Annotated in this window: 56 protein-coding genes (1 of these 56 running past the window's edge); 15 read left to right on the forward strand and 41 right to left on the reverse strand. The window is 71.6% G+C overall.

Annotation, left to right across the window (positions count from 1 at the left end; genetic code table 11):
• Positions 1-326: 326 nt before the first annotated feature.
• Entirely contained in the window at positions 327-1,196 is an 870-nt protein-coding gene (locus tag OG689_RS43995; protein WP_266329172.1) for a hypothetical protein, read from the reverse strand.
• Positions 1,197-1,466: 270 nt separating this feature from the next.
• Between OG689_RS43995 and OG689_RS44000 the strand changes: the two genes are divergently transcribed.
• A complete protein-coding gene (locus OG689_RS44000; RefSeq protein WP_266329174.1) occupies positions 1,467-1,709 on the forward strand; it encodes a hypothetical protein in 243 nt (80 codons plus the stop codon).
• Between the two features lie 151 nt (positions 1,710-1,860).
• Here OG689_RS44000 and OG689_RS44005 read toward each other — a convergent pair whose 3' ends face one another.
• Both OG689_RS44005 and OG689_RS44010 read right to left on the reverse strand, forming a co-directional pair.
• On the reverse strand, positions 1,861-2,784 hold the full coding sequence (locus OG689_RS44005) for a nucleotidyl transferase AbiEii/AbiGii toxin family protein (RefSeq protein WP_266329176.1): 924 nt from the start codon (positions 2,782-2,784) through the stop codon (positions 1,861-1,863).
• Between the two features lie 90 nt (positions 2,785-2,874).
• A complete protein-coding gene (locus OG689_RS44010) occupies positions 2,875-4,128 on the reverse strand; it encodes a type IV toxin-antitoxin system AbiEi family antitoxin domain-containing protein (RefSeq protein WP_266329178.1) in 1,254 nt (417 codons plus the stop codon).
• A gap of 203 nt (positions 4,129-4,331) precedes the next feature.
• Here OG689_RS44010 and OG689_RS44015 point away from each other — a divergent pair, with 203 nt between their 5' ends.
• Entirely contained in the window at positions 4,332-4,706 is a 375-nt protein-coding gene (locus OG689_RS44015; protein WP_266329180.1) for a hypothetical protein, read from the forward strand.
• Between the two features lie 710 nt (positions 4,707-5,416).
• On the opposite strand, the gene OG689_RS44020 is transcribed toward OG689_RS44015, so the two are convergent.
• The 7 genes from OG689_RS44020 to OG689_RS44050 all read right to left on the reverse strand — a co-directional run bounded on the left by OG689_RS44020 (position 5,417) and on the right by OG689_RS44050 (position 12,371).
• The gene (locus OG689_RS44020; RefSeq protein WP_266329182.1) at positions 5,417-5,857 is read right to left on the reverse strand and encodes a hypothetical protein; all 441 of its coding nucleotides are present in this window, start codon (positions 5,855-5,857) and stop codon (positions 5,417-5,419) included.
• 532 nt (positions 5,858-6,389) lie between these two features.
• A complete protein-coding gene (locus tag OG689_RS44025; protein WP_266329184.1) occupies positions 6,390-7,658 on the reverse strand; it encodes a hypothetical protein in 1,269 nt (422 codons plus the stop codon).
• Between the two features lie 233 nt (positions 7,659-7,891).
• Positions 7,892-8,122, reverse strand: a complete 231-nt coding sequence (locus OG689_RS44030; protein ID WP_266329186.1) for a hypothetical protein — start codon at positions 8,120-8,122, stop codon at positions 7,892-7,894.
• Between the two features lie 43 nt (positions 8,123-8,165).
• Positions 8,166-9,353: a hypothetical protein gene (locus OG689_RS44035; protein ID WP_266329188.1), complete on the reverse strand. Its 1,188-nt coding sequence runs from the start codon at positions 9,351-9,353 to the stop codon at positions 8,166-8,168.
• An 867-nt stretch (positions 9,354-10,220) separates the two neighbouring features.
• The gene (locus tag OG689_RS44040; protein ID WP_266329190.1) at positions 10,221-11,129 is read right to left on the reverse strand and encodes a hypothetical protein; all 909 of its coding nucleotides are present in this window, start codon (positions 11,127-11,129) and stop codon (positions 10,221-10,223) included.
• A gap of 498 nt (positions 11,130-11,627) precedes the next feature.
• Entirely contained in the window at positions 11,628-11,960 is a 333-nt protein-coding gene (locus OG689_RS44045; protein WP_266329192.1) for a hypothetical protein, read from the reverse strand.
• 12 nt (positions 11,961-11,972) lie between these two features.
• Positions 11,973-12,371: a hypothetical protein gene (locus OG689_RS44050; RefSeq protein ID WP_266329194.1), complete on the reverse strand. Its 399-nt coding sequence runs from the start codon at positions 12,369-12,371 to the stop codon at positions 11,973-11,975.
• Between the two features lie 276 nt (positions 12,372-12,647).
• On the opposite strand from OG689_RS44050, the gene OG689_RS44055 reads away from it, so the two are divergent.
• The 3 genes from OG689_RS44055 (at position 12,648) to OG689_RS44065 (ending at position 15,823) form a co-directional block, all read left to right on the forward strand.
• Positions 12,648-12,887 carry a hypothetical protein gene (locus OG689_RS44055; protein WP_266329196.1) on the forward strand — a complete coding sequence of 80 codons (240 nt, stop codon included), beginning with the start codon at positions 12,648-12,650 and terminating at the stop codon, positions 12,885-12,887.
• Between the two features lie 241 nt (positions 12,888-13,128).
• Positions 13,129-13,854 (forward strand): hypothetical protein, encoded by a 726-nt coding sequence (locus tag OG689_RS44060; protein WP_266329198.1) that lies wholly within the window; start codon positions 13,129-13,131, stop codon positions 13,852-13,854.
• A 145-nt stretch (positions 13,855-13,999) separates the two neighbouring features.
• Positions 14,000-15,823 (forward strand): zeta toxin family protein, encoded by a 1,824-nt coding sequence (locus OG689_RS44065; RefSeq protein ID WP_266329200.1) that lies wholly within the window; start codon positions 14,000-14,002, stop codon positions 15,821-15,823.
• Here the strand turns inward: OG689_RS44065 and OG689_RS44070 are convergent.
• Positions 15,803-16,093, reverse strand: a complete 291-nt coding sequence (locus OG689_RS44070) for a hypothetical protein (protein ID WP_266329202.1) — start codon at positions 16,091-16,093, stop codon at positions 15,803-15,805. The two genes, OG689_RS44065 and OG689_RS44070, sit on opposite strands and share 21 nt — an antisense overlap.
• Before the next feature lie 222 nt (positions 16,094-16,315).
• Here OG689_RS44070 and OG689_RS44075 point away from each other — a divergent pair, with 222 nt between their 5' ends.
• Positions 16,316-19,003 (forward strand): ATP/GTP-binding protein, encoded by a 2,688-nt coding sequence (locus OG689_RS44075; protein ID WP_266329204.1) that lies wholly within the window; start codon positions 16,316-16,318, stop codon positions 19,001-19,003.
• Between the two features lie 250 nt (positions 19,004-19,253).
• On the forward strand, positions 19,254-20,948 hold the full coding sequence (locus tag OG689_RS44080) for an IS1634 family transposase (protein WP_266329206.1): 1,695 nt from the start codon (positions 19,254-19,256) through the stop codon (positions 20,946-20,948).
• 282 nt (positions 20,949-21,230) lie between these two features.
• Here OG689_RS44080 and OG689_RS44085 read toward each other — a convergent pair whose 3' ends face one another.
• On the reverse strand, positions 21,231-21,998 hold the full coding sequence (locus tag OG689_RS44085; protein ID WP_266329208.1) for a DUF3800 domain-containing protein: 768 nt from the start codon (positions 21,996-21,998) through the stop codon (positions 21,231-21,233).
• 464 nt (positions 21,999-22,462) lie between these two features.
• On the opposite strand from OG689_RS44085, the gene OG689_RS44090 reads away from it, so the two are divergent.
• The gene (locus OG689_RS44090; protein ID WP_266329210.1) at positions 22,463-24,631 is read left to right on the forward strand and encodes a hypothetical protein; all 2,169 of its coding nucleotides are present in this window, start codon (positions 22,463-22,465) and stop codon (positions 24,629-24,631) included.
• A gap of 42 nt (positions 24,632-24,673) precedes the next feature.
• Here the strand turns inward: OG689_RS44090 and OG689_RS44095 are convergent, their stop codons facing one another.
• Both OG689_RS44095 and OG689_RS44100 read right to left on the reverse strand, forming a co-directional pair.
• Positions 24,674-24,868, reverse strand: coding sequence for a hypothetical protein (locus OG689_RS44095; RefSeq protein ID WP_266329211.1), 195 nt, complete (start codon positions 24,866-24,868; stop codon positions 24,674-24,676).
• 215 nt (positions 24,869-25,083) lie between these two features.
• Entirely contained in the window at positions 25,084-25,881 is a 798-nt protein-coding gene (locus OG689_RS44100; RefSeq protein WP_266329213.1) for a hypothetical protein, read from the reverse strand.
• A gap of 250 nt (positions 25,882-26,131) precedes the next feature.
• Between OG689_RS44100 and OG689_RS44105 the strand changes: the two genes are divergently transcribed.
• Positions 26,132-26,335 carry a hypothetical protein gene (locus OG689_RS44105; RefSeq protein ID WP_266329215.1) on the forward strand — a complete coding sequence of 68 codons (204 nt, stop codon included), beginning with the start codon at positions 26,132-26,134 and terminating at the stop codon, positions 26,333-26,335.
• A gap of 50 nt (positions 26,336-26,385) precedes the next feature.
• Here OG689_RS44105 and OG689_RS44110 read toward each other — a convergent pair whose 3' ends face one another.
• Together OG689_RS44110 and OG689_RS44115 are read right to left on the reverse strand one after the other, a co-directional pair.
• The gene (locus tag OG689_RS44110; protein WP_266329217.1) at positions 26,386-27,411 is read right to left on the reverse strand and encodes a hypothetical protein; all 1,026 of its coding nucleotides are present in this window, start codon (positions 27,409-27,411) and stop codon (positions 26,386-26,388) included.
• Positions 27,408-27,872, reverse strand: a complete 465-nt coding sequence (locus OG689_RS44115; RefSeq protein WP_266329219.1) for a hypothetical protein — start codon at positions 27,870-27,872, stop codon at positions 27,408-27,410. The genes OG689_RS44110 and OG689_RS44115 overlap by 4 nt, the downstream gene beginning before the upstream one ends.
• A gap of 175 nt (positions 27,873-28,047) precedes the next feature.
• Here OG689_RS44115 and OG689_RS44120 point away from each other — a divergent pair, with 175 nt between their 5' ends.
• From OG689_RS44120 to OG689_RS44130, 3 genes are all read left to right on the forward strand, one after another.
• A complete protein-coding gene (locus tag OG689_RS44120) occupies positions 28,048-29,235 on the forward strand; it encodes a Ku protein (RefSeq protein ID WP_266329221.1) in 1,188 nt (395 codons plus the stop codon).
• A gap of 108 nt (positions 29,236-29,343) precedes the next feature.
• Positions 29,344-29,862 carry a hypothetical protein gene (locus OG689_RS44125; RefSeq protein WP_266329223.1) on the forward strand — a complete coding sequence of 173 codons (519 nt, stop codon included), beginning with the start codon at positions 29,344-29,346 and terminating at the stop codon, positions 29,860-29,862.
• 40 nt (positions 29,863-29,902) lie between these two features.
• Entirely contained in the window at positions 29,903-30,184 is a 282-nt protein-coding gene (locus tag OG689_RS44130; protein ID WP_266329225.1) for a hypothetical protein, read from the forward strand.
• A gap of 82 nt (positions 30,185-30,266) precedes the next feature.
• Here OG689_RS44130 and OG689_RS44135 read toward each other — a convergent pair whose 3' ends face one another.
• From OG689_RS44135 to OG689_RS44155, 5 genes are all read right to left on the reverse strand, one after another.
• Positions 30,267-30,764: a hypothetical protein gene (locus tag OG689_RS44135; RefSeq protein WP_266329227.1), complete on the reverse strand. Its 498-nt coding sequence runs from the start codon at positions 30,762-30,764 to the stop codon at positions 30,267-30,269.
• A gap of 63 nt (positions 30,765-30,827) precedes the next feature.
• Positions 30,828-32,072: a helix-turn-helix domain-containing protein gene (locus tag OG689_RS44140; protein ID WP_266329229.1), complete on the reverse strand. Its 1,245-nt coding sequence runs from the start codon at positions 32,070-32,072 to the stop codon at positions 30,828-30,830.
• A gap of 174 nt (positions 32,073-32,246) precedes the next feature.
• On the reverse strand, positions 32,247-32,453 hold the full coding sequence (locus OG689_RS44145) for a hypothetical protein (protein WP_266329231.1): 207 nt from the start codon (positions 32,451-32,453) through the stop codon (positions 32,247-32,249).
• Between the two features lie 629 nt (positions 32,454-33,082).
• Positions 33,083-33,769 carry a restriction endonuclease gene (locus OG689_RS44150; protein WP_266329233.1) on the reverse strand — a complete coding sequence of 229 codons (687 nt, stop codon included), beginning with the start codon at positions 33,767-33,769 and terminating at the stop codon, positions 33,083-33,085.
• Positions 33,766-33,984 carry a hypothetical protein gene (locus tag OG689_RS44155; RefSeq protein WP_266329235.1) on the reverse strand — a complete coding sequence of 73 codons (219 nt, stop codon included), beginning with the start codon at positions 33,982-33,984 and terminating at the stop codon, positions 33,766-33,768. Before OG689_RS44155 ends, OG689_RS44150 begins: the two co-directional genes overlap by 4 nt.
• Positions 33,985-34,964: 980 nt before the next feature.
• Here OG689_RS44155 and OG689_RS44160 point away from each other — a divergent pair.
• Both OG689_RS44160 and OG689_RS44165 read left to right on the forward strand, forming a co-directional pair.
• The gene (locus OG689_RS44160) at positions 34,965-36,122 is read left to right on the forward strand and encodes a ParA family protein (protein ID WP_266329237.1); all 1,158 of its coding nucleotides are present in this window, start codon (positions 34,965-34,967) and stop codon (positions 36,120-36,122) included.
• Positions 36,119-37,315, forward strand: coding sequence for a ParB/RepB/Spo0J family partition protein (locus tag OG689_RS44165; RefSeq protein ID WP_266329239.1), 1,197 nt, complete (start codon positions 36,119-36,121; stop codon positions 37,313-37,315). Before OG689_RS44160 ends, OG689_RS44165 begins: the two co-directional genes overlap by 4 nt.
• A gap of 179 nt (positions 37,316-37,494) precedes the next feature.
• On the opposite strand, the gene OG689_RS44170 is transcribed toward OG689_RS44165, so the two are convergent.
• Positions 37,495-37,929 carry a hypothetical protein gene (locus OG689_RS44170; protein WP_266329241.1) on the reverse strand — a complete coding sequence of 145 codons (435 nt, stop codon included), beginning with the start codon at positions 37,927-37,929 and terminating at the stop codon, positions 37,495-37,497.
• A gap of 97 nt (positions 37,930-38,026) precedes the next feature.
• Between OG689_RS44170 and OG689_RS44175 the strand changes: the two genes are divergently transcribed.
• Positions 38,027-39,871, forward strand: coding sequence for a helix-turn-helix domain-containing protein (locus OG689_RS44175; protein ID WP_266329243.1), 1,845 nt, complete (start codon positions 38,027-38,029; stop codon positions 39,869-39,871).
• Between the two features lie 526 nt (positions 39,872-40,397).
• On the opposite strand, the gene OG689_RS44180 is transcribed toward OG689_RS44175, so the two are convergent.
• The 19 genes from OG689_RS44180 to OG689_RS44270 form a co-directional block, all read right to left on the reverse strand.
• Positions 40,398-41,150 carry a hypothetical protein gene (locus OG689_RS44180; RefSeq protein ID WP_266329245.1) on the reverse strand — a complete coding sequence of 251 codons (753 nt, stop codon included), beginning with the start codon at positions 41,148-41,150 and terminating at the stop codon, positions 40,398-40,400.
• A gap of 42 nt (positions 41,151-41,192) precedes the next feature.
• On the reverse strand, positions 41,193-41,531 hold the full coding sequence (locus OG689_RS44185; RefSeq protein ID WP_266329247.1) for a hypothetical protein: 339 nt from the start codon (positions 41,529-41,531) through the stop codon (positions 41,193-41,195).
• 138 nt (positions 41,532-41,669) lie between these two features.
• The gene (locus tag OG689_RS44190; protein ID WP_266329249.1) at positions 41,670-42,050 is read right to left on the reverse strand and encodes a hypothetical protein; all 381 of its coding nucleotides are present in this window, start codon (positions 42,048-42,050) and stop codon (positions 41,670-41,672) included.
• A 271-nt stretch (positions 42,051-42,321) separates the two neighbouring features.
• Positions 42,322-42,558 carry a hypothetical protein gene (locus tag OG689_RS44195; protein WP_266329251.1) on the reverse strand — a complete coding sequence of 79 codons (237 nt, stop codon included), beginning with the start codon at positions 42,556-42,558 and terminating at the stop codon, positions 42,322-42,324.
• Between the two features lie 90 nt (positions 42,559-42,648).
• Positions 42,649-43,389 (reverse strand): hypothetical protein, encoded by a 741-nt coding sequence (locus OG689_RS44200; protein WP_266329253.1) that lies wholly within the window; start codon positions 43,387-43,389, stop codon positions 42,649-42,651.
• Between the two features lie 86 nt (positions 43,390-43,475).
• The gene (gene dnaN / locus OG689_RS44205) at positions 43,476-44,681 is read right to left on the reverse strand and encodes a DNA polymerase III subunit beta (RefSeq protein WP_266329255.1); all 1,206 of its coding nucleotides are present in this window, start codon (positions 44,679-44,681) and stop codon (positions 43,476-43,478) included.
• A gap of 113 nt (positions 44,682-44,794) precedes the next feature.
• Complete coding sequence (locus OG689_RS44210; protein ID WP_266329257.1) at positions 44,795-45,328, reverse strand: hypothetical protein; 534 nt, start codon at positions 45,326-45,328, stop codon at positions 44,795-44,797.
• 484 nt (positions 45,329-45,812) lie between these two features.
• A complete protein-coding gene (locus OG689_RS44215; protein ID WP_266329259.1) occupies positions 45,813-46,034 on the reverse strand; it encodes a hypothetical protein in 222 nt (73 codons plus the stop codon).
• Positions 46,035-46,058: 24 nt separating this feature from the next.
• The gene (locus OG689_RS44220) at positions 46,059-46,703 is read right to left on the reverse strand and encodes a hypothetical protein (protein WP_266329261.1); all 645 of its coding nucleotides are present in this window, start codon (positions 46,701-46,703) and stop codon (positions 46,059-46,061) included.
• Between the two features lie 69 nt (positions 46,704-46,772).
• Positions 46,773-47,249, reverse strand: a complete 477-nt coding sequence (locus tag OG689_RS44225; RefSeq protein WP_266329263.1) for a hypothetical protein — start codon at positions 47,247-47,249, stop codon at positions 46,773-46,775.
• 95 nt (positions 47,250-47,344) lie between these two features.
• A complete protein-coding gene (locus OG689_RS44230; protein ID WP_266329265.1) occupies positions 47,345-49,471 on the reverse strand; it encodes a winged helix-turn-helix transcriptional regulator in 2,127 nt (708 codons plus the stop codon).
• Positions 49,472-49,671: 200 nt separating this feature from the next.
• Positions 49,672-50,067, reverse strand: a complete 396-nt coding sequence (locus tag OG689_RS44235) for a hypothetical protein (protein WP_266329267.1) — start codon at positions 50,065-50,067, stop codon at positions 49,672-49,674.
• A gap of 25 nt (positions 50,068-50,092) precedes the next feature.
• On the reverse strand, positions 50,093-51,346 hold the full coding sequence (locus OG689_RS44240; protein ID WP_266329269.1) for a hypothetical protein: 1,254 nt from the start codon (positions 51,344-51,346) through the stop codon (positions 50,093-50,095).
• 33 nt (positions 51,347-51,379) lie between these two features.
• A complete protein-coding gene (locus OG689_RS44245) occupies positions 51,380-51,931 on the reverse strand; it encodes a hypothetical protein (protein WP_266329270.1) in 552 nt (183 codons plus the stop codon).
• 206 nt (positions 51,932-52,137) lie between these two features.
• The gene (locus tag OG689_RS44250; RefSeq protein ID WP_266329272.1) at positions 52,138-52,410 is read right to left on the reverse strand and encodes a hypothetical protein; all 273 of its coding nucleotides are present in this window, start codon (positions 52,408-52,410) and stop codon (positions 52,138-52,140) included.
• A gap of 255 nt (positions 52,411-52,665) precedes the next feature.
• Positions 52,666-54,195 carry a DUF2637 domain-containing protein gene (locus OG689_RS44255; RefSeq protein ID WP_266329274.1) on the reverse strand — a complete coding sequence of 510 codons (1,530 nt, stop codon included), beginning with the start codon at positions 54,193-54,195 and terminating at the stop codon, positions 52,666-52,668.
• Between the two features lie 347 nt (positions 54,196-54,542).
• Positions 54,543-54,707, reverse strand: a complete 165-nt coding sequence (locus OG689_RS44260; protein WP_266329276.1) for a hypothetical protein — start codon at positions 54,705-54,707, stop codon at positions 54,543-54,545.
• A 563-nt stretch (positions 54,708-55,270) separates the two neighbouring features.
• Positions 55,271-55,402 (reverse strand): hypothetical protein, encoded by a 132-nt coding sequence (locus OG689_RS44265; protein WP_266329278.1) that lies wholly within the window; start codon positions 55,400-55,402, stop codon positions 55,271-55,273.
• A 65-nt stretch (positions 55,403-55,467) separates the two neighbouring features.
• Positions 55,468-55,604, reverse strand: the 3' portion of a protein-coding gene (locus OG689_RS44270; protein ID WP_266329280.1) for a hypothetical protein. 31 nt of this gene lie beyond the right edge of the window; only the last 137 of its 168 coding nucleotides appear in the window; its start codon lies off the right edge, out of view; its stop codon occupies positions 55,468-55,470.

Here is a 55,604-nt window from a genome sequence, read left to right on the forward strand (position 1 = left end):
CCCGGAGGTTGCTTCGGAGGTTGCTCCGGGCGTTGCCTCGGGCGTTGCTCCGGAGGTTGCTTCGGAGGTTGCTTCGGGTTAGTGGCCTCGGCGGGGTGTTCTGGCTGGTCAGGGTGCGGGACAACCGGGGTGCGGGAGGGCCGACTACTTCTGTGGGAAGTAGTGCCCGCTCGGGTTCCGTACGCCCGTGGTGTTGGTGGAGTCGCGGGCCGCGGGCGGGGCCGGGCGGCCGGTGGGCGGCCCGGCCGGGCGGGCGGGCCGGCGGAGCGGCGGGCCGGGGCGGGGCGGGGCGGGGCGGGGCGTCGGGCGGGGCGTCGGGCGGGTGCTCAGCGCAGGCTCAGGCCCCGCTGGAAGGCGTTGACGACGGCCAGGGCGGCGAGTTGGGCGGTGGCGTGGCGCTGGGGGCGGTCGAGGAAGTCCAGGAGGTGGATGGGGTCGCCGGCGGGGCGCAGCAGGATGGCGGACCAGTGGGGGCCGGTGAGGCCGTATTCGACCCAGCCTTCGGGGTCGGGGAAGAGGCTGCGCAACTTGACGAGGTGGACGGTGGGGCGCTCGCCCAGGCTGCTCCAGGTGCGCAGTGTCCAGGTGGGGCCGGCTTGGGGCAGGGGGTGTTCGGTGTCGGTGGGGCCGTGGCGGTCGGTGGGCAGGGTGGGTGGGGGTGGTGGGGCGGTGGGGGTGTCGTCGAGGAGGGAGGCCCACTTCTCCCGGTTGGCCGGGGAGCGGTCCGGCCCGGCCTGGGCGGCTTGGGCGGCGCGGTGGGGTGTGGGAGGGCGGCTGGCGGGTGGAGTCGCGGCGCTGGCGGGCTGGGCGTGCTCGGCGTGGGCGAGGCGGGCCTGCTCCAGGAGGCGGTCGAGGACGGCGGGCCAGTCCTGGTGGAGGTCGGCGAGCAGCTGCTCGGCGTCGTCGGCGTCGCCGTGCTGCAGGGCGTCGAGGTAGAGGTGGACGTCGTCGGCGAGGGCCTCGGCGATGGCGGGCAGTTGCTCGCTCGGTGTGCCGGTGATGTTCGGCAGGACCATGTCGGCGGTGGCGGTGGCGGTGGCGGCGGCCGGTGGCGCGGTGCGCCGGCGCCGGTAGGCCGCGGACCGGCGGGCCGTGTCGCAGTAGGCCCGCGGGCGGCCCCGGCCGGAGGGCGGCAGGTGCTTGCCGCAGGCCGCGCGTCGCGGGGCCGGATCGGGGCCGTGCTGATCGGGGATCACCTGATCCAGCGTACGGCGGCACAAGGTCGTGACGGCCGGTTTCGTGATCCGTGACGCGGACCCGCAGCGCGGCCTCCCCACCTGGGCAAACGGGGGGTGGATGTCCTAGGACACAGGCCTGGGACAGCCCTTCGCCGTCACGAAAAGCAGCCGGGCGTGGCCGCGGGCGCCGGCTCGATGCCGTCCGGCCCGGGGCCGGTCCCGGGCCGGGCTGCGCGGCGATCCGCCAAGGTCGGTGCCTGACTGTAGGCCCGCGGCTACCGTCGGCTCATGACTATGGACTTTTCGCTGCTGGCCCGGGATCTGATCACTCGCACGGAGGCGGCCGTCGAGAGCGTCGCCCGCCTGGCGGTGGACACCGGGGTGACGTTCACCGTCGGCGACATCGTGGACGCGGTGGAGCGCGCACTGCCCGCCGACTACCCGTCACCGACGACGGGCGAGGTGACCCGGCGGGACACCATCGAGCAGACGGCGCTGGCCATCCTCAGCGGGGAGATGTACGAGGGCTGACGCCCCGGCCTGCGGCGGGCCCGGACGGGCGCCGGCTGGCGGGGCCGGGGTCGGTCGCGTACGGGCGCCCTGCTGGCCTCGCCGGGTCGGCAGGCTGGCGCTGTCCTTGACTTGGTGCTCCCCGTGGTCGACCCCGGCGGCGGTAGGCACGTCAGGCGTCGGGCGGCAGCCATTCGCCGAGGTGCGGGTCCCATCGGCCGATCGCCTCGTCGGTGAGCAGGGGAGTGACGAAGGCGTGGGCCGCGGCGGTGGCCGTTTCGAGGGTCCGGCATCCGTTGAGGCCGATGACGAGCGCTGCGGCCTGACGGTAGGCGGCTGCGGTCCACGTAGGGTCGGGGATCTCGAAGCGCTCGGCGGGCAGCTTGAGTTCGGTGCCGAGGTTCCGCCGGCGTTGCGCCTCGTTGTGCAGCACGACCCGGGCCGTCTTGCCGTCGATGGTTTCTTGCTGGCTCATCAGGAGGAGGTCGGCAAGGTCACGGAAGCGGTTGGAGGGGGCGCCGTTGTGGCGTTCGTACATCGCGCAGATCTTGTCGGCGATGTGGTCGAGCACCGGGTAGAGGCGGACGGTTGGCCATTCGTCCGGCCATTCCATGGGAACGGCAGGGCTCAGTGAGCGCAGCTCTGGTGTGCCGGCGAGGGGGCGGCCGACGACAACGTCGACCTTGATGTGTACGGCCTTGCGGGCGCCGACGTAGACGTCGAAGTGCTGGGCGCCGCCGCGCTGTCCGTCGGCGTGAGGCTCGTACTTGCCTGGGGTGAACTTGAGGAAGTCGTCGAGGTCCATGCCGGCGGCGGTGATGAGGGCTTGGCGGGCCTGCTCGGCGTCGCGGTCGGGGTCGAGGGACTGCAGGTCGATGTCCTGGCTGAGGCGGGCGTTGGCGTAGCGGACGAGGAGGGCCTGGCCTCCTTTGATCATCCAGCCGTCCGGGTCGTGGGTGAAGACCCGTGCTACGAGGCGGCTGAAGTAGAAGATCCGGATCAGGTCGGCGACGGGCATGCCCTGCTGCTTGGAGGTTTTGAGCGCGACGCTTTTCAGGGCGGTGTCGAAGTGCTTCGGGTGCGCGTACTTGCCCATGGGGTCTCCGTTCGCCGGGCTGTGCGCCGACTGTAGGCCCCATGTCGTTTGCGGTGCCGGGAAATATTACGTTTCGTCCCAGGAGGCCACCTACTGCTGGTCTTCGTCCGTGTCCGTCGGCTGCCCGTCGTGCCCCGCGGGGAGCGGGTTCGGGGCCTGCGCGAGAGCGTGGCGAATGAACTGCTGGCCTTCCAGTCCCTGCTGAAGCTGGAGGTCCCTGAGCGTGCTGTGCAGCCCGCTGTTCGAGGTGAGTTGCCGGACAGCCTCCGACAGAGCGGGGGAGGAGGAAAGAGTCTTGATCGCGTCCTGCACTACACCGCTGTTCGAGTAGTTGGTGAGCTGCCGAATGGACTCCCGCATGGCGGGAGAGATCAAGCTCGCCTGAACGTCGGCAAGGTTCCTGATCGCGTCCTGCACGCCCGAGGTGCCGAGCTGCCGAATGGACTCCCGCAGGGCAGGCGAGAGGACCAGGTTCCTGATCATGTCCCGCTCTGTCTGGCTGGACCCGCCGAGCTGCTGGAGAGTCCCCCGTCCGACAGCAGAGAGCGGCACGGCGCCGACCTGGTGGTCGGCCAGACGGGAGACCTCCCCGGAGACGAGATCGGGGTTATCGCGTGTGTGGCCGGGGTGTCCTGCGAGGAGCCAGCCGGCAACGATCCCGTCCTGGGTGGCCCGTGCGACTTCTTGGGAGTGGAGGTGGTCTCCGGCCTGGGCGACGAGGTGTTCCACCAGGGCGATGCCGTCGTTCTGCGGCAGTCCGTAGCGCTTGGCGAAGCGGGCCACGTGGGGGGCGAGACTCTGTGCGGAGACCAGGTCGCGGCGGTCGGCCTCTGCGATCACGCCGCCCACGTGGCCGCCGTCGGTGTGCTGGCGCAGCAGATCGACCACGGTGCGCGTGACGGTGGTGACGGGAAGCCCGTCGACCGTCACGACGTTGTCGGGTTCCAGGGCTGCGATGTGCAGTTTCACGAAGGGCTCGCGGGTGACCCTGCGGCGCGGCACGGTGAGTTCGACCTCGCCGGAGGGGATGTCGCCCAGGCCGTGGAGCAGGCAAGCGGAAGCGTGGGAGACCACGGCCGAGTCGGGGTCGTCCGCGCGCCGCTCCCATGCGGGAACAGCCGGCTGGAGGCGCAGCCAGGCCACCGCGATGTCCAGGTGGGCGGGGTAGCCGCTGCCGGTGAGCAGGTAGACGCCCCGGCTGATGCTCTCCAGCAGGCCTGCGTCGGTCAGTCGCTTCATGTGGACGCCGCTGAGGCCGGCCTTCTTGGCCTGGGCGGCGGTGATCAGCCCCCATTGCTGGGCGGCGATGTCTCCGATGGCCACCATCTGCTCCGCGCGGTTCATATCAACGAAAGTAACACCGACCTGAGCTGGACGACAGCGAAAGTTACCCTCAGGCGTAACTTTTGCTGCGCCCTCCTTTGCTTCCTGTGCAACAAACGCTGTAGTGGAGTGGGACCGTGACTTCCGCTCCGCCTGGTCGTTCGTTGATCATGAGCGCGCCCAGCATCTCCCCCGACCTTCTCCTCCCAGAACTGCGTCGGAGTGTGGACGACCTCCTGTGTGCCGAAAAGCTGCGCAGGAGCGCGGAGGAGGACTTCAGGGAGCAGCTGGGCCGGGCTGTTCGGGCCGGGGTGGGGATCCAGGCCATCACCGCCGAGGTGAACCGCTTGGCGGCCTTGCAGGTGGCCCCTGCGGTTCCGCCCCAGCGGGCTTCCGGTGATGCCCTCGGTGAGCAACTGGCTGCCTGCCGAACGAAGCGGGAGCAGGTCGAGGTTCTGTGCAGGCTCCGGATCCGGCCGGACGATCCGCGGACCCACAACGCCATTGCCGGGGCCTTGCTCGAAGAGCTGCTCGCCCACGGCATCCGGCTCGACCGCGGAGCGGCGAACCGCTACATCAAGCTCTTCCGGGACCTCTGAGCGCAGCACCGCTTGTACGGCCCGGCCGGGTGGGGCGGGCGGCCGGCCCCACCCGGTCAGGAATAGGCCGCCGGGGGCGGGGCTGGAAGGATCGGCGCAGCGGTGCGCGCCGCATCACCTGCCAGACGTGGCTGCGGCCGCCGGCTCGATGCCGTCCGGCATGACGACCGGTCCGGGCCGGCTCCGGGCAATGCCGGGCTGAGCCCGACCAGCCAAGTCGCTGGCTGACCGTGGGAGCCACAGCTACCGTCTGCTCATGATCATGGATGCTTCGCTGCTGGTCCGGGATCCAATCAGCCGCCGAGGGGTTGTCGGCATCCTCGGAACCGGCCATACAGGGCCCTGAACCGCCCTGATGGGCCCTTCCTGGCAGGTGATCCCGTCGGGCGCTCGTCGGAGGGCCTCCGGAACTTCCGACAGCCCCTGCCGGGCCGGGCACACCTTGATATCCGGTCCCAGCCCTGACCTAGCGACGGCCGGTCACTCCCCCGAGATCAGAATGGAGTCGTCGTAGTACCGGTCGCTCAGCTCGTCGAATGTCAGGGGGGCAGGTTCGGCCGTCAAGTGTCCTCCCGCGACCGTCGCTCCTGGCAGTACGCCCAAGCTTGGGAGAGACTCCACTGCCGTCCCAGCGTCTGGGTGCTTGGCATCTTGGCTCGGACCGAGCCGTCCAAGTAGTCCGGTCAAGTAGCTCATCAAGTCGGCCCTTCTTAGGCGTACGAGGCCGCCCCGAGTCCTCCTACGACCAAGGCTACGCCCAAGAAAACAACGGCTGCGGTGAGACAGTGCTTCTTGGGCTTGATCACGTAGTCCGACGTATAGCGGAAGAGTACCCCCACCGTTGTGAAGATGATCTCCTCGCTGCGTCCCGGCGGGTTGGCGAGGTGCGGCGTCATACCAGCCGGTGATATCGAGAATGTCCGCCGAGGGAAGGCTCGGCAGTACCACTTGGGTCGTTCCTGCCTGGCTGTGGGCTTCTTCGCAGGAACGACGAAGTCGATGAGCGAGAGCAAGATTGTGATCATGCTGAAGCCTAGAGCTGACATGGCAGCCAGCTTCCAGTTGGGCCCGGTCGTGACCTTGAGGCCTGTCACAGCTAAGACGGCTTCAAAGCCGAGCAGAGCAGCCGCAAGTGTGTTGAGCCCGGCCACAGCGGCGGTCTGGTGAGCTCGTTCCTGCAAAGCCACATCAAGGCACAGACTCCGAGACGGGTACTCCTCAACCGCCTGAAGTGGCTCAGCCTGCAGCACCTCAGGCGACCCACGGGCCCCTGGCGAATGCGCTCTCAACGCCCAAACCAACCAGGTAATAATCAGCGCCATCGGCAGGGCAAAGATTCCCCTTCTCACACTTCAATCATCCCGCCTCCAACCACGCCTCGCCCCCCGCCGCAGAAACACCCGCTTCCAAGCTCAGCCTGTGGGCGGCGCGGCCTCCCGGCCAGGGAAACGGAGACCGATTCGCAGTCTCCTGCCGTGTCGTGCCACGAAGCCGAACCGCCGACCAGCGCCCAGGTACGTCGCGGGACAATCAGCGGGCGAGTGCGCGCCGCACACCATTGCCCGCGGCGCGCACCGCCTTCACGTCACCGGCCGGGTCGGCGCGCGAGGCTGCGCCTGGCGGACGGTGCTGGCCGCCAGCTCCGGGCTCGCGTCGAGCGGCAGCACGGAGCCGGTCGGGGCGTCAGGTGCTCCGTAGGTCCAGGGCGGCCTGGAGCAGGGAGACGGCGTGCTGCGGGTCCTGGGAGAGCCAGGGCTCGCCGTCGGCGGCGTCGACGACCTGGCGCCCGTCGACGAACGTCCCCCAGCCACCTCCGTCGTCGGCGGCGGCGACCCAGCCCACCAGCCGGCGGTCCGGGCGCCGCACCGCGAACAGGCCCGGATCGGCGTCCCAGCCCTCCACCACCAGGTCGCTGTCGGACACGCTCCAGATGTCGCTAGGGGCGCCCAGGCCGCGGGCGAGCGGCGAGGTGGAGGTGCGCTCCTCGGCGAGCGCCAGGCGCAGCTGCTCGGGGACCTCGGCCACCACGGGCTCGGGTGCTGCACTGCGCAGCGGGCCGGCGGGCGCCGCGGTGGACGGCCGGGTCACGGTGCTGCGCGAGGGGCGGTCGGCGGTGAGCAGCAGCTGGTGCGCAACGCCGAGCAGGGGGCCGGGGGTTTCGACGCGCGGGGAAACGCTGGGCCCGGGGGCGGGAGCGAGGGCGGCGCGGTCCGGAACACCCCGGCCCGGGGTCGGGACGAGCGGCGGGACGACGCCGGCGCCGGGGCGATCGGCTTCGACGCGCGTCGGAACAAGGTCTGCGCCCGGCCCTGCTGTTACGACGCGCGTCGGAACAAGGTCGACGGCCGGTCCTGCCGATTCGACGCGCGTCGGAACAAGGTTCGCATCCGGCCCGGCCGGCGGTGCGGCGGGAGCGGTGCCGGCCGGTCCGACGGGTGCGGCCGGGCCGGGTGCGGCGGTCGCGGCGGCGCGCTCGACCCGGAGGCGGCCGGCGGTCATCTCGTGGCGCAGCACGTGGGCCTGGCGCAGCAGGCGCTGGGTGGCGCCGGTGACGGCGGCGTCCAGGCGTGCCAGGGCCTGGTTGCAGCGCGGGTCGTCGCCTTCGCCGCGCTGGGCCCGGTCGAGTTGTTGGAGGTAGCGGGCGGCGGCGCGCTGGACGGCGGCGGCGAGGTCCAGCAGTTCCTGCCGGCCGCCGTCGGCGTCGGCGGGGATTTCGACGCGCGAGGAAACAAGGGCGTCGGCGACGGCGTCCTGCTGGCCCTCGGCGCGGCGCCTGCGGTACGCCTTGGAGGAGCAGGACCTGGAGCAGTAGACGGGCCGGCGGCCGGGGCCGGAGGTACGCAGCGCGATGCCGCACTCCGGGCAGCCGGGCGTCTCCGGCGACGCTTTGATTCCTCGCGCGTCGATTCCACCGGTGGCCTTGATTCCGCGCGCGTCAAAACTCTGATCCATGATCAGGAGAGTAGCCGCACCCCCCGAACGCCGCCGCACGCGGCATCCGCCGGCCCGACCCTTCGCGGATGCGCAAGGCGGCCGGCCCGCACCATTGCGCAGCGCACCAACCGCCTGCGCAGGTCCGACCGGGCCGCCCTGCGCAGTCACCCTCCCCGGGTGCGGAAGCGGGCTACGGGCTGCGTGGCGATCCGCAACAGCACCCCGCCGACGGCGCCGCAGTGCGCGGTCGGTCAGCGGGTGGCTCCGGCGGCCGGGAAGGCGGCGCCGCCCGGGCCCAGGCGCCGGCGGCCGGCCTGCGGCTGGGCGCACTGCGGGGCGTCGTCCTTGTCGGCGGGGGCGGGCGGCTCCAGGAAGGGGGCGCGCTCCACCGGGAGCAGCCGCTCCCCGTCCTCGGCGGGCAGGGGGGCGTGGACGGGGGACGAGGAGAACGGGCTGTGCAGCGCGCGACGATCAGAACTCATGGTGATCAGTCTTCCAGCTCCGCCCGACTGGCCTGCTGCCCCGTCAGGCGGTCGGCTTCTGGGCGGGTACCACGGTGCTGGGCGCCTCTGCCGCTGGGTCGTCGGGAGTCTCCGTCCCGGTGGAGGCCGGACGAGCAGCCAGGATCTGTTCCTGCAAGGCGGCGAAGGCGCGGTCGGCGTAGGCGCGGATGCTGTCCCAGGCCGCTCCGTAGTCGCGGACGGGGAAGGCGAGGCCGAGGCTCTGGTAGGCCTCCAGCAGGTCGGCGTTGGGCTTGGTGTGGATGTTGGAGTTCCGCAGGACCCGGATCTGGTCGAGTGTGTGCACCGCCCGCTCGACGGCGGCCCGGTCGATCCCTGGCAGCGCCTTCGTGAGGTAGTCGGTGATCCGGCCGAGCGCGTGCGGCGGGTTCTTCTTCGGGATGTCGAGCCGTGCGAGGAGTTCATTGAGGGCCGAGAGACTTGCCAGGAACTCGGCCTCGGTCGCGACGTCCAGGACCAGGCGGCCCGATTGCTCCAGGGGCGGGCGCTCGACCAGCGGGCGCCGGATGACCAGCTCGCAGGTCACGTCGAAGAAGCCGATCGATCGCACCAGGGCCCGGGGGTCGGTGTAGGGCAGCTCGGCGGGGTGGTCCGCAGGGGTGAGGGCGGCGACCACCGCGGCGAGGTAGTCCTCCACCGTGTCGAAGTCCGCCTCGGGCAAAACCCCCAGCCTGCCAATCCCGTTACCTTCCCCCTGGTCTTGAAAACGAAGACCGGGCCACTCGCGGTCTGCAACACAGGCGATGGCTTCCCAGGGAATGAGCCCGGGATCCATTCCCGGCTGCCGGGCCACCACAGTGTCACGGAGTTCCCGCTCGGGAAGCTCACCCTCGAAGTCAAAAGGGTCCTGGAGGAACCAGTCCTGGGCCTTCGTCAAGGCACGCATGTATTCCAGCAGCACGCTGATGATCGGCGCTGCCTGGGAATCCCGGACATGGCGCAGTCCGGCGAGCGTCAGCCACACCGGGCCGTCCGTAGGGCGGGGGCGGAACATGTCTGCCGCCCGGTAGCCCGACTCCCCGCCCAGCGCCGGGAAGCTGTTCAGCACCGCCACGGCGTTGTGGCCGGCGCGTCGCATGACCAACTCGACGTAGCGGAAGGACGGGAACTTCTGAGCCTTGGCGAACTGCTCCCAGACCGTGTCCACCAGTAGCTGCTGCGGCTCGTCCAGCGGATCCATGAAGCTGCTCACACCATCTCCTACGTCGCATCAGGAGGGGCGAGCGTACTGCGGTCCCGAGCCGGACCGCACACCAATATGACCGGCGCTGGCGCCCAGGTCCAACGGGGAGTCGGGGCGGCGTGTCGCGGCGCGGCGAGGTGGTGGAGCGGGTGGGGGCGGGCAGGGTCTCGGCATGTCCGAGCGTCGAAACCGTCGTCGTAGCCGTGCCCGGGCCCTGGCCCTTCCCCTCGGCCTGGTGGGGCCGAGGGCCGTGCCGCAGGATCGCCCCGCGCGGCCAGCGCCGGGTCCAGCGTCGGTTGCTGCCGCGCCGCCGGGGGTGGGCGGCACCGTCGGGACCCGGGCGAGAGCGGTGGCGGCGGGGGGCTGCTGTGCGGTCGTGCGCAGCCGTGAGGTGCGTGAGGGCGGCGGCGTGATCATGTGGACGAGGCACGCTGCGGGGTGCCCGGTCTGGTCGGCCCGCTGAGCAAGCAGGGCGGCGCACGGGCGGGACCGGGCCGGCGAACACACTCGCCGGGCCCGGCGAGCGAACCTTCGGGGCCCTCTCCCTACGGTTCGCGCGGCGTCCGCCTCGCCCGGCGGACGCGTACCATCCCTGTCTGACCAGCGTACGACCCGACCCGGCTCCCGGCCGGACAAGCAGCCGGCCCGCGGCCGGCCCTCCCCGACCGCCTCCCCCTCGCGAACCACCCCCGCGGGCAGCACCCGGACGCCGGCGCAGCATCCGGGCCGACAGGTGCGGAACGGCAACCCGCTACCCCGCGACGGCCCGGTGGCGTTGCCGGCCACGTCGCCTTCAGCTGCTCTACCAGGGTCGGCAGGGCCGTGGCCGGAGTAGGGGGTGGCCGGGTCTGTGCTCACGCCGACCGGCACTGCTGTTCAAGCGCGAAAGGTTGCCGGCACGTCCTGGACCGGTCTCACTGGGGCTTCCCAGGCGAGCTTCCTTGCCCGGGTTGTGTACAGGTCGAAGGCGCTGAACGTCATGCGCAGCGCCGCCATTGTGAAGAGGACCAAGGCCGGTACGGAGCCAGTGAACTGGACTGTTGCTACTTTGCCGTCACTGCGAGCGGTCTCACGGTCAAGTACCGCGAGGGTGCCGGACAGATCCCCATGTGCCAGGGAGCTGCAAGCTTTCCAGAAGAGTCGGACGTGGGCATCGCCGATATGTGTCCCAGCGTCAGCGACCATGACTTCATACCCGGGGAACTTTAGGACGCGTCTCTGCGCCTGCAGTAGCTGATCAGGGGGCAGGCCAGCTGGGGTCAGGCCGGCTGCGGCCAACAAGCTGCGGATCTGCGCCCGACGGCTCTCAATGTTGGCCATGTGCTTGGGATCGGGGCCGGTCTCTGCGGAGATCGCTAGCACTTCGGCCAACTTCTGGCTGTTCACCAGGTCAGCAAGGTGCAAGGCCAGGACGCGCTTGATCCGGTCGTCCCGGCTCTTCGGTCCGAGCAGCCAGACCGCTCGTGCCGCGTTCTCCAGCGCGGCTCGGATAAGTGTGAATTGGGCATGGGTGTGGATCAGCACGTCTTGGCGGTTGTCCGCGCTGGAGCCTTTGATGCTGGAAGCCAGAGCCTGAAGGTGGTCGACGGCCACGACGAGGGCGAGGTGCGCGCTATGGGAGAGCCGATAAGGATGAGTCTTGGCGTCGTCGGCAGCCAGCGGGCTGGAATCCGCGACTTCCCAGCCGTCCCAATCAGTGGTGGTCCGCTCAGCCAGCTGTGCGACCTGGTCGAGCGTACGGACGAGCCGTTGGAGGTCTTCCTGTTCGTCCTGGTTTGCCGTCATACGGGGAGGCTAGTGGTCCTTAACCGCGAGGGCGACTGTTTTGTCAGGTGGGCCGAGCAGGCGGCTGACGGATGCAAAGAACAACGAGCATGGCCGGACTGCGGATCCGTTCCCGCCAGAAAGGGCGACTTCCCACAGGTTGGTGTTCTCGAACCCACCCGGACGCCCAGTTGGAACTACGACCAGGATCCGCAGCAACACCAGTGGCAGGATGGGCCGCCCAGCCAGTGGGCGGCGGCGCGCACGGGCGGACCGGGCCGGCGAACTCCTGGGTGCACACCCACGGCAACCTCGTCGGGGCTCGCCGGGCCCGGCGTGCAAACCTTCGGGACCCTCTCCATACGGTTCGCGCGGCGTCCGCCTCGCCCGCCGAAACGGGCTCCGCTGGCCCGCGGCTGACCCTCCCCGACCGCCTTCCCCCTCGCGTCCGGCCCCTGCGGGCAGCACGCGCACGCGCCAGCGCAGCGTCCGGGCCGACGGACGCGGGACGGAGACCCGCTACCCCGCGTCGACCGGCTCGGGGGTAGGCCCGGTGGCACGGAACAGCGCCACATCGGTCGCCGCCCAGCAGCCCTCCGCCAGCGCCCGCGCCATCGTCGGATGCCGGCGCACCGCCAGGACGGCCGCGTCGCGTGCCGCGCGCAGCTCGGCCAGGCGCTCGCGCTGCTCCGGCTCCCACATGGCGCGCACGTCCGTCTGCTCGGGGTCGGGGTACTGCTCCCGGCGCAGAGCCTCAACCTCGGCAACGTAGGCGTTGAGCTCGGCCCAGGCCGCGTCGCGGGCACGGCGCAGGGCCAGGAGGTCGGCGGGGATGGGCAGTGCGTCGGGCATGGGCTGATCCTCCTAGGTTCGGTGCGGGCCCGGCCCGCGGCGCGCGCCAGGCGTTCGGGTGTCGTCCCGGCCGGCCACCGGGGCGCCCTGGCGGCCAGCCGCGACGGCGGCCTGGGCCGTGGGTGCGGGGTGGAGCAGGACCGCCGGGCGCAAGCTCCACGGGGTGTGGAGGACCCAGGCGGCGCCGTAGGCACCGGGGCTCCAGCGGACGTGGCCGGCCCAGCCGAGCGGCAGTCGGCGCCAGGCACTCAAAACGCCCGGCCGCCAGGTGCCGTTCACCCGCACCTCCACGACCCGCCACAGCGGCGGCCCGTGGTCCGGCACCCCGGCCACCGCCACGTCCGGCAGCAGCCGGGCGGCCAGCTGCGGCGCGCATTCCGGCGGCGGGATCGGACGAGGACGGGACGACACCCCCCATTATCGAACACAAGTTCGAAACGATGCAAGATCCGGCCTGCTCACGAGGGGGTTGACTCGCCAATTCCCGCGTGTACCCTCCGCCGGCCCGCCCGCCCGGACGGCGCCCGTCACGGCCCCGGAAACCGGCGGCCGGACCCCCTTGACCCGCGCTCCCACGCCCGTACCGTCCAGCACCGCGGACCCCAGGAGAAGACCCGCGGCGCTTGTCCCGCCGCCCGCCTCCTGTGCCCGGACCGCCCACCGCGCGACCACACCAGGAGGACCACCATGACCAGGACGACGCCGCCCTCCACCGGCGGCAGCAGCACCCCGGCGCGGCCGGCCGAGGACGACACCACCGGCCCGGCGACCCCAGGGGCGGGGACGGGAGAGCGGTCCGTGCCGGCCTGGCTGGACCCGCGGCACACCACCGGCGCCCTGATCGTCGGCACCGTCACCCGGACGACCAGCCGGATCCTCGCACCGAAGCTCCTGGCCCTGTGGGAGCTGCTGCGCGACCGGGAATAGCCGAAACGAACCTGGGGCGGCCCCGAAGTCGTAAGACCCCTAGGCCGCCCCACGGACAGGCGAACGTGCCGGGCCGTCACCGACGCCCCGGAGGCCCTTCCCCGGCGGTGCCGTACGCGACCGGACCGGCGGACATGGCCGCCCGGTCCGGGCAGTGGAGAACACGCGCCAGACTGACGTCCTGTCACGCCATACAGAGATCTGGTTTGACCGTACAAAACAGCGGTGACACGATACGGCTATGACTTACAAGCCAGACAACGACCACCTGCCGGAGCCTGGCTGGCTGCCGAACGGGCACCTGCTGGGAATGGCCCGGCTGGAGGATGCCCGAGGAGCGGAGCCGGGGCAGCACGTCCGTCACGCCGCCCGCCTCGTGGAACAGGCGAACCAACTCCTGGCCCAGGCCGTTGTGGCCGACCGGGCCCGCGGCAACTCCTGGGACGAGATCGGAGCGGCCCTCGGTGTAACCCGGTCGACGGCCCACGGCCGGTACGGCACGACGTACCGGCGCTGGGCCAAACACCCGGTGGCCGGGGTCGACCAGGTCGCGGAGGCTGTCTGGGAGCTAGACCAGCTCTGGGACGGAATCCAGGAACTTGCGGCAGAGCATGGCCTACAGGTGAACATCCCCGGTGCCCACCAGCCGTCCGAGACCTCCGCCGTCACCTTTGCCGGCCACACCGACCGCGAGGCGGAGCAGCACGACGTCGTCGTGCACCGCCCCGACGGCAAGCCCATCTTCATGGTGCAGCTCAAGCACCAGACCAATCCCTCCGCTGCCCTGACGGACGTCTGGCGGGCCCACCACGAACTCGCCGTCCCGTGGCCGGCGCCCGCGGTGAGCCCACAGGATGAGCGCCTGGCAGCGCTTGAGGCTCGCGTCAGGCGCATCGAGGACGAGATGGAACACCACGGCACCCAACAGGCTGCCGCGGAACGCTGCCACCGGCACACCGACGGGTAGCCGCCGGGAGATCAGGGGGCGTTGTTCCCTGCCCGCCCGACCGCCCGCGGGCGGTCCTTCAAGTGCCCGAGCGCCGTCCGCACGGCCTCGTCCCCGCCCCAGCGAAAACCGATCAGGAGCAACTCGTGCCCGCCCAGGAGTACCGGTGAGAGAACGGGACGTCGTCCCGGCGGCTCTCTCCGACACCGAGAGCCGCCAGATCCTGGACCGGGTGATCCTTCCGGCCGGAACCGGAGGCACCACCCCGCAAGAGCGGCCTGTCGTCGTCTTCGTCGCCGGCCAGCCTGGCAGCGGGAAGACCACGCTCGCCGACCTCGTACAGGCGTCCCTCGCCGCACGAGGCGGTGCCGTGCGCATCGCCGGCGACCTGTACAAGACCGCGCACCCCCGCTATGCCGCGCTTCTCGCGGAGAACCCCCGGACAGCCGGGGTGAAGGTCCGCCCCGACACCCGCCGCTGGCAGGCCGCCACGGAGTCACACGCCCGGGAGCACCGCTTCGACGCCGTCGTCGAAACGGCCCTGACTGACCCGGACGAGGCCCGCGCTGCGGCCGCCAACTGGCGGCGGGCCGGCTACCGGATCGAGGTCGCGGTCCTGGCCGTCCCCGAAGCGTGGAGCCAGCTCGGCGTCATGGACCGCTACCTGGACCAGGCCCACGCCGCGGGCGGGCGCTACGTGTCGTGGGAGAACCACGACGACTGCGCGGCCTCGTTGGTCACCACCCTCGCTGTCGTCGAGGCGGAGCAGCTCGCCGACCGCGTCACCGTCCTGCGGCGCGGCGCCGAGGCGCTCTACTCCAACGACCTCACCCCCGACGGGCACTGGCGGCGCCCGACTGGCGCGGCCGCCACCGTCGCCGCCGAGCACGTCCGCTGGTGGAACGCCCGGGAAAGCGCGCAGTTCCGCCTCCAGCTGGCCACCGCCGACCGCCGTAGCCACGCCGGTCTGCTCCAGGCCGACCATGCTCTGGCGGTCACCCGCGACGCCGAGCGGGCCTTCGCTCTCTCGGAGCCGGTGCGCCGGATCGCGCAGCCACGCCGGGAGCCTCCGGGTGTCGACTACCACCGCCTCTCCGAGCGCGAGCACCGCTGGTTCTTCGAGAACGTGGTCGTCCCCGACCTCGGGGAGATCATCCCTCGGGAGCAACCCGTGGTGGTGTTCGTGGTGGGTCAGCCTGGTGCCGGCAAGACCGATGTCGCCAGTGACGTGAAGGCGAACATGCGGGCGGGGGCGACCCAGCTGGTGGGCGACGACTTCAAGGATGTTCACCCCGACTATCGGCAGCTGCTGCGGGAGAACCCTCGCGGCGCGGGCGAGGCGATCCGCGCGGACTACCGTGCCTGGCTCACCGCCGCCGAGGCCTACGTCCGCGAGCACCGCGGCGACGTGGTCATCGAGATGGCGCCCGGCAGCGCGAACAGCCTTCTGCGCCGTGCCGAGGTGTTTCACCGGGACGGTTACCGCGTCGAGCTGGTGGTCCTGGCCGTGCGGGCGGCCGACAGCCGGCAGGGCACCGCGCTGCGCTATGTACGGGCCCTGGCGAAAGGGCGCTCCGCCCGGTTCACGTCTGCCGCCGGGCACGATGTGTGCTTCTGCGCGGTGGCTGAGGGGCTTCAGGTCGCCCAGGGTCACCCGGCAGTGGACTCGGTGCTGGTCGTCGACCGGGACGGCGTGGCTCTTGGCGACCCGTCGGGCGGTGCAGGCGGCCGGTCGGGCGCGGCGGAGAGGCTGGCGGCCGAGCGGGTGCGGCCCTACACGCAGGAGGAAGCCTCGTGCTTCCTCGCTCGCCACCGGGCGCTGTACAAGGCGCTGTCCCGGCACCGGGAGGAGCTGGAGCAGATCATGACGATGGCCAGGCCATTGATGCGTACCGATGTGCCGGGTCCCGGGCCGAAGGCCCTGGCCGGTCCGCAGGACGTCACCGTGTCCGCGCCGGCGGAGGCCTGTTCAGGTCGTCAAGTCCTGTAGGAGCGCGGCGTAGGCGGTGGCAATCTGCTCCGCCTCCTGCGGGCCGGCAGCCCGCACACGGGCCAGATCGCCGTGCACGGCCCGGCGTGCGGCCTTCAGCTCCTCGATGCGGAGCGTATCGGGCTCAGTGCGCCTGATCTCCACGAGGAGTTGCTCGGCGTACCAGGCGAGAACCTCTCGCACCATGTCCAGAGCGTGCTGCCTCTCACCACCGTGCCCCGCGAGGTCGGAGAAGTCGGAAGGATCCGGCGGTCGTCGCTGGTCGGACACGCCTCCCCCTCTCGATCCGAAGAATGCGCGCCGTTCCTATTGCGCGCGCAATTGCCTGCATGAATGTTTACACACGGTCGCAGCCGTGTGTAAGTCAGCGCCCCGCACGGGCTTCACGCAGGTCAGGGACCCTACATCGCTGGTCCCGCTGCTGCGGACCTCTCGGTCGCGATACCGTCCGGACGTAAGTAGGTGACTGGTGATCAACAACGTGGGGGCGTCGTGGCTGGCCGTGACCTGAGGGCTCTGTTCAGCTCGAACGACCGTCAGCTGGGCGCGGACGAGGCGTTCACCAACCGCCAGGGCCAGTGGCAGGCCGTCGCGGCCTCCCTCACCGGGCACCTGCGGCGCACCAGCGACCCGAGCTTCGACGTGGAGGACCTGGAGGCGCCCCGCCGCAACGTCCTCGGCTTCCACGGCGTCGGCGGCATCGGCAAGACGACGCTGTCGCGCAAGCTGGAGGCCGCCCTCACCGACGCCGGCCAGCGGCCCGCGCAGTGGGGCGAGCCCACCTGGCCACAGAGCCGGATCCTGCCGGTGCGCATCGACCTCGCCCGCTCCGCCGGCACCGACTTCGAACAGATCGTCCTCACGATCCGCCTCGCCCTCGCCGACCTCGCACGCCCCCTGCCGGCCTTCGACATCGCACTGCGCCGCTACTGGGAGCACCAGCACCCCGGTGAGAGCCTGGAGGAGTACCTGCGGCGCAGCTCGCTGGCGAGCCGGTTCGGCAAGGCGCTGCCGCAGCAGATGCAGTCCGCGCTGGGTGACGTAGCCCAGGCGCTGCTGCTGCCCGGGACCGTCGGGACGGCCCTGGGGCAGGTGACCGGCACGCTGGTGCGGGCCCTGCGCGAGCGGCGGCAGTCCGTGCGGGCGCTGGCCGGGTGCGTGCGGCTGGCGGACCTGCTGGAGGCCGAGCCGGACCTGGACGCGCTCTCCTACTACCCGCACCTGCTGGCGTGGGAACTCGCACAGCTGCCCGAGGGCAAGCGGCTCACCCCGGTGATCCTGCTGGACACCTTCGAGGACACCGGCGACCGCACCCACCGCGACCTGGAGCGCCTGATCCAGCGCGTGGTGTGGCTGATGCCGAACGCGTTGTTCGTCATCACCGGCCGCAACCGCCTGCAGTGGGCGGACGACGCCCTGCAGGGCCAGCTCGACTTCACCGGCCCCGCTGCCTGGCCGGCCCTCGCCGCGCCCGCCGTCCCGCACGCCCGCCCCGCCACGACCCTGGTCCCGCCCGGTGACGGTGGCGGGCAGGTACTGATCGGGGACTTCTCCGCCGAGGACTGCGACGACTACCTCGCGCGCCGCCTGGTGCGTGACGGCCAGGCGCTCATCGCACCCGAGCTGCGCGCCGTCATCACCGCCCGCTCGCACGGCCTGCCGCTGTTCCTGGACCTCTCGGTGATGCGCTTCCTGGAACTGCGCCGCACCGGCCGCACCCCGGCCCCCGCCGACTTCGACCACGACTTCCCCGCCCTCATCGCCCGGACCCTGCAGGACCTCACCGCGGAGGAGCGGCACGTCCTGCGCTCTGTCACCCTGCTGGATGCCTTCGACATCCCCCTCGCCACCCGGGCCGCTGGCCTCGCCCACGACGCGGCCGCCCAGCGGCTGACCGAGCGGCCGTTCATCGGCGAGAACACCTTCGGCCTGTGGCCCTTCCACCTGCACGCCCTCATCCGCTCCACCATCCGTGGCGCCGACGACCAGGCGGACGACCGCTGGTCGCAGCGCGACTGGCGCCGCGCGGCCGAGCGAGCCTTCGCCGGCCTCGGCGAGCAGTGGACCTCCAGCACTGTGCAAGACCGGATGCTGCTCATCGGTTGCCTGCGCCAGGGCCTGCGCCTGGCCCGCGACTTCCGCCTCAACCTCGGCTGGCTCTCCGAGGCGACCTGGCGCTACATCGGCGACTCCGTGTGGGAACCCCTCGCCCCGCCCGAGCCCCCCGGCCCGGACACCCCGGCGCTGCGCACGCCGGCCGACGCGCTGGTCGAGGCCCTCAGCGCCCTGGCCCGCCGCCAGCACGAACACCGTGAGCGCACCGCCGCGCGCCTGGGCGCCGTCGTCGACACCCACCTGCTGCCGCCCGACCTGCACGACATGACCGTCTACTACCTCGCCAAGGCACAACGCGACCTCGGCCTCAGCGACGCCTCCCGCCAGGGCATGCAGCACGTCGCCGCCGGCCAGGGCCGGCTCGCACCCGCCGCACGCCGCGGGCTCGCCCACCTCGCCCGCCTGGCCGGCGACTTCCCGACCGCCCTCACCACCGCCCTCACCCTCGGCTGGGCCGGACGCCACCACCGCGTGGAGGGCGACGTGTGGTGGGTCCAGGGCGCCATGGACCGCGCCGCGGCAGCCTACGAGAACGCCCGTCTGGAGGCCGAGCAGCACAACGTCGCCGGGGAGCGCGCCACCGCCCAGGCCCAGCGTGCTTTCGCCCTCGCCTTCACCGACCCGCGGCAGGCCGACGACGAACTCCATCTCGCCGAGCAGCTGCTCACCGGACTCGACCTGCGCGCCACCACCCTCACCACCCGGATCGCCGCCCTCATCCGCGACGCCGGCACCGCTGGCCAGGACGTAGAAGACCGGGCCGCCCTCCTGCGTACCGAGAGCGTCACGGCTGGCATCGTCGCCGCCCAGGCAGCCCTGGAACTCGCCCTCGCCTTCCACCACGCCGTCCGCGACGACCAGCACCAGCTCGCCGCCGCGACTGAACGCCTGCGGGAACTCAGCTCAGGCGGCGACTACGCCTACTACACCGACATCACCCACTACATGGCCGGCCTCCCCCTCGACACCCCCTCCAGCGCCAGGTGGCTCGACGGCCCCGAGACCACCCGGCACCACTGGCACACCCTGGTCACCGAACGACGCGCCTACGTTCGCGGACACTGACCGCCACCCCAGGGCCCTTCGTCGCCAAGCTGCCACCGGACGTCGGGTTACCGAAAGACCCCGCCGCCCCAACCACTCCTTGCCGTTCCCAGGTCCTGAGTTCCGCAGTTCGTGGGCACGTACGGGCTTGCCGGGCGGTGTCGGTGCAGGTCACGGTGTTGCCCGTGAAGTTGGGTCAGCGGAACATGTGGGCACACGTTTTCTGAAGTGAGGGTTGAATCCTCCTGGGAAGATCGTTCATGCTGTGGGCATGTACTTGCGGACCACCCAGCGGAAGAAGAAGGACGGGACGGCGGTCCGCTACGTGCAGCTCGCGCACAACCACCGCGTGGGCGGCAGCACTCAGGCCGAGGTGCTGCACAACTTCGGCCGCGAGGACCAGCTCGACACCGACGGTCTGCGCCGCCTGGTCACCTCGATCAACCGCTACCTCGGCGAGGGCGGTGACGCGGCGGCACCGGTGGTCGGCGGCGGCCTGCAGGTGACCGGCTCGCGTCCCCTGGGAGCGGTCTGGCTGCTGCAGGGCCTGTGGCGGCAGTTGGACATCGACGCCGCACTCACGAAGATCCTGGGCCCGCGCCGGTTCCGCACCGACGTCGAGCGCGTGCTGTTCGCCCTGGTCGCCAACCGCGCCGTCGCCCCGGCCTCGAAGCTCTCGGCCGCCGAGTGGGCCGGCCGCGACGCGGCGATACCGGGCCTGCAGGCGATGGACGAGGACCAGGCCTACCGGGCGATGGACCTGCTGGTGGAGGCCGACGCCCAGGCCGAGGTCCAGGAAGCGGTGTTCTTCGCGGTCGCGAACCTCCTCAACCTCGAAGTCGACCTGCTGTTCTTCGACACCACCAACACCTACTTCGAACGCGACGAGCCCGACGCGGGCGAGAACCCGTTCCGCACTTACGGCAAGAGCAAGGACCACCGCGACGACCTGCCGCAGATCACCATCGGCCTGGCCGTCACCAAGGAGGGCGTGCCGGTTCGCTGCTGGTGCTGGCCCGGTGGCACCAGCGACCAGGCGATCCTGCCGCAGGTCAAGGACGACATGCGCGACTGGAAGCTGGGACGGGTGATCACCGTGGTGGACCGCGGCTTCTCCAGCGCGGACAACCTGGCCTACCTCACCCGCGCCGGCGGCCACTTCATCGCCGGGATGCGCATGCGCGACGGCAACGACCTCGCCGAGGCCGCCCTCGCCCGCCAGGGCCGCTACCAGAGCGTTCGCGACAACCTGCGGGTCAAGGAGGTCAAGCTCGACCAGGCCCCTGGTCGACGCTTCGTCATCTGCCACAACCCCGCTCAGGAGGAACGCGACCGCCACCACCGCGAGGAGGCGATCACCCGCATCGAGGCCGAACTGGAGCGCATCCGCACCCAGCGCGAACGCGACGCCAAACGCCTGACCACCGCGAAGGCCCGCGAACGCGCGGAGGCCACGCACGTGCGTGCCGAATGCGCACTGATCGAACACCCCACCTTGAAGCGGTGGTTGAGGACGTCGAAGAGCGGACGCCTGGCGATCGACCGTGCCAAGGTCAAGGCCGAGGGACGCCTGGACGGCAAGTACCTGCTGACCAGCTCCGACCCGCACCTGACCGCCGAGGAGATCGCGGTCGGCTACAAGGCGCTCCTGGAAGCGGAGCGCGGATTCCGCGACCTGAAGACGGTGCTGGAACTTCGGCCGGTCTTCCACCGCCTCGAACACCGCATCCGCGCGCACGTGCTGCTCTGCTGGCTCGCCCTGCTGCTGATCCGCGTCGCGGAACGCCGCACCGGTCAGACCTGGAACCGGATCAGCACCGAACTGAGCCGCGTCCACGAGGTCACCCTCACCGGCGACGCCGGACAGCTGACCCAGACCACCCCGCTCACCAGCGAGCAGGCCACGATCTACCGCGACTGCGGCATCCAACCGCCACCCCGGATCACCGCCGCAGACCCCGCCTGACCAGCCACAACGCAACCGCGTGGGCACACGCCCACCCGGCCACATTCCGCATGTTCCCGCAGCTCAGCCCCCATATCGGCCGCCTCCGCATGCCTACCAACTGCGGAAGTCAGGCAGGTGTTTCTGGGCGTTCCTGGGCGTTTCTGGGCGTTGCTTGCCATCGCTAGCACCATCGGCGATGATTGACAGGCAAGGTCCCATGCGTTCGTTTGAGAACGCCCAGGGGATCTTGCACCTCGTGGGCCCCCGGTTCTCCGGGGGTTTCTGCGTTTCTGAGAGGCCTCAGGCTCCCGACGGCGGCGTCTTCCAGACAATGCCCTCACCAGCGGGATCGCCGAGCCAGCGCTCGGCAAGACGGCGGTAGGACCGTGACATCAGCCCAATCGGCGTGATTTTGGGCCAGAGAGTCGCATCGCCGCAGGCCAGGTGATGGAAAGCGGCGTAGGCGACCATGTCAGCCGCCTGGATGAGCTGGCTGTAGGCACTGTCCTGCATCACCGGGTCCTCCAGAACCCGTCGTGAGGCCAAGGGAAGCCCCCTGTGCGTACCCCGGTAGGGTGCCGCGTTGCGGACAGCCTGCCGCCAGGCGTCCGCTGCCTCCTCCGCGCTCAGGCTGTCGGTGTCGGCGGGACCGGGGTTACCGTCCAGAACCACCATGACGTGGGTATCCTGCGCGGCAGCCCACTCCTCAAGGTGCTCGACAAAGCAGGCATAGACATCGGGCAGGACCTTGGTCCGGCATGCCACCGTCGTGACGATCAGGTTCTCGCACCGTGCCAGGCGCTTGAGCAGCATCTCGTGCGCGGCGATCCGGCTCTTGCTGTGGAAGTTGGCTTCCTGCTCGGGAGTGGGGCAGTACCGTCCCCGTCCCTTGACGAGCTTCACCGCGTGGAGCTCCGCGTTCTTGGGGACGCCCCAGAGCGCCTCGACGTCCCGGCGCCCCTCCAGCCAGCCGTGGAGGAGATCACCCCAGCCGGCCGCCGGAACAAGCAGCCCGGTCAGGGTACGGACGCTGTCCGTTCCCGAATCATCCACGTAGCACAAGTACACCGTCGGAATATACGGTCTACCCCTCCACCGCAGCCAACCTCCTCCCCTTCTCGCTCCTCAGGCCCACCACAGCGGTCCAGCACTGGCAGCGAACGAGCGTCAGGTGCCCTCGCCGGGGTGCAGGAGAACAGCGGGCCCGCAGGCTCCACGGGGTGTAGAGGACCCACGCGACGCGGTACCGGCCCGGCGACCACCGGACATGCCGGCCAGCCCAGCGGTAGACGCCGCCACACGCTCAGCACTCCCGGCGTCCAGAAGCCCTTCACCTGCACCTCCACCACTTGCCGAACCGGCAGGCCGTGATCGGACACGCCCGCGACCGCGACGTCCAGCAGCAGCCGCGCGCCCAGTCCGCCAACCAGGCCCGGGACAGGCTGCACGCCATAAGCAACGCCACCTGAGATGGCAAGTTGATGCGGGTGGCACGCCTACTCGTGTCGCCCAGCTGTGACAAGGTGACGGCCATGAATCCTGGCGATGAGACAAGCTATGGAGCGGTGTTCACGGCTGCGGTACGCCCAGGCCGCGCCGTCTACCTGATCGGCGAGGGCAGTACTTCTGGCTTCCGTCGCGCCGTACAGGAGGCCAGCACACGATGGGCGGGTGCGTGCGAAGTCATCGTCGAGATTCGACCCGACGGTTCCATGAGCGACGAACATCGACGGGCGGTGGAACTGTCCGGCCCGGACGGCGCGGTGAACGTCGACGCACCGCAGGACGCCAGCACGATGGCTGCGAGCACGCTCGGGCTCGACCTCATCTCCATCGACCAGATCGACTCTGACGGTTGGACATCCTTCTCCTGCCCGCCGGCCTGGCTCGGACAGCCACCGACTGTCGACGGTTCCAACGGCCACGTGATCGCGTCAGCGGACGGCAGTCTGTGGGAAGTAGCTGCGGCAGGTGACCTGAGTGCCGAACGGGAGAGCGAGCTGCGATGGGACACACTCGCGATCCGACGTCCGTCCTCGACCGGGGAAATCGGCCAGGCACAGCTATGGCAGCACACCCTGTTGGACCGGACTGTGGCCCACTTCAGCGAGCACACGGCGACGGGAGGTGTTTCGGACGGCCCGACCATCCTGTGGCTCACCAGCGAGGGGGGTGAACTCGCCGACTGCCTCGGCTTTTGGAACGTGCGGGCTTTGCGGCCACTGCGCTTCGGAACGGTGCCGATGTACCTGCTGCCCGCGACGGGCCTGAAGGACTGGGTCGGGTTCCCTGAGCAACTGGCCGATCAGCTGCGGCGGCCGGAGGAGATCTCGCTGGACGTGCTGGTGGCAAGCCGTACCCTCGGCCCGGAGGTCCTGGACGAAGTTGCTGAGTACTTCGGTCTTGAGGAGAGTGCCGAGACAGACTTCCAGGCCGTCGTGAGGTTCCCGCCGGGTGACCGAATGCGGACCGCACCGTTCAGCTACCGGAAGTCCATGGGCACCACCAGATTCTCTGCTTTCACGCGGACCTACGGCGAGACGACCCAGGTGGATGTGCCGGTGGTTCGGGAAAAAATCACCTTGCGGTTCCCCAGCCCGGTCCCGTTCACGGCATGGGTCGACGTACTGGTCGGTGTCACCTGTGAGCCGTTCGCAGCCTTCCCCAAACGGGACTCTGTGGCCAAACTCGTCGACAAGAAAGCCCGTTGGCGCAATGAGGCCATCGAGGTAGCGACCTCGATGAGACGCGAAGTCCGAATCGAGCTCAACGTGCCGACCCTTGCCACCGTGGCGAACACCCTGCTCGTGGAGCAAGCGGAACGCCATGAGACCTCGGAGAAGGGCGCTGTAGGGGTGGGCCTCATGGATGAGACCAGCATGGCGGCGCTCGGCGAGGCCGGCGTTCTGGAGACAATCCAGAAGCTCACTACTCCGCGGACCAGCCACATGGTGAGGGCGCTGGAGCGCTTGCGCGGCAAGGAGGATCCGCTCAGCGATGCCGAGCGGGAGTTCGCCGCCCGCTGGGGTGGACGAAGCGAGCGCGTCTTCAAGTCCGCGGCCAAGCTCGGGCACGGAACCGTAGAGGCGGCGTCCGCCGCCCTGGAACGTCTCGCGGATGTCGGGTGGGCTGAGCGCGGGCTGGAGATCAAGTGCGGCGCCTGCGGCATCACCACCTTCCTCCCGCTGTCCGGGGTCCCGGAGCGCGGGGCGGCCCGATGCCCCGGATGCGGCACGCTCGGCGGCTACACAGGCGCTGGCCAAGGCCCGTCGCTGGTGTACCGGCTCGACTCCCGAATCGACCGCGCCAGCGACCAGGGAGTCCTGCCTCATCTGCTGACCATCGCCGCTCTGCAGCGCCGCTACACCCGCAGCTGGTTCCTGCCCGGCGTGGACCTGTGGTTTCCCGGGAAGACGAACAAGATGGAGGCGGACCTTTTCGGAATCGCCGACGCGAAGGTCATCACCGGCGAGGTCAAAGCCAGCGGCGAGGAGTTCACCAAGCCGGGCCAGATCGAGAAGGATGTCAGCATCGCCGTCAACCTCGGCGCCGATCTCTACGTCATGGCCGCCATAACCACCATCCCTGAGGCAGCGCAGGAGGCCGCCAAAGTGCTGTGCCAGGAGCATGGGGTGGACATCCTCGTACTGGGACCGATGGAGCTCCGAGCCCAGACTTCGGGCAGAGCATCTGCGTCGTGAACCGAGGGTCTGGACCCCTTCGGCTCACGACGCAGATTGCCTCTACAGGTAGGCGGCGACCGCGCCCGCGACGCCCGCAAGAGCCGCGACGGCGGTCCAGAAGAGCATGCTCATCCAGAGGGGGCCGCCCTCCTTCTTGGAGTGCGCTTCGGGAGCGTTCACGGCTGCGTTGCTGGTGGACTGGTGGTCGGTGGCGCCCATCGGCGTGACAAGGCTGAGCTGCGCGTTTCCCGTCATGCTGATGTTGATGACGGGTGCCTCGTGGCCAGTACGCGCGTTACGGTTGGCGCTCAAGTGGTTTCTCCTTCTGGGGCTCTGCTTGGAGCCGGGGCAGCTCTGCTTGGTCGCGTGGTGCCTCGGCGGTTGTGTGCTCGGCGGGGCGCAGTTGCTGCTGCGCCCCGCCGGCGTCCTGACGCGTGCGGGGTGGTCGTCCGGCGCAAGCGGAAGCTTGGCTAGGACTTGGTCTCTGGGTCGGAAGCCCCGGAGCCTCTCCGGTGCAAGTACGGGGGGAGCAGGGTGTATCGGTTGCAGAGTGTGTAGCCCTTGGGTGCCAATGGGGCCACTTTGGAGGACTTCCTGGCGTCCGCCAGACCCTTCTTCACGAGCTCCTTGAGGCCGCGCTCGGCGGTGTCGGCTGACCATCCGTACCACTTGGGTGTGCGCTCCAGAGGCAGCTCGACGTCTGGGCGTTCACAGCTCAGGACGAGGAGCATGGCGAGTGCAGGTAGACCGAGAGTGTGGATCAGTTGGTCGTCCCAGACCTCATGGGGGATCTTGAAGTAGGCGTCGCGGTTGTCACGTCCGGGACGTGTGTAGGAGTCCCCGCTTCCGTCCTCGCGGAGAAGCGTCACCTGGATGCGGTGGTTACCGGGGACTCGTTCGTAGGTGATGAGACGACGGTCCTGCAGGCGGGTGAGGATCTTTGTCACTGCAGCGCGGGCAGCGTCGTCCTCGGCGGTCTCAGTGGCGTGAAGGGCCCGCGCCCATACCGAGCTGTTCAAGGTGGTAGTCCAGCCGTCGTCGCCCGAACTGGTGATCGCAATGATGAACAGGTAAGCCCGCAGGGCGCGGACGTCCCGGCCCTTGACGAACTCGGCAAGCACGCTCTTACGGTCCTTGACCCTGGGCGGCCGTTGCACGAAGTCCCTACGGACCGGCACGAAGGCGCGGATGGCTTTCTGAGCCAGGAGCACCTTCTGGGTCTCCAGAGCGGACGCTCGCTCTGGCTTCTCTGATGTCGCGGTGGTCACGGTGGCGATACTGGCAGGCTCGGCCCGGCGACCTCAACTGACTGTTACGTAAAGACTGTTGCGTCAGCGGTAGCTATGGAATGACCTCGTAATAGCTGCGATGTGTATGACGCTAGCGACGTCGATGCGACATCCACGATGTCGGACTGGGCGCGCGGCCCCTCAGCGAAGGAAGACCTCCATGCCGGCGAAGGTCTTACCGTCGAAGAGCGGTTGCAAGCGCGTCGTCTTGCCTGATTTTGGCCAAGTCATGGACCGGCACGCGGCCGACGAGCAGGCGCTGGCCATGACTTGCGGGGAGTGCCGGCAGCTGACCGACTGGAACCCCACGTCGTTCTGCGGCTGGGCCTGCTACGACGCTCGGCCGCGCGATCCGGCGAGCGCGCCGCTCGCCCTCTCCTACTTCTTCGGCCTCGGGCCGCCCACCCTCCTGGAGCACCCCCGCGACCCCTGACCGCCCGGCCGCCGCCCAGGCGGACCGCCGGGAGGGCCGGCGTGGGCGGCTCACGGTGCGGCCCGGTGGCGGGCCAGCCCGGCCGGCCGGGCCTTCGCCCTGGTGAGGGCGCCCGGGTGCACGGTGCCGCTGCCCCAGCGCCGGTTGGCCCGGTCGATCACCGGTTCCAGCACCCGCCTGTCCTCCGTCGTCGCGTCCAGGGTGAGCTGGACGAAGGCACGCTCGGCCGCCACCAGGGTCCCGACGCGGGCGGTGACGGCGCGGATGCGGGCCCGCTGCAGAGCGAGCGCCCCGTACAAGGCGTACAGGGTGTCCTGGAGGACGGGGGTGTGAGCGGTCGGTTCGCGCAGGGTCCGGGAGCGGGTCGTCGTGCTGCGGTCCGCGTAGATGATCTGCAGCTCCACCGTGCGGGCGCTCCTGCCGGCGACGCGCAGCCGGGCGCCGAGGTCGCCCGCCAGGGCAAGGAGTGCCTGGCGGACCTGATCGGGATCGAGGACGTCGTGCTCGAAGCGGCGGGTGGCGGCGATGCTCGCGGGCGGGCCGGCCGGCGCGACGGTGCGGAGGTCGATGCCGTGCGCGCGCTGGTGCAGGAGGCGGCCGGTGCTGCCGCCCGCGACCCGCTGGAGGGTTGCAGGCGGCAGGTCGGCGAGGTCGCCGACCTGTCCGATCCCGTAGCGGCGAAGGCTGCGGGCGAGCACCGGGCTCACCCCCGGCAGGGTCTCCACCGGCCGCGCCCGCAGGAACGCCTCGACGGCCGCGGGGTCGGGGTCCAGGACGTGGACCTCGCCCGGGGCGCAGGTCTCGGCGGCCATCGTGGCCAGCATCCGGTTCGGGCCGGCGCCGATCGCCGCGGTGAGGCCGTAGCGGGCGAGCAGCCGGGTCTGCAGCAGATCCGCAAGGCCCGCCGGGGTCCGGCCGAAATACGCGAGGGCGCCGGTGACGTCCATCAGCGCGCCGTCCGGCGGCAGGGCCTGCACCACCGGCGAGACGTCCGCCAGCACCGTGAACAGCTGCCCGTACACCTCGAACGACACCCCGGGGACGCGCAGGTGCAGGATCGCCCGGTCGCGGGTCATCCCGCCCGCCCCGCACCGCGCCGCAGGCCGGCCCCCGCATCGGAGCCCACGCGTCCCGCAGGGACGCCCGGGCCCCCGATGGCGCTGTGGCTGTCCGCCGGTCGCGCCCCGGAGCGCGGCACCCCGGAAGTCCCGCCCCGGGTACCGGCGAGCGCGTCCGTGGAGCGGGGCGCTTGGCGGACGGTTGCCGGGTCGTAGAGCACCCAGGCCCGCTCGCCCGACCCGGCGCCCCAGCGGAGCAGCGCGATCCAGCGGGTCGAGCCGTGGTGCAGGCGCCAGCGCTCCACCACCGCCGGCCGCCAGCGGCCGCCGAGCCGGACCTCCACCCGCCGCCAGCGTGCCTCCGCCGCCCAGGTGCGGCCCGGCCCGGACAGCAGCTCCCGCGGCGCGAGCACCACGTCCGCCGACTGCGGCTCGGGGCGGCCAGGGCGGGGGCGGGAAAGCGGAACGGAGGTGGTCACCAATCCAGTATCGAACATGCATTCGAACGAGGGCAAGTGCCTTACTCGGCGTGTCCTCGCAGGTCACAGGGCGGAGCGGGGCTGGCGCGCGGCGGTCCGGGGTGGCACAACTGGAGAGGAGGGGGATCCCGCCACGGACGCCGGCTGCCGGTGTCCCGTTCGAGAGGAGAGCGCCGTGGCGCGTCCCATCTGGAGCGGGATCCTGAGCTTCGGCCTGGTCTCCGTCCCCGTCTCGCTGTACGCGGCGACCGAGAACCACACCGTCGCGTTCCGGCAGATCCAGCGCGGCACCTCCGACCGGGTGCGCAACAAGCGGGTGAACGAGCGCACCGGCGAGGAGGTCGCCTTCGGCGACATCGTGAAGGGCTTCGAGCTCGCCGAGGGCGAGTACGTCGTCGTCGAGCCGGACGAGCTGGACCGGATCACCCCCGGCCGCTCGAAGACGATAGAGATCACCGGGTTCGTCGACCTGGAGCAGGTCGAGCCGATCTACTTCGACACCACCTACTACCTCGGCCCCAAGGGCAAGGAGTACGGCAAGGTCTACACCCTCCTGCAGCGCGCCCTGGAGAAGGCCAACCGGGCCGGCATCGCGATGTTCTCCATGCGCGGCAAGGAGTACCTCACCGCCGTCCGCTCCGAGAACGGCATCCTCACCGCCCACACCATGCACTTCGCCGACGAGGTCCGCGATCCCCACTCGGAGATCCCCACCCTCCCGGCGGCCGGCAGCGACACCGCCGAAGTTTCCGACCGGGAGCTAGCCATGGCCGAGCAGCTCGTCGACATGCTCGCCGTCGAGTGGAAGCCGGAGGACTACCGCGACACCTTCGAGGAGAAGGTGCACGAGCTGATCGCCGCGAAGCAGGCCGGCCAGGAGGTCACCGCCCCCGAGGCGGCGCCGGCGCCGAGCAACGTGCTCGACCTGATGGACATCCTCGGCCGCAGCCTGGAGAGCGCCAAGACCGCCGGCAGCGGCAGTGCGGCCAAGGCCGACGATGCCAAGGCGGTCGCCGGGGCCGGCGCGAAGAGCGCGGCCGCGAAGGCGAAGAGCCGCGCGGCGGAAGCCGGGAGCAAGGCCGGCGCCGCAGCCGACCGTGCCTCCACCGGGCACCGGCCCAAGGACACCGGGGGCAAGAAGAGCACCTCCACCCGGGCCCGGCCGGCGACCAGCGCCACCGGCAAGAAGACCGGCACCGCGGCCGGCCGCCGGAAGGAGGACCTGTCCGGGCTGACGAAGAGTGAGCTGTACAAGAAGGCCACTGCCGCCCACCTCCCCCACCGCTCCACCATGACCCGCGACCAACTCCAGACCGCCCTGGAAAAGACCGGCCACGGCCGACACCTTCACAGCGCCTCCTGACCACCGGCCGGCCCGGCCGGTATTGCCCGCCCGGGCCCGGCCCGCTGCGACGCTGTACTTGTCGCTGGCCGGCCGTGACCGGCACGGGTTCGGGCGGGTTGAGCAGGCATGACGAACGAGGACCCTAGCCCCGACCGCGGCCCCCTCCCGCCGGCCCGCACCGCGACCGCCCTCGCGGACCGCCCGCAGGACCAGGCACTGCTGGTGGTGCGCCGGGCAGCGGCGTGCGGGGAGCTGGCCGAGGAGTGGCTGCGAACCCTGGCCGGGCGGCGGCCCTGGACGGAGACGGGCGCGGTCCTCATCGACATGGCGCACGCCGTCGGCGAAGTCCTGGGGCGGTACGCCCTCACGGACCAGCCCGCCGGCCAGGATGAGACGGACAGGCTGGGCAGGCGCCTGGACCTGTACTTCAGCCCCGCAGGCTGCCTCCTCGCACCACTCACCAACCACCATGAGCCCCTGAGCGACCCGGAGCTGGCCACCGTGCTGCTCCTGACCGGCTGCGCCCGCACCGCACTCGCCATGACCACCATCGCCTGGGAGCGGGACCTGCCCGCCCTGCTCACGGTCATGGAATTCGCCCTCGACCAGGCCGGCCCGGCCGCCGGGTGCGCTGATGGCGAATGACCTGGTCGGGCTGCCACGCGCATCGCGGGAGAACCACCCGGTGACCAGCAACAGCGCCTCCCGGCCAGGACAGCGCGGCCTGACCGCCCTCATCCCCCAACGCCCCGAGGACTCCAGCCCCGGCCAACGCGCCGCCGCCCAGATGCTGGCCCTGCGCGAGGTCACCCTGCCCGCCGCCGTCCTCGCGGCCGCCGCCGAACTCCTCGCCGAGAAACTCGACCACGAGAGCGACCCCGTCACCCGCGAAGCCACCGCCGCCGTCCTCGCCCGCCTCCACAACGCCGTCGACCAGGTCCACCCCCGCCCAGAACACCGACGCTGACCGCCCGCCATGGCTCGGTCGCGGTCGAGGCAGCGGTGGATCACTGTCCTCGAAGGCGGGCCGGCCTCGATCCGCAGCTGGCCTACCTGACCGGCCTGTCGCCGTCGCCCACGGTCATTTGCCGTCCGGCCGCCCTGGAAGCGGCGATAGCCGAAGCCGAGCGTTGCTGAGGGCGACGGGCGGGCAGGACGCGCAGCCGGCCGGTGGTCTCGGCGATCTGCTCCTCGTCCAGTTGGAGTCCCTCCCGCAGAAGCATCTCGTCGCTGACGTCAGCAGGGATAGTCCGCAGCAGGGGCCGGACGGGGGTGGTGGCGGTGTGACGGGCGAGGTGGTGCTTGAGGAGAGGCCAGGCGTAGCCGGCGACGTTGGAGCTGGCCAGGGCTTGTCCCCAGTGGATGACGAGATCGCCGAGCGCTTTCTGGACGACGTGGTCGGCCTGGTGCTCGTCGCCGGTGTGCAGGAGGGCGTAGGAGAGGTAGCGGGGCCGGTGGAGTTCGCAGAACGCGAGGAATTCCATGGGAAGGCTGATCGTCGCGGGGGTTCGGGAGGCGGCGGGGTCGGCGTACCGGGCGGCGTTCATGGTGGTTCTCCCTTCCTGGTGTTGGGCGGGTGCGGGCGAATCGCCGGGTGGAGTGCCTGGTAGTCAGCCGAAGGAGCCTGCGGGCGGCGAGCAGGCGGCGGTGCCTGTGCGGACCGCGGTGGCGTGCTCGGTAGGAGCCGGGTGGAACGTGGCCGCGGCCTGGCACTGGGCCTGATTCCACAGCGGCTGCAGGTCAGCGGACTGTCCGTGCAGGACGGTGACGACCTGGTCGACGACGCTCCAGTCGGGAACCCGGCCGCTCTCCAGCAGGGCCGTGACGTCGCGGGTGCGCAGGCGCCCCTTTGCCATCTTGCAGATCACCGACGGGGTCGGCCGGGCAGCGGCGAGGTGGAGGTCGGAGACGATGTCGTGCAGGGTCGCCGCCGCGTCTTGCGCGCGGGCGTCGGCGCGGGGCTGGAGCGGGGTGCCGCGTGCGGCCTCCCACAGGCCGCGCAGGGAGGAGGCGTCCGCGTCGCAGGCGGCAGCCAGGCTGCGGACGACCTGCCAGGAGGGAAGGCGCTCCCCGGCGAGGAGGCGGGTGACGTAGGACGGCGAGATGCCGGCGTCGCGGGCGAGAACGCGCAGGGTTTTGCCGCCGGCGCGCTGCAGTTGTGAGAGAGCTGTCGTCAGCAGCCGGGCGGCTTCGCCGGGATTCGTCGGGGGCGGGACCTGGGATTGCTCCTGAGGGTGGGCGCCTGCACTGTCCTGGCCGGGGCCGGCGGACCCGCCGCGCTGCGCGTCGCCCGGCTGGGCCGGGGCCCGGCGCGGCTCGGCAGTCCGAGGTCGGGGTGCGCGGCGCAGGGCCCTGGCCGAGGTGGGGGGTGCGACGGGACGGCGGGGCGCGCTGATGCGCCAGGTAGCGAGGATCTTGTCGACGTTCTGGGCGGGCCAGCGCTTGCGGGCGGTGTCCTCGCTGACGAACAGCGCGGTGCCGACCTGGGCCCAGCTCGCCTGTCGCTCGCGGGACTGCTCCACGACGGCGGCGCCGAGGGCCTCGTAGACGCTGCCGAGGTCGCGGTAGGCCTGCAGGGCCACGGTGTTAGAGGACGGCTCGGGCAGGCAGGCGAGGTCGATGAGCGCGTGCAGGCGCGCGATCATGTCCTGGCCTACGGCGGCGACCTGTCGGCCGTCGCTGACGGCCCGGCGCACCTCACGGGGGTGGGGGCTGACGGGGGCGCCGGCCGCGCGGCTCGCGGAGATGCGGCAGTCGCGGGAGCAGAAGACGGCCGGGCGCCCGATGGTGCCGCGCGGGAACGGCTTGCCGCAGCTGCGGCACAGGGACTCGTTGGGGGCCGGTTCAGTGGTCACGGGGGTCGTCCTTGCCTGTCTCGTACCTCTGCACGAGGTACGGACACTGACGGGTGGTGTGGGGTTGTCGCCGCTGTGTCAGCGGTCGGAATGCTGCGCCGGGGACTTCGATCACCGGCGGGCGGGCCCGCGGGGCGCCGGCCAAGACGGCGCGGCGCCCTGCGGGCGCCGGTGTCAGCTCGCGCGGGCCCGGCGGATCGCCAGGTAGGAGCGGTCGGCGATGCCCGCTAGCGCCAGCACCAGGCCCGCCGCGGCGGCCGTCGGCTCCAGGCCCCAGATCAGGATGACGCCGATCGCGGGCAGGGCGACGAAGGCGCCCAGCGTCAGATTTACCGCGTAGTCAACGCCGTTGGAGGTTTCCGCGCTCCCCCACTGCGGCATGTATGCCGTGTTACGGTCGGGACGGCGGTTGAGCAGCACGTTTGGCCGTCGGGCCGCACTGCGATTCAGGGACATGCGTTCTCCTGGGTCGGGTATCCGGTGATGAGGGGCCCTGCGCTCAGTTGGTAGCTGCCGTAGCAGGGCCTCTCAACCGGGACCTTAGCCGCCCACGCGGACTCCCTGTGCCTTTTCTGTTACGCAGCGGCATCTTTCCCGGTCTCCATATGAAAGCCAGAAAACCGGAAGTGCTGATTCCGCGACAGAAACCCGCACGTCAGCGCCCCAAGATCCAGTCCAGTAGCGGCGAAGGCCCCGTGCCTCGCTCTGGCGAAGCGCCACCAAACGCCACCCCCCGCCACACGCACCCCTCCGGTGCCCGGCGGAACGCACCACGGCGCGGGGGCCGACCCACTGCTGAGTGCCCAGGTGCCGGAATTCGCACCGGGACGACAGCACCCCACCGGCTTCGGCCTCCCCGCCTCCGCCGGCGGCCAGGCCGAAGCCGCCGGTCCCTTCGGGATCCGGCCGCCCATCGTGCTGGTCGTCCGCACGGTGAGCCGCCCAACCCGTCGCTGCTCGCGGGCCCTCCTGCTCCGCCGCACGACTCCCGGTGCCGGCAGGATTCCCGCTCACGGCGCCGGCCGTCCGAAGGCCCGCCTCCGCGCCCCGTCCCGCAGGCCCAGAAGATCGTTCAGGGCGACACCCTGTTCGGCCCAGGCGCGCAGCCGGTCGCGGTCGACCCAGTGGATCTGGTGCTTGTCGCCCCAGGTCTTGGCATCGCGGGTGAAGGTGCCGTTGGTGACGACGACGGCGATGTCGGCGCGGTGGGCAGGGCCGGCTGTCCCCTTCACCTGGTACATCACCTGGGAGCCGACCTTGCCGCCGACCTTGGTGTGCTTGGCCTGCAGGACAATCCGTCCGCGCCGCGGGTGGCGGCCGATGACGTCGGCGGCCTGGTCGCCCTGCTGGCCGACCTGGCGGGCCGACCAGCCGTCGCGGATCAGCAGGTCGCGCAGCGCGAACTCGAACTGCCGGTCCGACAGGGCATCGACCTCGGCCAGGGTCAGCCGAAGCCTCGCCAGCCGCTCGCCGCGCCTGCGCTGCGCCGCGGCCCGGCGCAGGCGGATCACCACAGCGACGACCAGCGCGCACCCCGCCGCCACCACAAGGAGCGGCCAAGCTCCGAGCAGAACCCGCCCCACGGCCAGGACCATGCGCAGCACCAGCACCGCGCCCGCGAGCGCGACGATGCCGGCCGCGACGTGCTCGACAGGGCCACGCGGTCTGCGGAACCGGCTGCGGCGCCTGGTCGTCACGGCGCAGCGGGTGCTGCGGCGGGGGCCGACACCGAGGGGGCCGGCGCCGTCGGCACCGCGGTGCTCGCGTCCGAGAAGCCGAAGACCTGCCCCCACAGCCAGACGGCCGCCACCGCGCCGACGATCACCCAGCCGCTGGTCTTCTTCGCGCTCGGCCGCGGATTGCGCCGGACGTGCGACCGGACGCGGTGAAAGCCCTCGGGTACACCAGCCATGGAAATCCCCTCCCCAACGGCGGTCCACCGTGCGCGGACCGTCCCGGAACCTGGTGTATCAGCGGCCTCCGACACAACCGGTCCCCTCCCCAACACCCCCGGCCACCAGCGGATATGAACCAGCCACCCCCGCAGTCCCGGCACCCCACACACGCCCGTGAATCGAACGCAAGGGCACTGACCTCGCCCACGAAATCGCTCACCCACCCATCCCCGGGACACGGGCATACCCCGTCCGGCCGAGCCGCACGGGCCGGCCGACGGCACTACCTGCGAAGCCACCTTCCCCCGCACGCGGCAACACCACCGAGAGATGGCGTGTTGCCGCCGGTGGTACAGCCAGCCGGCGCGCGCCCGCTCCAGCGCCCCCGCACTCCTAGCCACCGGCACAGTGCGAAGCCCCCGTTCGGAAACGGGGACTTCGAGATGCGGCGCCTCAGCGCGAACCGGGGCGGGCTGGTACGGGGGCCAGGCGGCGCTGGGTGCTAGAGGAACGGCCGAGGAAGCCCCAGCCGGACCCGTCAACTCGCCGTGTCTGCGATGCCACCCGCGTTGCGGATCAGTTCACCGTTCAAATTCGGTGTGCGACGTCGGCGGGAATACGAACAGTCGGCTGTTGCCCGCCATGCCCGAACGACTTGGAAACAATTGTTTCCAAGCACGGGAGCCGGTCGCCCTGGCCGAGCTGCTCGCCCCGGTCTGGCGGGCCACTACGGATCTGGGCTTGTGAAGTTCCGGCACGCCCGCTTGTCCTCGCTCTGGACGGCTGGGCCGACTGCTTGACGCACGCCCAGCTCTCTGTCGGCGCGGATGAGGGAGATCTGATTCCTTCCCATCCGTTCGGCGTGCTGCGGGCCCCGCCATGCGCGAGCCCCGCGCGGCTGGTCCGTGAGTGGGCGGTGGTCCATGGGCCAAGGTCTGAGCAACTATGAGGCGAGCCGGGTGCTTGCCTTCCACTTGGCGATGAGTAAGGTAGCCGCATGACTGCCCCTTACTCCCCAGATGATCGGGAAAAGGTAGTCGCCAAGTTGCCCGCAGGCTTGCGGCAGGAGCTGAAGATCCGCGCAGCTGAGCTGGGCGTGGACATTAAGGACGCCGTCACTGACGGCGTCCACGCTTGGCGCGCCGATTCCGTTTCCCGTCCACAGGTCGATCTCGCCGGCGGCACCTCCTTCGCCACCTACTTCCCCACCGGGTTGTACGGGGAGCTCAAGGACGACTGCAAGAAGCGCGGGGTCGCAGCTAATCAGGGCATTGCGCAGGCGGTGCGACTGTGGCTGGACACCCATCCATCGCCGCGCCGACTGCCCCGGTCTACCGGGGCCCGGCGCCTGATCTTCGGCAACCAAAAGGGCGGTGTGGGCAAGACCGCCACGGCGAACGGCACCGCTCAGGGCCTCGCAGAGGTCGGCAACCGGGTGCTGCTCATCGACTTCGATCCGCAGGGCCACCTGACCAAGCAGCTCGGCTACCCAATGCTCGACATCGACGAGCCGAGCCTGGCCAAGCACATGCTGGGCGAGGGCAAGGGTGAATTGCGCGACCTGCTGGTCCCGATAGAGGAAAGCGGCTTCGGTGGCCGGCTGTTCCTGCTGCCGGCCTGCCGCGACGCGTTCCTCCTGGACGCAAAGCTGGCCACCAGCCGCCACGTCCGTATCAAGGAAACCGCACTGGAGAAGGCCTTGGAGCCGCTGGAAAAGGAGTACGACTACATCGTGGTCGACTGCCCTCCGAGCCTGGGCTACTCCATGGACACCGCGCTGTACTACTCCCGCACACGGGACGGCGAGGCCAACTACTCTTCCGGCGTAGTCATTCCTGTCTTGGCCGAGGACTCCTCCGCCGACGCCTTCGACATGCTCGCCGACCAAATCCAGGACCTCTCCGAAGACATGGGGATCGACATCGCCATGCTCGGCTTCATCGTCAATATGTACGACAGCCGCAAGGGCTACATCGCCACCTCCTCCCTCGCCGCTTGGCAGGAGATCGGCGATCCGCCGGTCATCGCCGTCGTACCTGAGCTGAAGGAGCAGCGCGAAGCCGTCCGGCTCAAGCAGCCCCTGTTGACCTACGCACCGGATTGTGAGCAGTCCGAGGCCATGCGTTCCATCGCCCAGCAGGTGATGGCAGCATGAGCGTCGCTGACCGCCTCGGTGCCGGGTCATCCTTCGGCAGCGCCCGAACCCGTAGTGCGCGAGGCCGCGCGAAAGCCGTCACCCAGGGCGACGTCCCTGAGTACGAGCTTGTCCGGCTGCGTCTCCCCGAGGTCTCTCCCACTCCGCTCAACCCCCGCCGAAACTTCGGCACCGACGAAGAGCTGACCCGATTCGGCGAAGAGCTGCGCACCGTACAGCTGGCTGCGTGCGTCGCGGTTACCCGTACCGCCTACCTCGCGCTGTGGCCCGAGCACGAAGATCGGATCGGCGCTGCCGACTGGGTGCTGGTTAACGGCGAGCGTCGCTACCGCAGCGCCGTCCACGTCGGGCTTGAAGCGATGGACTTCGTCGTGCGCGACGACCTGGCTTCCACCCGCGAAAACTTCGTCGACCATCTGCTGAAGGAGAACCTCGAACGGGAGGACTTCGACGTCATCGAGCGTGCCCGCGGCGTCCAGCAGCTGGTGGAAGTGTGCAGCGAGGAGTACGACAAGGGTGCCCGGGCCCGTGCAGCCGAGCGCTTGGGCAAAGATCGTTCCTGGATCACCAACCAGCTCGCGCTGCTGCGCCTGCCCGAGCAGATCCAGGCGATGCTTAGCTCCGGTGAGATGCCGGAACGCGACGGCCGACTGCTGGCCAGGCACTGCAAGGACCATCCTGAGCTGGACTCGACCGACCTGATCGCCCATCTGAAGGACGTTCGGGCTCAAGAAGCAGCGGAGCGGCAAGAGGAGCGTGCCCTCCTACAGGAGGCCAAGGAGCGCCGAGGGGCCGGCGATGTGTTGTCCGCGGACAACACGCCGGCTTCAGCAGCCCACCAGGTCTCCGAGGCAAAGGCGCCCACGTTGGTGTTGTCCGCGGACAACACCAACGTGGGCGAGGCGGGCGCTCTGGAGGCCCAGCGGAGCGCAGTGGCTGTGTTGTCCGCGGACAACACAGAGACGACGGACGTTCCCGAGCAGAGAGCGCCCGCGCGGCCAGGCGTGTTGTCCGCGGACAACACAGGGACGACGGACACCGCTTCCCGTCGTAGCTCCTTCACCGAGCTCGCTGCCAGGGCCCTCGTGCACCAGTTGGGCGCCACCATCGATGAGCAGGCAAAGACGCTGGCGGCAGGAATGAACTCGGATGAGCTGGAGTCTTTGATCAGCGCACTGCACGAGTACCTGTAACGCCAGCCGACGTTGGTTGTTGTCCGCGGACAACAACGATGGGCCCGTCCGGTACGCCGGACGGGCCCATCTGTATCTGCACCTCGACTGATCGGCATCCACGCCAGCACCCTAGTCCTGGCGGGCACCGCCGCTTGGGCCACCGCCTCGGCAGCAAGGGACACCTTGCAAGCCCGGTACTAGAGGTAGCGCTCCAGCGGCTCGGCTGCGTACGTGCCGTCTCGGAGGAGAGCATCGGTCAGTTCGAACTGCCGCCGCTGTCCGTCGATGTCTCGCGTGATGACCGTGCCGGTTCCGCGGGTGGTGTCGTGCAGAAGCGGATTTCCCTGTGCATCCACCGAGCCAAGCAGTGTGTACCGGCGCAGCTCCTTGTTGCGGCTCGCCACAATCCGGCGGGTAGCCCATCCCAGAGCAGAGAGCAGCAGTGCTGCGAGGACCGCGCAGTAGAACTCGGTCAGCGAGGGCTGGATGTGGATCACGGCAATGCCGACGCGCGCCTCGACAAGGTAGCCGGGGCAGAGGTATGCGATCGCATCGTTGGTGGGGAAGCGATCGCCTCCAGAGGCGGCGGGGTAAGTGGGATGATGGCGCACTGCATGCTCCTTGGAGACCATCGCAGCTCCCGATGAACTGCGTGCTCAGCGAGCATCTGACTGACGTGGAGTGCTGAAGAAGTGCAGCAGGTCTGCCGATCTGTGCAGCAGGGGAGACATGGGCGACTCAAGCGAAATTGAACTGGCTTCGGCGGCGCTCCCCCCGGCGAGGGACGCGTCTTCCGAAGCTGATCTGCGTCGACGGGTGCGTGAGGCGGCAGATGCCGCAGCCGGCGACCTTGCCCGGGAGTTACGGCGCCTGGTCGACGGTCGGCCTGAGAGTCACCGTTATCTCGCGGAGGCCATGGGCATCAACTCGGGAACCATGTCCAAGTACATGAACGGCCAGCACGTACCCGACTGGACGTGGATCCGGCAGTTGCTGGAACTGACGGCCCGTCTCGGATCCGAGAAGGTCACTGAGGAGACCCGGACCCGGATCTACGCTGCTCAGCAGCGGGCCCTTGAGCTGAAGCACCCGATGCGCTACCAGGTCCACACCTTGGAGATGACGTTGGAGGGCGCCGAGCAGGAGCTCCGAGGCCTGCGCAGCCGCGTGGCGGAGCTTCTCGGCGATTTGGGCGACGCCCAGCGCAAGCTTGAGGGACTGCGCGCAGAACAGGAGCAGGATCGCGAGCAGCAGGAGCAGCGGGTAGCTCAACTGCTCAGCAGCCTGGATACGGCGGTGGCGCGGATGCGCGCTCTGCGCGAGAAGTGCGCTGGTTTGGAGGAGCAGCTGAAGCTGGCTCGGACGGCGGCTGCCCGGCACTCAGTGGATCCGGACCAACCAGCGGGGATCGTCCCGGTCGAAGGTGCCTTCCAGGGCGGATCGACGGAAGCGGAGTTTCTGCAGTACGCCCAGGACTTGGTGTCCGCCTACCTGCGGGCAAAGTCCCGCGAAGAACGCCATGCCATCCGTCAGCGAACACAGGCGCTCACCCCGCAGGGGCTGGCTGCCCTGCTTGCGGTCGTGGAACGCATCGACCGGGAGCGTGGCAACGACGAACTGCTGCAGGCTTTCACCAGCACTGCGGGCGTCCACGACGATTGCGCGGACGTAGTGACCGCCTTGTTCGACCTGCTCCCAGAGATTCCTAGGAACAGGGTGCTGCAGCACCTCGTCGCCTCGACACCTGCTCACAAGGTGGGAACGCTGGTCGTTCAGCTGCTGGCCCAGGCCAACGACCGCGAGGCGGAAGCAGTGGCCGGAGCCACGGTTCTGCGGCGCGACCTCCCCTACTGCTTTGGCGGGTTCTCCGTCGCGGGGTTGAACCTCCTCGCGGCCGGGTTGACTGACGCCGTGCTGATCGAACATCTGCACGCCATGGAGCGAGCAGAGCCTGAGTGGATGCGAGGGCCCGTCGGCCACTACCCCCGCATCCAGATCCGCAGCATGCTGGCGCTGACGGTGCGCAGCACCCCTCTTCTGGCAGCTGCCCGCATCGAGCTGCTCAGTCCCGACTTGCGCGGGGAGGCCTTCGACGTAGCCACATCTTCGTCGTACGGCTTTGATGCGCAGCACTTGGGCAACCTTGCATGTGCCCTGCGCCGTGGCGGCGTCCGTGGGACAGGCAAGGGCAAGTCTGACCTGGCCACCGAACTCCTCACATGTGCCGCAGTGAACATCTCGGATCAGGAAGTTCTGGCGGACTTCATCACTCACTGGCGACAAGCCGCGGAGGACCAGGCCAAGCCCAGCAGCAAGGATCTCGCACTGCTGCTCAGTGAGGTGCTTCGTTCTGGATCGTCCCAGAGGGTGCGGCAGCTACTCACCCACGCCATCGCGCTGCCCCCTGGAAGCACCTCACTGAACTGGCACGAAGGCCGCGTGCAGTGGTGGCTGGAGGCGGCGAGGGAGCTCGGATTCACCCAGCGCCGGGTCCTTCTTCCCATTCTCGGTGACATGGAGCACCTGGCTAGTCGTGATCGGGACATCATGATCGACAATGCAAGGCGCTCCTGACAACGCGAAGCATGGGGAGGTCAGAAATTTCTGACCCCGAGGGGACAGGGAACCGAGCTGGCACCTGCGTTGGCCAAGCTTGTTTGGACCCTTTGGCCGCCGCACTTGAGAGGGCCCGGAAACGCAGAAGGGCTCGCCCTCCGAGATGGAGAGCGAGCCCTTAGGCCTGATTGATCAGGCCATGTGATCCAGGCCGATCGCACAGCCGAGGCGGCGGAGTCCTGGTGTATCAGCCAGCGTGCCGGCGCAGGTACTTGGTGACGCCGGAGGTGACACGCTGCCTGATACACCAGGTGACCGTCGTGTCGCACGCCGGACAGGTGGTGCCAGAGTCGGCGCGGCCGGTGAATTCACCGGCCGGCCACTTGGGGCGTCCGGCGCGCTGGTTGACCTGGCGGGTGCAGATGACGGGGCGGCGCATGCGGTCCTTCGGATCGGCGGTGGGAGCGGTACGGGGGAAGCAGAGGAGGCCGGGCTGCTGGTGGGAGGGGCCGGAGCGTCGGCGGGGCGTAAAGCGCGGAGGGTGTCAGAAGGGCGGCTCCTCTGAGTAGGTGCCCGCGAAGAGGGCCTCACGGGCCTCGGGGTCCTGGTCGTCCTCGTCGTCCAGGTCGCCGTGGTCGAGCTGCTCGCCGTCGGCGTGCTGGTCGTAGTCGAGGTCGTGCTCGGCCTGGTCGTCGTCGCTCTCCCGGTCGAGGCCCAGGCCGGCGGCGAGGCGGTCCAGCAGGGCGACGAGCTCGGAGAGGGTGTGGACTTCGATCGGGCGCTCGCCGTCGGCGGCCAGGTAGTAGGTGCGGGCGCCGGCGCCGTAGCGGTCGCTGGGGGCGGGGACGCAGAGCAGGCGGGCGTCGGGGGTCAGCTCGCAGCTGGCGGTGCCGTCGCTCGCGCCGGTCCAGTTGGCGGGCTGTGTGAGGCTGCCGGAGCCGTGGTCGAGGGTGTGGGCGTGGGTGGCGGCACGGTGCGCGGCGTCGACGGCGGCCTCCGCCGTGAGCTGCCCCGGTGAGGGCGCCGCCGCCGGGGAGGCGAGGGGAGCGGTGTAGCCGTAGGCGGGCAGGCCGAGGTGCCGGCGCAGGGGGCGGCGCAGCAGGGTGGTGGCCTGGTCGGCGACGCAGAAGGCGAGTGCTGTGGCGGCTCCGGTGAGGGTGAGGCGGGTCTCGGCGGGGCGGGTGGCCAAGGCCCGGTAGGTGGTGAGGCCGGCGGCGGCTGCGGCCGCGACGGTGGCTGCGCCGTCGGCGGTGTCCAGGGCGGTGGCGAGCAGGCGGGTGCGGGCGGTCTCGGTCATCTCGGTGTCCTTTCGGGGTGGTAGCGGTGCAGTGGTAGGTGGTCAGGTCCAGGCGCCCGTCGGGTCGTCGCTGAACGCCTCCGGAGCGGCCGCCGTCGGGTCCGGCGCGGGTGCCGGCTGGTTGAGGAGGGCCAGGAGGAGGTCGGCGACCTGGAGGACGCCGACGCGGATCCACGGCTGCGGGCAGCAGTCGTACAGCCCGTCGACGTCGGCGTGGATCTGCGCGCGGCCGCGGTGGTCCTGGTCGCAGCTGGGCGCGATGGCGGGCAGGGCGTCCAGGCGGGCCAGGCGCCAGGTGCCGGGCAGCGGCCGGTCGGCGTGCCGCTCGATGACGCGCTGGGCGGCGGCCCGCAGGACGGCCAGGTCGGGGGAGGGGGTCATGACGGGGTGGCTCCTTGCTCTCGGTTGGCGGCGGCGGGCGGGCGGTGCGGACCGGGGGCGAGGGCGGTCTCGCGGGGCAGGCAAAGGCCCCCCGCTCCGGGTGGAGCAGGGGGCCCGTCCGTGGTCAGTGAAGGGTTGTCAGGCGGTGGTCTCGACGGCTTCGGCGGTGCGGCTGGTCCTGCGTGTCTTGCGCTTGTCCCACCAGGTCCGCGAGTTCCAGCCGGTGGCGTAGGTCAGGAGCAGGTAGGACGCTGTGGCGCCGATGGCGAGGATCGCGTGGGTCCATCCCCATTGAGGGGCGTTGAGGCCGGCACTGATGGCGTTCCCTCCCCCGGCGGCGCTGAGCACCGTGACGACGACGCAGGCGGCCCCCAGGGCAATCTCGGAGTTTTCGGTGGCGGCGTCGTTGATGCCGTGGTGGATGGTGTAGCGGATGTGGAGTGCGAGCACGGTCAGCTGGACGGCCCACAGGGCCAGGACGAGGGCGGCGAGGCCGGACAGGGTGACGAGATGGTGCATCGGGTTCCTTACGTTGAGTGGTGCGGTCATCTTCGGTAGTGAAGCGGTGCCTGGTCAGGGAGTTGGTGACTTTCGACCGGCACGGGTGAAGGCCGCCCACGACGCCGTCCCCGGTGGCTGGGTGCAGCACCAGCTGAGGCGGCTCCGTGCTTCCGGTGGGCGGTGCCAGCCGGGCGGCCGCGCCGCGCACCGGCGCGCCCCGCCGGTCCGGCTGGGTGCCGGGGGCGGGGCGCGGGCCGGTGGGCAGCGTGAGTGCCCGGAAAGGGGGAGGTCAGCGTGCGGTGAGCACGACGAGCAGGACGAGCACGGTGATGGCGATCAGCACGGCGGGGGAGCAGCCGGTGGAGCCTTCGAGCTGCTTGATCTCGGCGTAGATGGCGTCGCACTCGGTCTGCAGGCCGGTGTGGGCGGCGCTGCCGGGGGTGAGGTTGGCGAGGGTGGCGGAGCGGTCGTGCAGGAGTTGGCGCAGTTCGGCGAGGCGGTTGTCGCGGGATATGGACCAGGGCATGCGGCGGGTTGGCCTTCCGTTGGGTGCGGCGGGACGGGGCGGGGCGGGGCCGCCGCGCGGGATTCGCGGCGGCCCCGGGGGTCGTGGGTGTCAGTGGTCCTGGTCGTCGTCGCCGGTGAGGCGGCGGCCGTTGATGTCGACCTGGAGGGTCTGGACGTCGACGACGACGGCCTCGATGCGCGGCGCGGGGACCTCGACGGTGACCGGCACGACCGGCGCCGGGGCGGCCGGCGCGGGCGCGGGGGGCTCGTTGATGACGGTGGTGTGGGTGGTGATCCAGGAGCCGGTCAGGGCGAGGGCTGCGAGCACGCCCCACGCGAGGGCCGCGAGGCCGGCGGCGACCGGCTTGCCGGGGCCTTCGGTGCCCTGCCAGACCATGGCGACGCTCAGTGCACCGAAGAGCGCGGCGCCGAGCTGGACGCCGACGGTGGCGCCCTGGCGCAGCGCCAGCAGCAGGATCACGGCGCCGGCCAGGCCCCAGAAGGTGAACAGGGTCCGCGGTCCTGCGGGCAAGCCAGCCGAGTGGGTCTGGAGGTAGTAGTAGATGGGGTCGTTGACGGTGTGCCACAGCCGTCCGGCCGGGACGGTGGAGTGCGCGGGCTGCGCGATCCACTGGAGGGCGTGCAGCAGGTGCGGGCCCACCGCGATCGCAAGCACGATCAGCACGAACAGCGAAACGGTGGCGAGCGCGACGGTGGCGGCCATGCTGGGCGTGCCGTAGGCGTCGCGGATCAGCCAGCGGCGGGTGGGCGGGGTGTGCCAGATCAGGTCGGGCGCCTGCGCGTCGTCCTGGTCGGTGGTGGTGTGCGGGGCGGTGTGGTGCTGGGACACGGGGACGCTCTCCTCGATGGTGGTGCGGTGTGTGCGGGAACGTGGGGCCGCCCCGCCCGTGGTGTGCGGGGCGGGGCGGTGGCGGGTCAGCCGGAGATGCGCACCGGCATGAGCAGGTGCAGGTAGGAGTCGCCGATGTCGCCGCCGGCGCGCAGGACGGCGGACTTGGTGGGCTGGCGCAGGTCGAGGCGCGCCTCGGAGGTGCCCAGGGCCTTGAGCCCGTCGGTGAGGTAGACCGGGTTGAACGCGATGACGTACCGCTCGGCGCCGTCGCCGGCGGCGCTCTGCGGGTCGCCGTCGAGGATGTTCATCGGGATGCGGTCCGAGGCCTGGGCGTCGTCGCCGGAGCCGCCCTCGACGATCAGGTGCTCGCCGGTGCTGTCCAGGACGAGGCGGATGGGGGTGTTGCGGGTGGCGACGAGGGCGACGCGCTGCACTGCGGCGATGGCCTCGGCGACCGGGAGGGCGATGGTGAAGTCGGCCGCCGTGGGCAGCAGGGCGTCGATCTTCGGGTACTCGGCGCCGAGCTGGCGGGTCATGTAGGTGCGGCCGGGGATCGTGAGGGCGAACAGGGCGTCGCTCCAGTGCAGGGTGACGGTGTGTTCGCCGGTCAGTGCGCGGGCGGCGTCCGCGAGCGTCTGGCCCGGGACGAGTACGGCGCTGGTCTCGGCGGCCGGGTCGGCGCCCTCGTCCGGCTCGGGCTTGCGGCGCTTCTTGGCCGGGGCGGGCAGGGTGCCGGTGGGGTGGACGGTGATCTCGCGGCGCCCGACGCGGTAGCGGTCGCTGGCGGCGAGCACCAGGAGAGCGCCGGTGAGCCGCAGCTGGATGCCGGTGAGGGCGGGCAGCGTGTCGTCGCGGCCGACCGCGACGGCCACCTGGGCGACCGCGTCGCCGAACGCCTCGGCGTCGAGGCGCGCGACCGCGTCGGGGATGGCCGGCATCGCCGGGTACTCCTCGATGGGCAGCAGCGGCAGGGTGAACCGCGCCGAGCCGCACAGCAGGGTGAGGCGGGCGCCGTCGGCCTCCAGGTCCACCTCGGCGCCCTTCGGGAGCTTGCCGCAGATGTCGTTGAACAGTCGGCCGGGGACGAGCGCCTGGCCGTCGGCGGCGATCTCGGCGGACAGCGTCGCCGACGTGTACACCTCGCCGTCGGCCGCCGACAGGCGCAGGCCGTTGTCCCCGGTGGTGAGGAGGATCCCGGCCATGACCGGGACCGGCGGCCGGCTGGGGAGGGCCTTGGCGGTGTAGGAGACGGCGTCGGCCAGGACACCGGCGAACAGACGGATCTTCACAGCGGACCTCTTTCGGCAGGGCGGTGCAGGGCGGCAGGGCAGGGCAGGGGGCAGCGGCGCCGGCCCCGGTGGGTGGGGCCGGCGCGGGCCGGACTGGCAGGCGGGCGGGGACGTCAGCAGTCGTCGTCCTCGTCGTCCTCGTCCTCGTCCTCGTCGGGGGTGCCGGTGTACGGGGTGTAGAGCTGGAGGGCGCCGCCGTAGTCGGCGTCCTCCAGCGCGTCGCCGTCGACGGTGACCGGCGCGAAGTCCGGCACGTCGGCCAGGTGGACGCGCAGCTGGCCGACGGTCAGGAGCGCGGTGCGGGCGCTGCGCCACACCGACGCTGGGGTCGCGGGGCGCAGTTCGGCGCCGGGCGCGGGCGGGGCGGTGCGGGCGGTGTGCAGGCGGACGGTGCCGTCGTAGCCGGCGGCGGTCAGCAGCTCGTCGTCGACCATCACCGGGGTGGGGTCGGGCAGGTCCGCCAGGCGGGCCAGCAGGTCGCCGGCGTCCAGACGCCCGCTGCGCCAGGAGGCCTCGCGCAGCCGCCCGGTCGGGGCGCTGTACCGCTCTGCGGCGGCCTGGACGGTCTCGGTGATGGCGGCGGTCGCGGCCGTGGCCACCTTGGCGGGGTTGGTCGGGTCGGCGGTGAGGGTCACGGTGATGCTCACGACGTCCTCCGGGCGGATCGCGGTGTCGGCCGGGCGGCCGGCCCCGTCCCCGGGAGCGCCGCCGCCCGCCCTGCCTGGAGCGGCGGGGCGGGCGGGCGTTGCCGGGGGCGAGGCCGGGCGCCCGGTCAGGCGACGCGGGCGGCGTCGGTGTCGGCCTCGACGGCGTCGACGCGCTCGCGGTAGCGGGACAGGAGGTCGACGTCGAGCAGCTCGCCGTCGTACAGCCAGTCGAGGGTGGTGGCGCGCCCGGCCTGGATGTCTTCGGCGGCCTGGCGCAGACCCTCGGCCAGGGCAGCCAGGTCAAGGGCGGGCGCCGGGGCGGGGCGGAGGGCGGGGAACAGGCGGCGGAGAACAGGTATGACGGTGGATCCCTTCCGTGCGGTGGTGTCGGCCGGTCGGCCGGTGGCGCCACCGGACGCGCCCCGCCGGCCCGTCGGTTGCGGGTGGCGGGGCGCGGCTGGGGACGGGGACCGGTCGGCCGGGTTCAGGAGTCCTGGGCGCCGACCTGGCGCCGGGCGGCGGCGGCCAGGAGCCGCTGGACGGCGGGGTCCGCACGCCAGGTGCACCAGTCGGGCTCGCCCTCCGGACCGGGGGCCGGCGGCTCGGTGCCGGCGGGCAGGTAGACGCTGGGCAGGTCGTCGGCGGGCCACACCGGGGCGGGGCGGCGGGTCAGGCGCCGCACGAGACGGCGAACGGCGGGGTGCATGGGCGGGTCCTCCTGGAGGGTTTGTCAGCCGTTGTTGTTGGTGATGCCGCCGCGGCCCCAGGCGGTCTGCTTGCCGATGCTGGTCTGGTGGGTGCGGTGGACCAGGGCCAGCACGGTGCCGGTCGCGCTGGCGCCGTCCCCGCTCGCGGTCGCGGACGCCCCGGTGCCGGTGCCGGTGCCGGCGACGACGGCGCGGAGCTTGCCGAGCAGCGCGGCCACGCCGACCACGACGGTGGCCACCGCGATGGCCGCCCACTTGAGGACCGTGCCGAGCTGGTCGGCGTGCGGGGCGACGTCCCCGACGGCGGCGCCGACCATCCACACGCAGCCGCCCGCGGCCAGGGCCGCGGCCGAGCCGTAGAGCACGCACTGGCGCACCGCGCGGGGCAGGCCCGGGTCGGCGGCCGGCTGCGCGGGGGTGGCGGGGGCCGGGGCGGGCTGCGCCTGCGGGGCGAGGGCGGCGAGGGGGTTGTGGACGGGGACGGCGATCACGCGGCCGTCGACCAGGGCGGGGATCAGCGCCGGGGTCGCGGGGCCGGGGTGGAGCGGGACGGCGACGACCTGGCCGTCCAGCGAGGCAGGCACGTAGCCGGGCTCCAGCAGGTAGGCGTTGAGGTCGACCGCCAGGTCCGGGGAGGTACTGGCGGGGGTCTCGTGGACGCTGCTCACGGCAGTCTCCTTCGGGGTGCGGGGCGGGCGGCCCCCGGAGAGGCCGGGAGAGGGGATCGTGAGGCCTGGTCAGTCCTCGGTGCGGGGGTGCTCGCAGATGGTGACCTCGCCGTGGACGTAGTGGCGGCGCAGGGCCGGCGGCCAGGTGGCGGCGGTCATGCCGAACGTGGTGAGGGTCGTTGTGACTGCGGCGGTGCGGCCGGTGGCGGCCAGGCGGTGCAGGAGGCCGGCCGTCTCGGTGTCGCGCAGGACGGGCTCGGCGCCGTCGATGACGATGCGGATGTGCGGCTCGGCCGCGGTGGGCTCGTGGTCGCGGCCGCGGGCGGTGCGCTCGGCGACGACGGTGAGGGCCTCGGTGAGCAGTTGAGCGGCCTGGTCGACATCAACGGTGCGGTCCAGGCCGGCCAGACGCTGGCCGGTCGGCTCGATGCCCCAGACGGCGACGGCCGGTCCGCAGGCGGCCTTCTCGGCGGCGATCAGCTGCTCGATGGTGCGGGTCTTGCCGGAGCCGGCGCGGCCGACGATCAGGCGGTGGGTGACGGACATGGTGGCCTTCTCTCTCGCGTGTGGTGGGAGGGATGGGTGTGCCCGCCGCCCGGGTTGGGCGGCGGGCACGATCAGGGGTGCGGGGTGGGGGTGAGTCAGGCGGCGGCGAGCTGGGCGGAGCCCCACTTGCCGTGGCCCAGGTCCAGGGCCTCGCCCTTCTCGGCAGCCTTGCGCAGGGTCTGGGAGACCGTGGAGGGGGAGACGCCGAGGTGGGCGGCGATGACGCCGCTGGTGCACTCGCCGCGCTCGTCGAGGTAGGCGAGGATCGCGCGCTTCTTCTCGCCCCGGGCGGGGGCGTTGGCGGCCGTGACGAGGTTGGCGAACTCGGCGGCGGACGCCGAGGTGGTCTGGGCGGGGATACGCTCGGCCGGCTTGACCATGCCGGCCTTCCCGCCAGCCTTGGCGGCCTGCGGCGCCGCACCGGCGCTCTCGTCCTTGCCCTCGCCGTCGAAGGGGATGTCGACGCCGGGAACCTGCGGCGTCTCACCGCGCCGGCGGGCCGCCAGGCGCTCACGCCAGTCGGTGTAGGCGCTCCCGCACACCGCGCGGGACTCCTCGCCGAGGGTGCCGGGCCGGCCGCCCTTGGCCCAGCGCGTCGCGGTCTCCTTCTTCTCCGGGCGCCAGCCGCGGAAGACGGCGGCGCGGGCCTCCACGGACTTGATGAACCCGATGCCCGTCGTGGTGGAGCCGGGCTTGCCGGGCCAGGTGGTGGGCAGGTCGTTCGGGTCGGCGGGCAGGTTGATGACGTGCCCGGCGCTCTTCTCGGTGGTGCGCAGCGCGATGATGTTGCCGCTGGTGAGGGGCTGGCGGAGCTTGGGGGAGCCGACGGAGTCGAGGGTGGGCAGGTGGGTGATCAGGCGCAGTTTGATGCCGCACTTGCGGCCGAGGATGGCGATGCGTACGGCGATGTCGATGGCTTCGGGGTAGGCGCCCCAGACGTCCTGCCATTCGTCGATGGTGATGACGAGCAGCGGCTCCTGGACGGTGGGGACGAAGTCGGTTTCGCCGTACATGAGGTCGCCGTCGGCATCCGTCCAGGTGGCGAACGCACTGGCTTTGGAGCGGCGGTCGAGTTCGGCGTCGGCGGCCAGCAGCATGGCGAGGCACTCGTCGACGCCGGGGGCGAAGTAGTCGAGGTAGTCGGCCCAGTAGCCGAAGGACTTGCCGAACTGGGGGTCGCCGCCCCAGGAGCAGATCAGGCCGTCCGCCCAGCGTTCGATCGCGAACAGGGAGGTGACGACACCACTCTTGCCGGAGCCGGTGGCGCCGGAGATGTGGTCGTGGACCGCGCCCCAGCCGGGGCGCCACATCTGGTAGAGGGCGGGGCTGCCGTCGATGTGCGGGCCCAGGACGGCGATGCCGGTGGTGGTGTCCAGCGCCGTCTCGACGGGGCAGTGCGGTACCTCGATGAGCGGGTTGGTCTCGTAGACGAGCAGGGTGGCCTTGTCGTTGGTGCCGTCGGCCGGCGCGTCGACGGCGACGGAGGCGATCGGCACGCCCAGGGCGCCGGCGATGCGGCCGGTCATCATGCGGGCGTCGGCAGTGGTGTGCCGCTCGGCGTCGAGGATGATGTCGGCCGCCCACGCGCCGGCCACCTCCAGCTCGCGGACGTTGGCGAGGACGGAGCCGGGCAGCGCCCCGCGTGAGGAGCCGATCTTCGCGGCCCAGCGGGCGGCCCGCTCCTCCTGGCCCTCGGGCTGGTCCTGGGCGGCGCGGATGCGCCGGCGCCACCACCACGGTCCGGCGGTGGCCGGCAGCCACGCGAACCACAGCCAGCCGGCGATCGGCGCCTCGAACGGTCCGGTGTGCATCAGCGGCATCGCGGTGACCAGCGCGCCGGCCGCCACGGTGGCGGCCGAGGTGCGCAGCAGTTCGCCGCGGCGCATCGGCCGGTCGGGCGGGGTGGGCAGCGCCCGGTGGGCGTGCAGGAAGCGCGCCGCCCGGTTGGTGTAGGGCTTCTTCTTGCGCCAGGCCCGCAGGCCGGCGACGCCGGCGGGCAGCGCCAGGTCCGCGGCGAGGGCGCCGACGCCGCCATGCGGGGCCAGGGTGATCGCCTGGCCGTAGGCGGCGAGCGCCGCCGCGCTGTACAGCGGGGCGAGGTGGCGGCGGTGACGCCAGGCCCGGCGGTAGGCGCCGCGGGCCAGCCGCACCGACAGGGGGCCGGTCTCGGTGGGGACGGCGGTGGTGTCCGCCCCGGACGGGGCGGGGTTGGTCTTGCTCACGGGTGGTCCTTCCGGGGCAGGGTGAGGGCGGGTCAGCAGAAAGCGGAAACGGGGACGGGGACGGCGAGGCCGGCACCTCCTCGGCGTGGGGAATCGGATGCCGGGGTGCGGCACCTCGGCCGGACACCGGACCGCCCGCCCCCGGCGCGGTGCCGGGGGCGGGCGGTGCGGTGTGCGACCGGGACGCGACAGGTCCGGGCTCAGAGCCGGTTGTTGTACGCCTCGCGGTTGGCAGCCGGTACCGGCGCGGAAGCGACGGCGGCGTCGATGCTGCCGTGGCGCAGCTGCACGTTGCGCCCGGCCTGGTGGGCGGCCGCGTTCAGCTCGATCGCGCTGTTGGCGGCCTCCATCACGGCGGTGGCCTGGCCGACGAGCGACTGGCCGACCTGCTGGATGTCGCCGAGCGTGAACGGGTCGAACCCGAGCATGCGCACCGCGTGGTAGGTCCGGTCGGCGTCGGCGACCTTGGCCGCGACCCGCTCGAAGCGCTGACGGGCGGCGTGCTCCTCGGCCAGCGTCGCGGCGGCCAGGCGCGCCAGCGTCTCCAGGACCTGGCTGTAGCTGATCTCCGCCGGGCGGCGGGTGAGCTCTCCCATGAACGGCTCTCTTCTTCTCGGTGGGTCAGTCGCCGTAGGTGGTGGACTCGGCCATCTCGACCGGGGCCGCGGCCACGGCCTCGTTGATCGCGCCGTGGCGCATCTGCACGTTGCCCTCGGAGACGGTCGCGTTGTGCGCGGCCAGCTCGGAGGACTGCAGGTCCTTCTCGCGGGTGGAGCGCAGGTGGCCGAGCTGGTCGACGATCGCCGCCAGCTCGCCCAGCGTCGCCGGGTCGTACTTCGCGCCGGCCGCCGCCGCGTACGCGGCCTCGGCCTTCGCCTGCAGATCCGCGATCCGGGTGAGCGCTGCCTGAGCGTCCTCCATCTCCAGCTGCGCCCAGCCGTGCATCTGGCGCAGCCACAGCTGGAGGGAGTCGACGCCGTTCACCTCGACGGTGGCGGCGCCGGCCGAGGCGGTGGGCAGGTTGGTCATGCTGCTCCTCGGGGTCGCGGCCCCGCCGGTGGCGGGGCCGGGCGTGGGGGCGGGTGCGCCGGCGGGCGGCGGGTCCTTGACCAGGTGCAGGCCGGGTCCGGCCGCCGTGGGTGCGGCCGGGTCGGCGACGGCGCCCGTCGGGTCGTCGTCGAAGAGCCAGTCCGGGAGTTCGTCCGGCGCGACGGTCCCGGCCGCGGTGGGCTCGGGCCGGGGCGCCGGCACGGGTGCGCCAGCAGGCGGGCGGGCGGGCTTGGGCGGCACCGGCCGCCCGCCACCAGAGCCGCCGCCGCCACCGGTGGTGGTGGCGGCGGGCGGGGTGGGGTCGGTGACGACGTGGACCCGGATCGTGGCGTCGGCGCTCGCGGTGGCGGCCGCCGCCTCGGCCTCGGCAATCCTGTCCGCACTCGGCGCGATCGGGCCTCCGGTGTTGACCGGCTCGTCGTCCTCGATGATCTCCGCGTCGACGATCTCCGGCTCGCCCTTCGCGGCCGTCCCGGCCGGCGCACCCTTCGCGGCCGTGGGGGCCTTCGCGGCCGTCGGGGTGGTGGCCGGGCCGGCGGGCGCGTTGCGCTCGGTCTTGGCGGCCTTCACCGTCGCGCGGCGCTCGGCGATCGCGGTCTTGGTCTCGGGCCAGGCCTTGCGCCAGCCCTCCTTCGCCCCCGACGTCCACGTGTAGATGCGGGCCACGCTGTTGATGGCGCCCTGGGCGACCTTCTTCCCGGACTCCGTCCGGTCGATCGGCTTCGGCGCCTTGGGGCTCTTGCTGTGCTCCTTGGCGGTCGCGTGCCCGGCGGTGATGCCACCGCCGAGCGCCCACGCGAGCGCCATCATGATGAGGATCTCCATCAGGCTCTCCCCTCTCTTTCGTCTCTCCCTCGGCTACTTCGTGCTGAACGCGGAGCCGATGACGTGGGCGACGGTGGTGACGACCCAGGTGACGGCCACCGCGGCCGCGTGCCCGACCGGGCCGGGGATCGCCGCGAGCAGGGAGGGGATCGCCAGCGCGAGCGCCAGCGTCCTGGGCCCGGCCTTGTCCTCCTTGACGTCCTTCAGCAGGATCACCAGCGCCGCCCCCGACACCAGGAACCCGACCCCGCCGCCGACCCAGGCCCGCAGCCAGGACGCCACCAGCGAGTTCGCCCAGGTGCTCAGGTTGTTGATCAGGTGCCCCAGGCCGGTGCCGGCCAGCCCGGCCCCGCCGGTCAGGAACAGCGCGATGTGCAGACGCGGCATCTCCAACTTGGCGAGCACCGCGTTCATCGCCCCCGCCGCCGCCCCGCCGCCGGAGCGGCCCCCACCGCCGGAGCGGTGGCGCTTGCCCATCCCCGCCGTGACCGTGGACCCGCCGGCGGCGAGCACCTGCAGAGCCACCGACACACCCACACTCAGCACGCCGACACCGGCGCTCACCAGACCGTCGAGAACTGCCATGACTGTCCCCTCCCAAGGGGCTTGTGGATCAAGAAAAGCGACCGGCCGGCGGCCGGTCGCGACACCTGCTCGGGCCCCTTGCCATCACGGCGAGTGACCCCGTACTCTCGCGTGCGCGCCCGCGCGCCCCTACGCGTTACGGGTCCGCACATTCACGCGCGGACGTGAATTCGGGATCGTGAAATTCACGATCTCCCCCGGACCGGCTACCGGTTGTGACCACCGGTCAGGCGCGTCGACAGCTGCCGCAGCACCGCCGCCAGCTGCGCCCACTCCCCGTCCCGGGCACCCTCCGGCAGGCCTGCAATCACCCTGCGGACGATGTCCCACTCGGCCTCAGCGGCGGCCTTCGCGCCGCCGGCCGCAGCCGCCGACCGCAGCCGCACCTGGTGCGCCGCGACCCGCCGTGCGCTGTCCTCCGAGCGCTTCGAATCCCTCTTGCGCCGCCAGGCCGGCGGCTGCGCGGGAGTACTCAACATGTCCCTCCGAACGGGAGTCGGGCCGCCGGGCAGGTGCCGGGCGGCGTCCTCGGTAGCGGCCGGACGGCCGTGACCGCCCCCGCACCCACCCCGGGATCGGGGTGGTCGGCGACGGCTACGAACAGCCGGACGTGACAAGCGGTTTGACGTGCGGTTTCACCCCGGTGGGGGTAGTCGGCGTGGTTGGATGGACGGGCCGGACGGGGGCGATTCAGGCGCCTCCGTCCGGCACTGTCACTCCTGGGCGCCGGCCGGTCAGGGCCGGTAGCCGGCGGCGATGAGCTCTCCCGCCTCCAGGCGGTACTCGGACGCGGTGCTGGCGGAGGAGACCTCCAGCTCGCGCTGGATGTCGGCCAGCGGGAGGTCCGCCGGCCACACCGCGTCGGCGTCGGGGTCGGCGAGCGCGAGGATCATCCGGGCGACCTTGCGCACCGCCCGCTCGCGCGGCCGGAGCTTGGCGACGTCCTCCGCTTCGACCGCGGCCCGCTCGATTTCGGCAGCGGCCAGCCGGATTTCGGCAGCAGCCCGAACCGCTTCGGCAGCGTCCAGGTTCGACTGCTCGACGGCGGCGAGAGCGGCCGCCTGGGCCGCCCGCTCCTCGTCCGCGAGGCGGTTCGTTTCGGCGACGGCGAGCCGGGTTTCGGCGGCGCCCTTCAGCGTTTCGGCAGCGGACCGGTTCGCTTCGGCGGCGGCGAGGCGGGCTTCGGCGATGGTCTGTGTCTCGACCGCCTGGGTCTCGGCGGCGGCGATCCGGTCGGCCTCCGCGGCCTCCCGCCGCTTCTCGGCGGCGCGCTGCTCCAGCTCTGCGGCCTCCAGGTCGAGGTCGGCCCTGGCCTTGCGCTCGGCGGCCTCCTGGGTCTGGGCGGCGGCGGTGCGGGCCTTGGCCTCGGCCATCACCGCCGTCTCCAGCGCCTCCTCCTCCGCTCGGGCGGCCCGCTCGGCGGCCGTGACCTGCGCCTGGGCGTGGGCGCGGGCCTGGCCGGTGGCGCCCTGGACCTGGGCGCGCACCGTCTCGACCTGGCCGTCCGCGCGCAGGGCCTCGGCCTGGGCCTGGGTCTCGGCGAGCCTGCGGCGGGTGTCGGCCTCCAGGCGCCGGCGCTCGGCCTCCTCCGCGCGGTCCTCGGCCGCGCGGTCCTGGTCGTCCGGCATGGCCAGCGCCCGGGCGACGGTGTAGCCGTGCGGGGCCATCGTCATCGGCAGCAGCTCGTCCTCGGTGGCCTTGCCCAGGTCGCCGCCGTGCTTGCGCTTGAGCCACACCTCGTAGGCGATGAGGTCCTGGTCCCGGCGGACCATCTCCGGGTAGGAGTGCACGTCATACAGCCGCATCCGCCGGTAGATCCGGGGGGTTGCGATCGGGGCGAGCACCCAGCGGATCAGCGGGATGGAGTCGCGTTCCACCTGCTCAGGACGGACGATGCGGTCGATGGAGTCGCGGCCGACCTCCACCACCATGATGAACAGCACCGGGACGACACCGTGGGCGCCGGCCGCGACGTAGTCCAGCAGCCGCCAGCCGCGGCCCTGCGGGGCGGCGCTCGCGGCGTTGAGGACGACGGTCGCGGCGGTGAGCAGCCACACCGGGTAGCGGATCCAGCCGATGGGGCGTTTGAGCCAGGCCATCAGCAGGTCGACCGCGATCATCACCATGATCCCGGTGTCGACACCGACCGCGAAGAGCTGCCCCTTGCCCAGCGAGGCGAAGTGCAGCCGGTCGAACGCGAAGGCGGCGACGTGCCCGAAGCTCAGGTAGAGGCCGATGCCCGCGAGGGCGAGCGCGGCCGCCACGATGCCAGCGGCCGCCCCCTTCTGCGGGAGGGTCAGCCGCCCGGCCGACGGCGCGGGCGAAACGGGCTCGGCCGTCTCCGAAGCGCTCCACGGTGCGGACGAAACGGTGTCAGCTGCTCCCGAAACGGGGGCGGGCGGTGCCGAAACGGGGCCCGGCGCGGGGCGCGCCGGGCCGGGCAGGGCCGCCGTCGGCGGCATGTCGGTGATCGTCACAGGGGCCTCCGGAAGGACTCGTTCGGGTGGTGCCGAAACGGCGGCCGGTGCTCCCGAAACGCGATCTCGCGTGTCCGAAGCCGGCCGCCGCTGTCGGCGAAGGGAAGACGGCCGGACCCGAAACAGGGCTCGGGTCAGGCGCGGGTGGAGGCGCTCTGGACGACGGTCAGCGCGAACTCCAGCTGCTCGGCCCAGCACCGCAGGTCGGCGGGGACGCCGGTGGCCTCCACGGCCAAGCGGCGGCTGAGCAGTTCGCCGAGGGCGGCCTCGGCGCTGCGGTGTGCCTCGTCGGCGTACACGAAGTCGGCCTCCAGAGCGGCGAGCAGCTCTCGGGCTGCTGATGCGCGTGGCCAGCAGCCGCAGGGGCTGCTCGTCGCCGTGGTCGGGGTCGGGCCGGTGCACGGTGGCGGTGGCCCGCAGGCGCATCCGCTCGGCGAACTCCTCGACCAGGGCGAGCAGGCCGGCGCGGCCCTTGGCCAGCTCCAGCTGCTCCTGGACGTCGGCGATGTGGGCGGCCGCCATCGCCAGGCTCGGCCGCCGGGCCTCGTCGTAGGCGCGGTCGGCGTCGGTGGCGGCCGCGGCCCGCTCCTTGCGCGCGGTGCGCCAGGTCAGGCGTCGGGCCGGGTCGTCCAGCCAGCGGCCGAGCTCCACCAGCTGCTCCAGCGGGTCGGGAAGGTGCTCCACGCCGAGGTGCGTGGTCCGGGTCGGCTTGCTCACGGGGTCCTCCTGTATAGGGGAGAGGCGTTCCGGCCGGAGTGGCCGGGGTGCCTGGGGAGTGCGGTGCGTCGGGCACCGTCGAACACCGCCGCACCCGGCCCCGGACCTCGGGGGTGGGCGCGGCGGCGAACGACAACAACCGACGTCAGGACTCGCGGCCGTCGCGGGCGTCGAGCTCGTCCATGTACGTGGCGTACTCGGCCTGGTCGGCCTCCTCGTAGGCGGCGTGCATCCGCGCCAGGCCGGCCTGCCAGGCGTCGTACTCCTCGGTGGTCATCACGGGCGTGGTCCTCTCGGATCGGCGTCGCCGGACCGGAGCCGGCGGCGCAGGGGGGCGGGACGCTACTTCGAGACGGGCTGCGCGGGCGCGGGCGCCGTCGTCTGCGGCTCGCGGGCCGGGGCGGCCTCGTCGGGGCGGCGGTGGACGGTGCGGGAGGTGGCCTGCCGCGAGAGGCGCAGCATCAGGTCCGTGTCGTAGC

This window comes from Kitasatospora sp. NBC_00240, from assembly GCF_026342405.1.
Taxonomy (GTDB): domain Bacteria; phylum Actinomycetota; class Actinomycetes; order Streptomycetales; family Streptomycetaceae; genus Kitasatospora.

Bases quoted from the DNA above. Each gene is read 5' to 3' on its own strand.
- OG689_RS44000 (WP_266329174.1), top strand. From the start codon at position 1,467: ATGACTATGGACTTTTCGCTGCTGGCCCGGGATCTGATCACTCGCACG.
- OG689_RS44005 (WP_266329176.1), bottom strand. From the start codon at position 2,784: ATGGGCAAGTACGCGCACCCGAAGCACTTCGACACCGCCCTGAAAAGC.
- OG689_RS44010 (WP_266329178.1), bottom strand. From the start codon at position 4,128: ATGAACCGCGCGGAGCAGATGGTGGCCATCGGAGACATCGCCGCCCAG.
- OG689_RS44025 (WP_266329184.1), bottom strand. From the start codon at position 7,658: ATGGATCAGAGTTTTGACGCGCGCGGAATCAAGGCCACCGGTGGAATC.
- OG689_RS44030 (WP_266329186.1), bottom strand. From the start codon at position 8,122: ATGAGTTCTGATCGTCGCGCGCTGCACAGCCCGTTCTCCTCGTCCCCC.
- OG689_RS44040 (WP_266329190.1), bottom strand. From the start codon at position 11,129: ATGACGGCAAACCAGGACGAACAGGAAGACCTCCAACGGCTCGTCCGT.
- OG689_RS44045 (WP_266329192.1), bottom strand. From the start codon at position 11,960: ATGCCCGACGCACTGCCCATCCCCGCCGACCTCCTGGCCCTGCGCCGT.
- OG689_RS44055 (WP_266329196.1), top strand. From the start codon at position 12,648: ATGACCAGGACGACGCCGCCCTCCACCGGCGGCAGCAGCACCCCGGCG.
- OG689_RS44060 (WP_266329198.1), top strand. From the start codon at position 13,129: ATGACTTACAAGCCAGACAACGACCACCTGCCGGAGCCTGGCTGGCTG.
- OG689_RS44080 (WP_266329206.1), top strand. From the start codon at position 19,254: ATGTACTTGCGGACCACCCAGCGGAAGAAGAAGGACGGGACGGCGGTC.
- OG689_RS44090 (WP_266329210.1), top strand. From the start codon at position 22,463: ATGAATCCTGGCGATGAGACAAGCTATGGAGCGGTGTTCACGGCTGCG.
- OG689_RS44095 (WP_266329211.1), bottom strand. From the start codon at position 24,868: ATGACGGGAAACGCGCAGCTCAGCCTTGTCACGCCGATGGGCGCCACC.
- OG689_RS44105 (WP_266329215.1), top strand. From the start codon at position 26,132: ATGGACCGGCACGCGGCCGACGAGCAGGCGCTGGCCATGACTTGCGGG.
- OG689_RS44110 (WP_266329217.1), bottom strand. From the start codon at position 27,411: ATGACCCGCGACCGGGCGATCCTGCACCTGCGCGTCCCCGGGGTGTCG.
- OG689_RS44125 (WP_266329223.1), top strand. From the start codon at position 29,344: ATGACGAACGAGGACCCTAGCCCCGACCGCGGCCCCCTCCCGCCGGCC.
- OG689_RS44135 (WP_266329227.1), bottom strand. From the start codon at position 30,764: ATGAACGCCGCCCGGTACGCCGACCCCGCCGCCTCCCGAACCCCCGCG.
- OG689_RS44145 (WP_266329231.1), bottom strand. From the start codon at position 32,453: ATGCCGCAGTGGGGGAGCGCGGAAACCTCCAACGGCGTTGACTACGCG.
- OG689_RS44155 (WP_266329235.1), bottom strand. From the start codon at position 33,984: ATGGCTGGTGTACCCGAGGGCTTTCACCGCGTCCGGTCGCACGTCCGG.
- OG689_RS44160 (WP_266329237.1), top strand. From the start codon at position 34,965: ATGACTGCCCCTTACTCCCCAGATGATCGGGAAAAGGTAGTCGCCAAG.
- OG689_RS44165 (WP_266329239.1), top strand. From the start codon at position 36,119: ATGAGCGTCGCTGACCGCCTCGGTGCCGGGTCATCCTTCGGCAGCGCC.
- OG689_RS44170 (WP_266329241.1), bottom strand. From the start codon at position 37,929: ATGGTCTCCAAGGAGCATGCAGTGCGCCATCATCCCACTTACCCCGCC.
- OG689_RS44175 (WP_266329243.1), top strand. From the start codon at position 38,027: ATGGGCGACTCAAGCGAAATTGAACTGGCTTCGGCGGCGCTCCCCCCG.
- OG689_RS44180 (WP_266329245.1), bottom strand. From the start codon at position 41,150: ATGACCGAGACCGCCCGCACCCGCCTGCTCGCCACCGCCCTGGACACC.
- OG689_RS44185 (WP_266329247.1), bottom strand. From the start codon at position 41,531: ATGACCCCCTCCCCCGACCTGGCCGTCCTGCGGGCCGCCGCCCAGCGC.
- OG689_RS44190 (WP_266329249.1), bottom strand. From the start codon at position 42,050: ATGCACCATCTCGTCACCCTGTCCGGCCTCGCCGCCCTCGTCCTGGCC.
- OG689_RS44195 (WP_266329251.1), bottom strand. From the start codon at position 42,558: ATGCCCTGGTCCATATCCCGCGACAACCGCCTCGCCGAACTGCGCCAA.
- OG689_RS44215 (WP_266329259.1), bottom strand. From the start codon at position 46,034: ATGCACCCCGCCGTTCGCCGTCTCGTGCGGCGCCTGACCCGCCGCCCC.
- OG689_RS44225 (WP_266329263.1), bottom strand. From the start codon at position 47,249: ATGTCCGTCACCCACCGCCTGATCGTCGGCCGCGCCGGCTCCGGCAAG.
- OG689_RS44235 (WP_266329267.1), bottom strand. From the start codon at position 50,067: ATGGGAGAGCTCACCCGCCGCCCGGCGGAGATCAGCTACAGCCAGGTC.
- OG689_RS44240 (WP_266329269.1), bottom strand. From the start codon at position 51,346: ATGGAGATCCTCATCATGATGGCGCTCGCGTGGGCGCTCGGCGGTGGC.
- OG689_RS44245 (WP_266329270.1), bottom strand. From the start codon at position 51,931: ATGGCAGTTCTCGACGGTCTGGTGAGCGCCGGTGTCGGCGTGCTGAGT.
- OG689_RS44250 (WP_266329272.1), bottom strand. From the start codon at position 52,410: ATGTTGAGTACTCCCGCGCAGCCGCCGGCCTGGCGGCGCAAGAGGGAT.
- OG689_RS44265 (WP_266329278.1), bottom strand. From the start codon at position 55,402: ATGACCACCGAGGAGTACGACGCCTGGCAGGCCGGCCTGGCGCGGATG.